Here is a 57,671-nt window from a genome sequence, read left to right as displayed (position 1 = left end):
TTGGTGATAATATTGTTGATCAGTCCTCTCGATTTCAATTCATTGTAGGTATCATTGACTTTCGAGGACACGTTTTTATCATCACATATTATATATTCACCACGGAGAACCAGTGCATTGAGGCATCTCATGTACATGTCGCGCTGCTCAAACGTCGGAAGTTCAGGCAGATAGCCCAGAGCAAGCAACATGTGCTGCCGGGTCTTGCCGTTGCTGTCGCGGTAGGACTCGGTCAGGCGGTAGTACTTCTGTGTGAGGACCTTACCGCCGACATGCTTTTCTCGTCTGACGTACTTGAGATACATGCCGCAAAGGTCGTAAAATACTTTGAATCCTGCAAGACCGGTGGGTCCACACAGGCACTCCCACAACCTGGCCCATTAAGAATATTTAATCAAAATGGCCAAAAACAGCCCAGAAACGGGCCCTTTTCATGTGCCGCATGTCTGAATTTAAGAAAATTTACACATAATTGCAGGGGTGAGCCGAGGGTCTGCTGCAATGTGGGCTAAGAGCTGGAACAGCAGAACTTCCCCAACATCCCGATATGGAACTTTGGTATCCACGTGTTAACAACAGAAGCAACTGGCAGAACGAGAAGAGTGGAGACGGTCAGACTATCTGCGAGTCAAACACAAAGGACCCGAAACAGAACTATGATCATATTGAGGACTCTATCAAGAAGAATCTTCAACGTGTCACGTTCTTTAAGTTCAAAGACAGCTGGTCTGCAAGTGCTTCAGTCTTGCCCTTATTCTATCCATTGCGATATTCACTCGGACTCTGTTTATATTTTCGCTTGAAAAGAGCGGAGAAATACGAAGCTGTAGCAAAACCTGTTTGCACGGCTATCTCGTTAATACTTAGGTCGCTATCACGGAGAAGACGGGCGGCTTTCTGCAATTTGTATGTGCGGAAGAAGTTGCCTGGTGTTTCTCCTGTAAGGTTTTTCAGCCTATAGTTGAACTTTGCGGGGCTTATAAGCAGCTCACGAGCCAGAACCGTTACGCGAAGATCCGAATCAGCCAGATGCTTGTCCATAAGCTTGTACACCTCATCGAGAAAGCGGCGGTCGGCTTGACTCATTCCGTCGGTTGCCAGGGCAGGCGTTCGCCCTATCATTTGTGCAGCCTGCTTCATGCACTGGCTGTTGTGAAGAAGCGACGCCACCACTTTACGCAAGTATTGACCATCAAAAGGTTTTTCTATGCATACGTTAGCTCCGGCCTCTAATACTGTTGCCTGTAATCCTATATTCGTTTTGCCTACAAACATGGCAACAGGCACGAATGCCCACCGTTCTTCCTGGCGTAAGTTGCTGACGAAATCAATTTCTGAGCTTTGGCCAGCTTGTATGTCGGACAAGATTATGTCGGGTGTGGCAATATCCATCTCAGCCCATGCATCCTCGGTATTGTATTTATTGAATACTATATAGTCTTCTTGAAGCAGAATGCGTATGTATTGCGCCAGTTCTACATCGCTTTCTATGACAAGAATGACCGGCTTTCCTGCCAGATTGTTCTGACGAGAAATGTCATCCAAGGCCTTAGGAGCTTGTTCTGCTTCCTCTATCACAGGCGATGGATTTCCGTTGTTGGCCGTAAATGCCTCATTGGGGTAAGCTGATTCATCAATAGGAAGGACAACATCGAAGGCAACGCCCTTTCCTTCTACGTTGCGAACCCTTACCGTGCCATGATGAAGTTCAGCAAGTCGCTTTACATAATAGCGTCCTATACCTGAGTCCCAGCTATAGGAATCGGCCTTATGTGCCTCGGGCAATTCGTAATAGCGAAGAAAGACGTCGGCAAGTCTGTTATCAGGAATTTCCTTACCGCTATGCATCACAGTGAGCTTTAGGTAGCGCATTACTGTTGATGGTGGTAAAGATGTGGGGTTAGAGACCTCAGAACTGTCGATAATCGAGGCTGAAAAGTCTATCTGTCCGTTCTCTTCAGTATGGTTTATAGCATCAGTGAAAAGATTGCCAAGTATTTTTTCCAGCTTATCATTGTCGAGCCAGCCAAATACGTTGCCTTTTAGGCCAGACGTCTCCACTGATATATGCTTATAGCTGGCCCCTTCGCGAAGTGTATCGGCGAGCTTCCGAAGCCGTTCCATTACATCCGTTTGGACCACACTCAGTCGGAGGGCATCTTTTTCCAGCTTATTAAAGTCAAGCATTTGGTCAGTGAATCGAAGCATACTCTTTACGCCACGGGTAATAACAGAGAGTGAACGGCGGGTCTCCCGAGGGAGTGTCTTGTCGTTGTTGATAGTCGACAGAGGACCATATATTAAGGTAAGAGGGTTGCGGAACTCGTGAGAAATATTGGCAAAGAAGCTCCGGTTCATCTCATCCGATTGCTCTATGCGTTGTTTCTCACTCTTTTCCTGTTCCAGTTGCAGCCGGTTGGTGCGTATTTTAAGGTAAAGGCGGTTGATATAGACTACCAAAGCCAAAACGAGGAAAGCGTATAGCGCTACGGCAGGAGTAGAGGCGGCAGGTGCCGGCTTTACACGGATGATAAGGCTTCGCTCGCCAAGCACGCTGCCGTGAGGTGCCTGCAAAACTCTCAGATGGAAATGATAGGTGCCTGCAGGCAGGTTGGCATAGGTTATAGAGCCCGGCTGCTGGCGAGTAGTCCACTGGTCATCGTAACCCATCATCTTATATTGGTATACCACTTGCATACAGCTTTCATAGCCTGCACCCGAGAATGCTATGCTCAGATGGTCGTCGCGATGGTTCAGAACTATTTCTTGTCGTCCCGACATCATAGTGCTATCCATAACAACGCTATAGCGCTTCTCGCCTCTCATCGTATATAGTCCGGAAATATACAGGCTCGGTGCCTGCTTTTGGGAGGTTATCTGTCTTGGTACAGCCACGCAACCATAAGCAGAACCGAGCCAACAGTCGTCGCCGACAAGGGCAATGCTGTTGGCACTATAGAGCTCGTAAGGCTTGCCCTTTGAAAGTGTTATGTCGTAGAGCTGAGTTTCGCCTGAGGAAGTGTTGACTATGCCCATGCCCAGACGCGTACTTATGAGAAGGTGCTGACCATAAGCAGCCATGCTCATCACGTGCAAGCCTGCTGTAGAAGGGTAAGGGCGTAGTTGCCGCGTTGAAAGATCAAGACTGAATAAACCGTCGCCATTGGTACCTATCCACACCTTTTTGCCCGTCTTGACGATAGCCATAGGCATTCCGCCCCCTTCAGTGCTACCGTTGATGGGTATTTTCTCCAGTTTGCCGTTCCTCGCATCATAGACATAGAAGTGCAGGCCACGGGTAATGATGAGCACACGAAGTGGGTTCAAGAGGAGAAGTCTGGAATCGTTGCCGAAACTTTCGTCGGGCATTTGCACTTTTTTGCTGCTTGCATCATGTTTTATTACTTGAAATCCTTGGTTGGAAGTGACGTATATAAGGCTGTCGTCCATGACACAATCGCCGAGATAGCCATGATTGCGATAGTTGAATCGCGGCACGAGCCTCTTGCCAACGATGTCGGCCAGGACGACACTGCCATGTGTAAGTAGCACTGTCCTGTTTCCTGAAACAACAATCTTACGCAATAGTTGTGTAAAAATCTTGTTCTCCGGGAAAAGTTTGTCCTGTGAAATGACCTGATAGTTATGTTTAGCTACATCATAGCAGAATACGTCCGAATAAGTTCCACACCAGAGCAAGCCGTTGCTGTAGGCGAGGCAAGCTATTCGGTTGCCGGCGGTGAGCGTAGTGAGGGGATTAGCGTTATGTTGCTGAAGTAGAGATCTATAAGGATTTACCACTTCAAAACCACTATTGTAATAGCCAATCCAAAGATTGTGACTTGCGTCGCGGTAAATGTTGGTAACCTGATGAATATCAGTCTCACCAAGTGAGGCAGCCGCACGAAGAGCCTTTGTGCGCGTATCGGTTATGAGCCATTGCGTATGTGTCTTCAGCACTATGGTATGATCATCGTAGGTTGTAATGTAGGTAATGGGCTCTTTTATCGTCTCTGTCGGTCGGTATATCTTGCCTGTGTGTAAATCTATACCGGTAAATCTGTTCTCTTGTGTCACCCACATCTTATTATCCGTGGTCTGAACGGAAAAGCAAACCATTCCTTTTTGGCCGGTAGAGATGGTCCTTATGGTATGATAGAGACTGTCTGTCTGTCGGATGTTGCATGGATCTATAAGCCAAAGCTCACCTCGTTCACCAGCGCAAATACTCAGATAAGACCGCGTATGATAGATGAGATGCATACGATTGGACTGAGCATCAACCTGAAAGACGTTGCTCGAAGTTCCTACCGTTCCCGATTTGGCTATAATGCGACCATCTGAAAGTTGCACAATCTCACGGACATCATTGTCCTCACCCTTGTCCGGATGAAAGCGGCGGAAACGACCATTGCCGTCATAGAGGGCCAAACCGTGGTGCGTTCCTATCCAAATTCGGTTCTGCCGGTCACGGAAAAGTTTTAGTATATTGTTGTCGGGAATGGTCGTAGTATCGTTGTTGTTAAAATAGAAAGAGGTGAACGACTGCCCGTCATACAGGTTTAGCCCGTATGAGGTTCCTATCCACATGCGGCCGTCGAAGTTTTGAACGAAGGTTTTCACCTCGTCGGATGACAGAATGGCCGAAGTCTCCATTCTTCCATCCAGAGCTATCAGTTTGTTTTCTTTTGTACATGATGCCAGGAGCACTGCAAGTGTGCACAAAATAGAGTAGAGTATCTTTCTCATTGTTCATTAGTTTGTCGTCCCAAAGATACATATAAAAAGACAATAAACAAATCTTTTTGGTGAAAATTGTTGTTTTTTAGTGAAAAAAGACATATACTTTATTGCTTTGCTCTATATCGAATAATGAAAAACGACAGAAATTATTGATTTTTACTGCTAATTTTGCAGCGTCAAAACCTAACATCGGTTAAAATCCAAAAAACTTAAATATGAAGAAAAAGTTTTTATCAAGCAATCTGCTCAATAGAACCGTTTCTAAAGCAGTAATGATGTTATTGCTTATCACACAGTCTGCCTTTACAGTTGAGGCTGCAACAAATGAATCCATCAAGTTGGCAACTCCCGTTCTCAAAGTAACCGGAGGCAAAATATCCGGATGCTTTGGTGAAGATTCACACGTTCTTATATATAAGGGCATTCCTTATGCTGCTGCTCCTATAGGAGATCTGAGATGGAAACGCCCCCAGCCAGTTAAGGCATGGCAGGGAACACGTCTTTGCAACACATTTTCCGCAATGGCCTTTCAACGCGAACGTGACATGAAGTCATTTTATGGCAAGGAGTTTCATGATCCACAGAGTGAGCCTCAGCGCAGTGAGGACTGTCTCTACCTTAATGTATGGACTCCGAGAAGCGCTGCAGGCAACACCAAGGCCAAACTTCCTGTTGTGATGTGGATTCACGGCGGCGCTTATATGAGCGGGTTCGGCTTCGAGAAGGAAATGGACGGCGAAGCATGGGCCAAGTGTGGCGTTATTCTCGTAACAATCAACTACCGACTGAACGTTTTCGGCTTTCTTGCTCACCCAGCCCTCTCTGCAGAAAACAAGGAAGGATTGTCGGGCAACTATGGGCTATATGACCAAATAGCAGCCTTACAATGGGTTGTAAACAACATCGCTCAGTTTGGCGGTGACCCGAAAAACATCACTGTTGCCGGTCAGAGTGCCGGAGCAGGGAGCGTGAAGAATCTTGTTACAAGTCCGCTTTGCAAGCGATTCATCAGCAAGGCCATCATCCAGAGTGGCGGAGGCTTGGGAGAGTTCATCTCTACAGAGGCAAGTAAAGACAAGCTTGAGGCCCTTGGTATGCAGATGATGGATCAGCTTCAGGCTCATACCGCTAAAGAGATGCGAGCCTTAAGTGCAGAAAAAGTGCTGGGAGCACTCATGCCGTTCATGCGTCAGGCAAAGGCCGGACTCTTTACTGCACCTTATATTGACGGTGTAGCCCTGACCGAAGACTTCACATCTGCAGTAAAGGACAACTCTATTGCCGATATACCCTATCTTATAGGTAGCAATGCCAACGACATTATGCCGATGGATAAGGCTATAACCGACTTTGCCGCGGCTCGTGACTCGCTCTCCAAGCGTCCTGTCTACGTCTATCACTTCGACAGATCCCTTCCCGGTGACACCGCAGGATCCTTTCATTCAGCAGAGATGTGGTACACCTTCCACACGCTGAAGCGCAGTTGGCGTCCGTTTACCCAGGCCGACTATGAGCTTTCAGACCGTATGGTAACCTACTGGACCAACTTCATCAAGTACGGAAGCCCCGACGGTGACAAAACATGGAAGCCATGCACCCGCAAGGCTCCCTATGTAGAAGTGCTTCAGACAAAGAAATAATACCTATCCTAACTAAATATTATTCATAGCAACTATAATTATCAACAATAACTAATTTTTTACCATAACAATGAACATCAATAAACAAAGCACCATCACCGTGTCACTACTGTGCGGAATGCTCTTGGGCTCCACAGCCTTATCTGCTCAGGAGGTTATCAAGAAAGACAGTGTGGCAAACGACAAAGAGGTGAAAAACCGTAACGTCATGCTCAATGCTTCCAGTGCCGACCAACCACGTGAGATAAGTATCGGTCTGCCTGCAGCCACAACAGGTGCAACCATCTTCGAGGATGGTCTGCCCGTATCCTACAATCCTTGGCCTGACATTCCTTACCTCAGTTGGACGGGCGGTAACGGCTACTCCCGTATCCGCGTGATGAGCCTTGGTGAGGCAGCCCTTCAGTATGGTGGCATTGCCTATGCTGTAAACAGCTTCACTGCCGATGCAGGAAAGCAATTCGGTGGTAAGTTAACTTATCAGCTCAACAACTACGGTCGTCAGGTATTCGACGGCGTAGTTTCCGGACCTCTGGGCAAAGGTTGGGGACTGATGGTTAACACCCGCCAGATTTGGGACCCTGGAACATCCAAGATTACAGCAGCAAGCCTGCAGAGCAGAGTTCAGGCTTATCGTTTCAAACTTTCTAAGAGCTTTGCTAAGGGACGTGGTTATATGAGCCTTCTCTATCAGTTCTCCAGCAACATGAACAACACTTCAACAGCATCTCCGTTCATATTTGTAGGTGACGGAAGCGTGAAGAAATATAATGGCATCGACTTTGGCACTGATCCTTATTTTCCTCAGGAAGCCAACACAATATCTTATCGTGATGATGAGACCGGAAAGATTATTACCAAGAGTTGGAGGGACGGCGGTACCACAAGGAATAGCCAGATAACCTACAACTTTAATTACCGCTTCCGTAACGGCATGAAATTCGACTTTACGAGCCGTGCCAAGTTCGGAAACGTTAACCAAGCCTTAAGCCAGGCCACTGGCATATCAAAGAACTCCGGCCGCTATTTCTATGCTGACGGAACCCCATATACCGGCGATTATGTTCAGAACCGTTATCTCATGGTAGTGCCGGGCTTCGAGCGTACGTGGTTTAATACAGCGATGCTCTCGGGTAAGAGCAAGAATGCTGCGCATAACTGGCGCATAGGACTCAATATTTGGTACAACCGTGCGGGAACCAAACAGGCCAGTACCAACTCAGCTCAAGAAGTGACCAAGAACCCACATCTTTTATACGTAAAAGATTCTAATGGTCTGCTGCAGTCGGCCACCGGTCTGAATGCCTATGGTGGTGCCTATTATAACACCCATGACAGCAAGTTCGCCCTCATTCTTAGTGATGACTGGAAGGTAAACAAGCGGCTTAACCTTAATGCTGGTGTTCGTTTGGAGTACAACACCTATGCTGGTAAGAGTGCTACAACTATGAACGGCAAGGAGAATCCTCGTATCAATAACTGGTGGGTGGGAGCAAATCCTAACGGTGGTATCACCCATTTCAATGGCGACTGGCTGAATCCCTCAGCTACATTCAATTTCCGATATTCCATTCTTAAAGGATTCGGTCTTACCGGAGAGTATGTTTTTGTAATGCAGCGCACCGTTCCAAAGGACTATTCTGGCGCGGCTATGCCAAGAATGAAACCAGTTGACATCAATGCAGCCCACGGAGGTATCTTCTGGAACAATAAGTGGATATCTCTTACATCGCAGCTTTCCTATGTTAGCAGTACTAACTATAAGACTCGCAGCGGCTTCTATCATCAGCTTCAGAACGACGCTACCGATGGCTCCGGCCTGCTTAAAGGCGACGAACAATCGGTTACCGTCACCACCAACTACGATGTTCGCACCATCGGTTGGACCACCGATTTCGTACTTACCCCATTCCAAGGATTTGCCCTTCACGGACTTCTCACTCTGCAGAAGCCTACTTACCAGAACCTCGATATCAACGCTACCTTTGCTGATGGTATAACCGATCACGCCGATGTAAGCGGGAATATTGTAACAGCAATGTCAAGGGTGCTCATCGAGCTCGATCCGAGCTACAACTATAAGAAGTGGTCTGTCGGTCTCAATTTCCGCTACTTCGGCAAGCAGTACATCAACAAAACCAACACCCTCTACTTCAATGGCCACTGGGAGACATTCGGTAACGTCCGCTTCCAGCTTAACAAGAAAATCAATTTTGCCCTCAACGTGGTTAACTTCCTCAACCAGAACGGAGCCAGCGGAAGCATAAGTTCAGCCGATCTTGTCACCGATCCGTCGAAGTACAAGAACTATCTTATGGCAGGCTCCTACATCCGCCCGTTTGAGGTGAGTCTCTCCACAACCATTAATTTCTAAAAGCTAACTGAAAGATGAAAAGAAAAGATTTATTGGCAGGCCTCGTCCTGTTTCTTAGTGCAGCCATGCCTTTTACAGCTGGCGCAAAGGAAGTAACCAACATCAACTCGCAATGGGGATTCAAGGCAGTGGCCTTGATCCCTTGGGGAGTTTACCCTCATGTACGTGTACCAGAGTGCGATACCATTGTCAACCTTCCTAACACTTGGAACGAAAAGGATTTCATGTCCGACAAGGGCTTCCGCAAAGGCGAAGGCTCTTATGAAAAGAAGATAATGATTCCAGAATCCGACAAGGGTCGCCGCATCTTCATTCATTTCGAAGGTGTAAGCCAGACTGCCAACGTGTTCTGTAACTATAAGAAGGTAGGTGAACACCGCAATGCCTACACCGCTTTCACAGTGGAGATAACCAATCAGGTGGAATATGGCAAGGAGAACAAGATTACCGTGATTTGCGACAACAGCCACCAGCTTGACATTGCCCCCATTGCTGGCGACTTCAACATCTACGGCGGCATCTATCGTGATGTATGGTTGGAGAAATCGGCTGAGAGTGCCTGCATATCGCCTCTCTTCTACGGTAGCAACGGCGTCATCCTGCATCAGAAGTCGGCCGATGCCAATCAGGCACGCCTTCAGGCTGAGGTTCACCTCTCTACGACAACCGACTATAAAGGCTGTACTGTAGAACTGCAGATAACCGATGCCACAGGAAAGGTTGTCGCATCGCAGCAGACTCCGAACATCTATAACGACAAGTGCGTGATGAATATCGAAGTTCAACATCCTCATCTTTGGCAAGGCACCACCGATCCCTACCTATATAATGTTGTAGCAGTGCTCAAACGTAACGGTAAGGAGATCGATCGCGTTGAGGATCAGACGGGATTTCGCAGCTATTACATTGATGCCGACAAAGGTTTCTTCCTCAATGGCAAGCATCTCAAGCTTCACGGAGTATCACGTCATCAGGAATGGGCCGGCGTGGCTACCGCACTCACAACGAAGGAGCACGACACCGATCTGAACCTTATTCAGGATATGGGTGCCAATGCCATCCGCATGGCCCATTATCCTCAGGCCCAGTACATGATTCAGCAAGCTGACAAGCGCGGTTTTGTTGTTTGGGAAGAGATACCTTTCGTAAGCCATTACATCCCTTCAGAGTCGTTCGACAATAATCTCCGCGAAGATCTCCGTGAGATGATTTATCAGAACATTAACCACCCCTCAGTGTGCTTCTGGGGAATCTTCAATGAGGTAAGCGGCGGACAGAACAAGATAGCCGCCGAGCTCAACGACATGGTTCATCAGATAGATCCCTCTCGTGTTAGTACATCGGCTACATGCTTTGAAGGCGACTTCAACTTCATATCCGATGTGCTTGGCTGGAACAGATACTTTGGCTGGTATAATGGCAAGGACACCGATCTTGGCCCGTTCCTCGACGAGTGGCACAAGGCACATCCTTACACAAAGATTGGCATATCTGAGTATGGCGCAGGCTCCGGACTCACACAGCATGTTGCTATAGCCCACACCGGTGGTGGTCATAAGATGACGATGGGACGCTTCCATCCCATGGAGAATCAGACGGCCGTGCACCACAATGCCCTTCTCGACATTCAGAAGCGCGACTTCGTATGGGGCTCCTTCATTTGGAACATGTTCGACTTTGGTTCTTCTATGCGCACCGAGGGCGAGTTCAACAACCTCAACGATAAAGGTCTTGTGAGCCACGACCGCAAAGTGAAGAAAGATGCTTTCTATTTCTATCGTGCCAATTGGAACCAGACCAGTCCTACCACTTTCCTCTGCTCAAAGGGCTACACCGACCGTAAGGAAGATGTTACCGACATCATTGGTTTCGTGAGCGATGGCAGTGCCACCCTCTATCTGAACGGAAAGAAAATAGGTACACAGAAAGCCGATGAGGTGCACACCGTAAGCTGGAAGAACGTCCGTCTTCAGAAAGGCAAGAACGAGGTGGTTCTCAAGTCGGCCCACGGGCAAGACAGAGCTACTTGGAATGTAAATCTATAGAACTCGCTTCTTCGTTTTTAGATAGATGACAGGTTTATAGGAAGACAGGGGACATGAATATGCTGCCTGCCTTCCAACAACTTTTCAAGAAAACATCATAAAGATAGCAATTAAGAAAAATATACAATGGAAAGAACATGGAGATGGTTTGGCAAGAACGATAAGATAACTCTTGCACAGCTAAGACAAATAGGCGTCGAGGGCATCGTAACAGCCCTTCATGACGTGCCGCTCGGCGAGGTGTGGACGCGCGAGAAGATTCACGACCTCAGAACTTATATCGAGTCGTACGGCATGCGCTGGAGCGTCGTAGAGTCGCTGCCGGTGACCGAAACGATAAAATACGGAGGTCCCGACCGCGACGAGCAGATTGCCGTCTACATCGAGAGTCTGCGCAATCTCGCCGCCGAGGGCATACACACCGTGTGCTATAACTTCATGCCCGTACTCGACTGGGCACGCACCGACCTGCTGCACCCCAATCCCAACGGGTCGTCGAATCTATACTTCAGCATTCCCGAATTCGCATATTTCGACATAAACATTCTCCGGCGCGAGGGCGCCAGGGAGAGCTGGGCCAAGTTCAAAACCCTCGGTCCCGACGGAAAACCCAACGGCCGCGACATCCTCAAGGAGGTCGACGCCTTAGCCGCCACCATGACACCGGAGAAAGACCATGCCCTCGTCGAGAATATCGTCATAAAGACCCAGGGCTTCGTCAGCGGCAACTTCAAGGAGGGCGACGAGCATCCTGTGGAGCTCTTCCGTCAGCTTCTCGACCAGTATCAGGGCATCGACCGCGACCAGCTGCGCGAGAATATGCGCTATTTCCTCTCGGCCATAATGCCGGTGTGCAACGAGTGCGACATGTATATGTGCGTTCATCCCGACGACCCACCATTTCAGATTCTTGGTCTGCCGCGCATCGTGACGAGCAGAGAGGATATAGAGTGGTTCCTCAACGCTGTTCCCGACAAGCACAACGGCCTGACATTCTGTGCCGGAAGCCTGTCGGCGGGAGCCCAGAACGACGTGCCGGCCATGGCCCGCGAGTTTGCCCCGCGCACGTGGTTCGTCCATCTGCGGTCGTGCCATGTGTTCCCTAACGGCGACTTCACAGAGGCAAGTCACCTCGGAGGACGTGCCGACATCATCGACCTCGTCCACACCTTCGAGCGCGAGGAGCTCAACCGTCGCGACAACAGCAATATAGCCCGACTGCCGATGCGCGTCGACCACGGAATGACCATGCTCGGCGATGAGGCCCGCGGGTATAACGCCGGATACTCCTTCCTCGGCCGGATGTTCGCCCTCGGACAGGTACAGGGCATCATCGCTGCCGTCGACCGCGAGATGGACAAACCGTTCCATCAGCCGGGATTCTTCGACTGAGAGGCCCGGAAAGCCGCACCGCGACTTACACATCTTTATATATAGGTAATATCTGCATAAAAAATAAATCAAGAACTGACACCCACCTCAGCTAACCACACTCCCCACGCTACGCGGGAAAGGCTGGTGGGAGAACAAATATGAAACTGACAGACATACTGAACCCCGGTTTCAATGCCGGCGAATGGGAGCAGAAAGGCTATGAGCTCCCGAAATTTGACATCGCTGCCGTGCGCCGTAAGACCCACGACGCACCCACATGGGTGCACTTCGGCGGCGGAAACATCTTTCGTGCCTTCCCGGCGGCAATCCTCGAGGACGCTCTCAACACCGGAAAGTACGACCGTGGCGTCGTCGTGGCTGAGACCTTCGACTACGAGGTCGTCGACAAAGCCTATCGGCCCTACGACAATCTGTCGCTGCTCGTCAGCCTTAAAGCCGACGGAACTGTCGACAAGAAAGTCATTGCCAGCGTCACCGAATCGCTGAAAGCCGACCCGCAGTTCGACGACTGGAACCGTCTTGTCGAGATTTTCCGCAATCCGTCGCTCCAGATGGTGTCGTTCACCATCACCGAGAAAGGCTATGCGTTCAACGATGCCGACCTTGCGCGCGGCCTCGAGCCCGTCTTTGCGTTGGGCAAGGTCACCGCTCTGCTCTACGAGCGCTTCAAGGCCGGACGGCTGCCAGTGACGGTGCAGAGCATGGACAACTGCTCGCATAACGGCGACAAGGTCAGGACGGGTGTCTTCGCCTATGCTGATCGCTGGCTCGCCGACGGCCTCGTGCCGCAGGAGTTCGTCGATTATGTCCACGACGAGAGCCTTATCACGTTCCCCTGGTCGATGATCGACAAGATTACGCCCCGTCCTCACGCTAAAGTCAAGGAGATGCTCGCTGCCGACGGATTCGCCGACAACGACTATATCGAGACCTCGCGCCACACCTTCACGGCACCGTTTGTCAACTCGGAGGAGACGCAGTATCTCGTCGTCGAGGACCACTACACCAATGGCCGTCCGCCCCTCGACTTAGGAGGAGTCATCTATACCTCACGCGATATCGTCGATAAGGTGGAGACGATGAAGGTCACGACATGCCTCAATCCACTCCATACCGCCATGGCCATCTTCGGCTGTCTGTTGGGCTACGACCTCATCTCGGCCGAGATTGCCGATGCCGACATCCGCGCCCTCGTACAGAAAACGGGATATATCGAGGCCATGCCGGTGGTGACCGACCCAGGAATAATCAATCCTTACGAGTTCATCGGGGCCTTCATCAACAAGCGGTTGCCGAATCCGTTCATGCCCGACACACCGCAGCGCATAGCCATGGACACCAGTCAGAAACTCGCCATACGCTTCGGCGAGACGATAAGGAAGTACATCGCGCGCGGCCTCGACACCAGTAACCTCGTGCTCATCCCGCTCATCCTTGCCGCTTACGCACGCTATCTTAAGGGCATCGACGACAACGGCAAGCCCTTCGATCCGTCACCCGACCCACTGCTCGCCGAGCTTCAGGCTATCGTGGCTCCGCTGACCATCGGCAAGGCTGACCAGGATGTCAGTTGCGTCGAGCGACTCTACCGCCGTAAGGATATCTTCGGTGTTGACCTCTACGAGGCCGGACTCGGACAGCGCATCGAGAGGATGGTCAGCGAGCTCTTTGCAGGCACCGGTGCCGTCAGGACTGCGCTCCATAAGTATGCCACTCGGCGTTGATTTTAGTTTCGCCATCATACCCGCGCCAATACCGACGGATTTATGGTATAATTGCGAAATATCATTACAATATTATTAGATAGACCATTTCACCTTCTCAAACGGACCGTTTCAGCTTGCGAAACGGTCCGTTTTGCGTTCCAATATGGGCCGTTTTGCAACGCAAAATGACCCTCGCTGCAATTCGTTGATTACTAAGGAGTTGCAAGGATGGAAATTTTTCGGTTTCTGTTTGAAATAATTTTACATAATCTTTGAGATTAATTATCTGTTCGATGGATATGGGGATAGAATACAATACATGTGCGGAATGCATACAACACATTAAATATCAGCGTGCTATTTGTATTTATTCGTGCCATGCTGCTTGACCGCAACTGCGAGGACGGGGATAACCCCAGCCCCTATGGTTTTACCATCTTTCACCGGTTAAAAGCTTATTCTCTCGGCTTGTCTCTGAAAAATCTAATTGCAGACTTGCATTCGTCCATCACATCATCGAAGTTCGGGTTATCGTTCCTTGTAATGATTGCGAAGTAGTTCTCTGTGCCTTCTTTATCAACGATGGAGGATTGAAGAAAAGCGTATTTGTTCTTATCGGCAAAATCAGCAAACCAATGACTAAATAGTCGGCTACGCATAGCCTGCCTTCCATCTCCCGATTCACATATATATAGCATTGTGGCATTGTTGACACGGAAGAATTCGCTGATGACTGCAAATATCGTATCTTTAACGCTTTTATCACGAGGCAAGGCAACTTATTGTTCCTCAGAGACTTATAAAAAATATTAATAAAGGATTGCGCAAATGGTTGCGGAATTAAGGTAAAAGATAGTGCAAATGAGTGGAATGACAAAAGAAAAATGGAAAATAAAAAGATTTTGTTATTTATGCGGTATTATAATTTGCTTAATCTATATATTTTTATTAACTTTGCGCAAGTTATACATGCCCATGAATATGAAAAAGGAAATAATAGGACGCGAGAAAGAGCAGAAGGAACTGCGTAGTTGGATAGATAGTGATGACTCTGAGTTTATTGCTGTATATGGTCGGCGCCGTATAGGTAAGACTTTCCTTGTGAGGAAACTATTTGGTAGCGATTTTGCTTTCTATGTAACAGGCTTGGACAATGTTACTCTACAAGAACAACTGCTGAATTTCACTGTAGAGCTGAGGAAATTCTCTGGCAACGATGACTTGGACGTGCCAGAGAATTGGCTTATAGCTTTTGTAGAACTATCGAAATACCTTGAGAAACTTCCAAAAGGTAAGAAGATAATCTTCATTGACGAGATTCCATGGATGGATACGCCTCGCTCTAACTTCATCAGTGCACTGGAACACTTTTGGAATTCATGGGCTTCAGCAAGAGAAGACATAAAATTGATAGTATGTGGATCTGCCACTTCATGGATGCTGAGCAAGCTCATAAATAATCGCGGTGGTCTTCACAACAGACTAACCCACAGAATCGCCTTGGCACCGTTTAACCTTCATGAGTGTGAAGAATACTTTTCTGCCAATGGCTTCAACTACTCACGTAAGGAAATAGCTGAATGCTATATGGTTATGGGTGGCGTACCTTATTATCTCAGGCAAATGGAGAAGGGATTAAGTGTCGCCCAGAATATTGACCATTTGTTCTTTGAGATAGGGTGCGCCCTTGACGGAGAATTCGACAATCTCTATAAAGCATTATTCAAATATTCTGCTAACTACATAAGTATTGTTGAGACCCTTTCTAAGAAGACGAAAGGATTGACAAGACAAGAGATAATAGACAGTACCAAACTGGCAAACAACGGTGGACTGACAACCATGCTTTCTGAACTGGAGGCATGTGGGTTCATTAGACGATATGAGCCCTTTGGCAAGCAGAAGAAGGATGCACTTTACCAGTTGACAGACTTCTATACTTTGTTCTACTTCCATTTCATTCGGAAGAACCGTTATCGTGATGAGCAATTCTGGACACACTCCCTTGGCAGTGCCATCCATAGAGCATGGAGTGGTTATGCCTTTGAGATGCTGTGTCTGAATCATATAAGCCAAATCAAGAAGGCTCTGGGTATTAATGGTATTCAGAGTCTTACATCTTCATGGAAAAGTGCGACCTCAGAGAAAGGTGCGCAGATTGACCTGGTGATTGACAGAAGTGACATGACTGTAAACTTATGTGAGATAAAATATAGCAATCAACCATTTACTATCACCAAGCAATATTACGATACACTGCAAACAAAGTTGTCGGATTTCCTTAGTGAGACAAAGACCCGTAAGTCTATCATGACGACATTCATAACAACATACGGCTTGAAACCAAACGAGTACTCTTCTCATGTACAAAGTGAAGTAGTGTTAGACGATCTGTTTATCTTTTCGGCCCACGGGGAATATCCAGTGCGAAAATAAGCTACCTTGAATAATTCACACAGATTTCACAGATTACCACAGATAAATTTTGTCCAATAAATCCGTGTAATCCGTGAAATCCGTGCGAATAAAAAACTACCTTCGAATAATTCACACAAATTTCACAGATTGTCAGAGATAAATTTTGTCCAATAAATCCTTGTAATCCGTGAAATCCGTGCGAACATAAACTACCTTTGAATAATTCACACCGATTTCACAGATTGCCACAGATAAATTTTGTTCAATAAATCCGTGTAATCCATGAAATCCGTGCGAACATTTTCTTCTATTTTTTTATTATTGTATTCCTCAGCGCCTATGTGAATACTTGCCATACGAAATCAACACGAATGCGCAATGGTAGGTTGCAGGGGAGGGCGGGGGCTGCGGTACTGGTCTCCGAAATAAAAGAGCGATTTGGTCTGGCGACCGACCGGAGGCCTCCTAACCCTGCCTACCGCCCATGCAAGCGGATCATTAAGGCGCACATAATTTACAGACCGACGACCATTGCGGATAAAATCGCAATATTTGTAGACCCCGATATTCCTGTGCAAGCCATTGATATTTAGGTGCTTGCAGCACTCTGCCGCCGTAGTTACTATGTTTGCATCGGCTAACGCCCTCACGTGCATCAGAACATGCTGCTTCGGCTTCTGTGTTTTTCATGGTTTTGAGATTACTCCTTTTCCTTGAGACTTCACATTCTGAGACGTTAATTCTGCAAAAAAAAGTAGGGCTAACCGAATAATTATCGTATCTTTGCAGAGATAAATAAAAAATAACAATAATTAAAACGGTATCACCCTATGAAATTGCAAAGTAACAAAATTTCCTTCAAAGGACAAAACATTTACGTAGGAATTGACGTACATTTAAAGACTTGGTCGGTAACCATTTTGCTGAAAGACAGCAATTACAAGAAGACTTTCACGCAGCCGGCGAGTCCGAAGGCACTCTTCGAGCACTTGAAGAAGAATTACCCAGGAGGTATTTACCACGCTGTCTACGAGTCAGGATTCAGCGGTTACTCAAGCTGCTACGAGCTTCGTGATCTTGGCGTTGACTGCATCATAACTCACGCCGCCGATGTGCCGACATCGCAGAAGGAACGGCTGTCGAAGACGGACGCGGTGGATTCTGCCAAGCTCGCACGTTCGTTAAGCAATGGCGAATTGAAAGCCGTTTACCTTCCGCCTAAGGATAAGCTCGGAGACAGGGAACTGATGCGGACCAGACAGACGATAATGAAGGACATCTGCCGTGTCAAGTGCCGCATAAAACACCTGCTGTATACCAACGGCGTCTCATACCCGGAACCGTTCGCCGCTTATCGCTCCCACTGGACACGGGCCTTCATCAAATGGCTTAGGGAGGAAGTCACTCTTCTATCAGGCAAAAGGATTGCCCTTGATATGATGATTGAAGAGCTTGAGTACTATAGAAAGCTGCTTCTCCGGGCCAACAGGGAGATAAGGATCCTGACGAAGAGCGAGGCCTACGCCGAGGCCTACAACCGCCTTATAGCTATTCCCGGCATAGGGATGATAACGGCGATGACTATCCTTACGGAAGCCGTTACGCCAGACCGTTTTACGGGATTGAGGAGATTCATAAGCTATCTCGGACTCGTTCCTACCATGGATGATTCTGGCGAGAACGAGAATGCTGGCGAGATAACGCCCCGTGGAAACCAAAAGATAAGAAGAATGATCGTTGAAAGTACATGGACCACCATACGCTATGACCGGGAAATGGCCTCAGCTTTCGGCAAGTACTGTCAGCGCATGAAGAAGAACCAGGCCGTAATACGCGTAGCCAGAAAACTTGCCACCAGGTTATGGCACGTGTTCAAGTACGGCGAAGATTACAAGGAATGCCAATAGGTTACATCATAAAGGAAATCCTAGAAAACACTTTCGATATAAGCGACTGCTACCCGCCCCTTGGTGAGCTAATGACTGCACTTTTCTCGTAGTTTGTGGCGCTTTTCCTGTCATTAATTGAGCAGTAAACCGTGAACCCGAATGGGTATCACTGATAGAAGTTGGTTTGATGGGATTTTTTAATGAATCTTACGCCTGATGACAACCGTTCTTTGGGCGTTCTCTTGATAGGACAGAAGTCACTATCTAAGGCTTCGTGTCCCTATACGAAAGTACAACAAATGCTAAAATGCTGATAATCAGAGTTAAAGAAAAATAAATAAAAGTCAATTATTTGGTTTGCAACATAGAAGGGGCGGGGTTTATCCCCGTCCTACCAACAGCGGGCGAGATACAAAACAAATATAACGAAGCTGTGAGGACGGGGATAAACCCGCTCCATCGCGGACTCGCGGACTTTTGCAACGTATTCAATGTTAGCGTGCTTTTTGTATTTATTCGTGCCATGCTGCTGCCCGCGGCTGCGAGGACGGGGATAAACCCCGCCCCTACGGCGGATGTGTGCAACACATTAATTATCAGCAAGTTGCAGTATTTCGCTGCCATTGTTGGGCTTATACGCCTCTTATTGTCATGAAAGAATTATCACATAATAGAGCGTATCTCACTCGCTTAGGTTTATACACGCGCAACTGCCATCTAAGAATTATCCTTCAGCTACTACCAGCCCCGACGGGGCTGAATCTTCAATAACCCCGGACTAAGCGAGCGATAGCGAGTGCAGTCCGGGGAATATGTAATCCGAAGGATATACATTCAGTGCCTCGAAGAGGCACAATAGCACGTAGTGCGCAAAACCATATTGCAGTGGTAATTCTGCGCGTTCCGCTATTCAACCTCTTCGAGGCTGGTAATGAATTTCTTTTGCCCACGTTAACCCCAGACTGCGGTCGCTGCGCTCCCTTAGTCTGGGGTTACTGATGATTAAGCCCCGTCGGGGCTTTGCGTTGGCAGAAGAAAATTACACACTTGGCAGTAGGACGGGGATAAACCCCGCCCCTACGGTGGATGTGTGCAATACATTAATTATCAACGCATTACTAAGATTGTTCTTTGTGATTTACATCTTTAATCAACGCATTACTAAGATTGTTCTTTGTGATTTACATCTTTAATCAACGCATTACCAAGATTGTTCTTTGTGATTTACATCTTTAATCAACGCATTACCAAGATTGTTCTTTGTGATTTACATCTTTAATCAACGCATTACTAAGATTGTTCTTTGTGATTTACATCTTTAATCATCATATTGCAATCGTGATCCCTTTGCAGGGGCGGGTAGGCAGTGTTAGGGGCCGTCCGGTCGGTCGTCAGATCGAATTCCTGCCGCGTTAGTTTGTTTTGGAGGTTTCCCTTTGTGTCAGCGCCAAGATACGACGGAGGAGAATCTACCATTTGGAGCTTTGAGGACGGTGAGACTCCCGTCCTATCACAAGCCCTCAAGCCACAGATGGCAAAGGACCAAAGCCCTTTGCGCTGACACAAAGGGTTTTGTTGGTTTTGGTTAGTCGGGGCACAAAAAAAGAGGGCCGAGATGTCTCAGTCCTCTTGTATGGGTATTCTTTCAACGTGTTAGCCACCGGATTGCCATTTGCCGATGGCCGAAACCTTTCCGTCGTGCAATCAGGGAGAATGACATCAACATAAGGCCTTTGTCACCACGCTGACCGTTCCCGCGTTATTCATCGATGGCCGTAATTTTTCCGTCGTGCAGACGGATGATGTGCTGGTTACGGGAGCCGCGGAAAGCGAGGGTGACATCGCGGAGGCTCTCGACGTACGGGCCGTCGACGATGACATCGACATACGGGAGAATTCCCTTGAGGCGCGACGACTCTATCTCGTCCATCGTGTAGCCGGTGTATACCCAGATGGTCTTTTCCGGCATTGCGGTCTTGATTTCCTTCACGAGGGGAAGGATGTCGTCGTAGGAGTCGAGGGGATCGCCACCCGACAGCGTCAGTCCCTGGATGTAACCCTTCGACAGTTCGCCGAAGAGGTAGTCGTGGGCCTCCTTGCCGAAAGGCTGACCGCCGAGGGGATTCCACGTCTCCGGATTCTGACAGCCGTGGCAGTGGTGAGAACATCCTGCTACCCAGAGGGTTACGCGGAATCCCTCACCATTATTCACGTCGCACGTGGTTATATCGTGAATGCGCATCGTGGCTGTGGCGTTAGGCTGTCTGCTCCTTCTTGGCGAACGACTTGATGTGCTTCACCCTGTCCTTGACCTCAGCCTGCTTTCCGAGGTTGAAGTTGTGGTAGTCGGTGGTGAGGTAGCCCGTCACACGGCGCAGCCGCCGTATATTATGGCTGCCGCACATTGGGCAGGCGTCGTTGATCTCATCGGTGTATCCGCAGTCCATGCATGTGTCGTTGGGCACGTTGATGGCGAAGTAAGGAATGTCCTTGTCCATGGCGTAGTCGATGATCTGCTCCAGAGCATCGACGTTGTGCTTTGTTGTCGACGGCAGCTCAACGTAGGTTATGCAGCCTGCTGAGGAGTAGCCCGTGAGCTGACTCTCGATGTCGATTTTCTCGAACGGCGTCATATTCTCCCATACCGGCACGTGGATGGAGTTTGTGAAATAGTCGCGGTCCGACACATTTTTAATCACTCCGTATTTAGCCTTGAACTTCTTCATGGCCGTGTAGCAGAGGTTCTCGGCCGGGGTGTAGTAGACACCGAAGTTCAGCTTGTACTGCTCCTTGAACTCCTTGCACCGCTTCGAGAAGAGCTCCTCGATGCGCTTGGCGAGCTTCATGCCCTCCGGTGTTGTCTGGTTACAGCCGATGAGCAGCTGGAGTGTCTCGGCCAGACCGAGCTGTCCTAAGGCGAGGGTGCCGTGCTTCATGGCCGAGCGTATGCCCTCCTCGGGAATATATCCTGCCATGGTGTTGTTGTCCCACATGAACGGTGCTGTCTTCGGGTCCTGCGAGCATATCCAGTTGAAACGCTCTATGAGGGTGTCCTTAGCCTCGTGAATCTTCTCGTCGAGGAGTTTCATGAATTTCTCCACGTCCCTGTCGGCCTCCATAGCCAATGTCGGCATGATTATTGTCGTCGGGCAGATATTGCCACGTCCGTCCTTGAGCTGTCCGAGACCGTTGATGTCGTAGCCGTTGGCCGTGCGGCATCCCATCGTCGAGAAGTAGGTGCGTGGGTCGTTGCGGTCGTAGCCGGCGTTGCCGCTCCAGTCGACGTTGGCGTAGTTCGGGTACAGGCGCTGCGATGTGGAGCGCATGGCTAACTGCTTCAGGTCGTAGTTCGGAGTGCCGGGCTTGTCGTTGACACCTTTCATATACTGGAAAATTCCGCAGGGGAAGATAGGAGTGTTGTGGTGGAAGCCGATGCCCTCGAGTGATCCGAGGAGCAGTGCGCGCGTGACGAGCCGTCCTTCTTCCTCCGTGCACGTGCCGTAGTTGACCGATGTGAACGGCAGCTGGTCGCCGGAGCGGCTCTGTAAGGTGTTGAGGTTGTGATACATAGCCTCGACAGCCTGATGGAGTTCCTGGATGGTGTCGCCGAGGGCGCTGTTGTAGTAGCGCGCATCGAGACCGGCCTTGTTCGACAACTTGAAGTCGTCCTTCGTAAGACCCGTCTTCTCGAAGAATTTCTTCTTCACTCCGTCGGCCCATTTGTCATAGGCTGAGCGCGTTACGCCCATCGAGTCGGTGTATGTCTGGTCGTAGAGTGCCACGCAGTCGGCACTCTGATACTCTTTCTGGTCTTTCGCCCAGAGGTCGATGTAGTGCTTCATGAACGACTTGCGGAAGTAAGGCACCATCGTCCAGTCGAGGTGGGTGGCCGACACGCCGCCGAACTGGTCGAGGCTCTGGAGCTGGAAGATGACGGCAACGAGCTGGAAAGCAGTGTTCAGACTGCCTGCCGGACGCACGTCGCCCTGACGTGTGTGGAAGCCCTTTGCCAAGAGGTCGTCGAAGGGAATGCTCAGACAGTTGTGGAAACCGATGGCATATTTATTGAGGTCGTGGATGTAAATCTCGTTGTTCTCATGGTTGCGGCGTGCTTTCTCGCTCATGCAGTGGTCGAGGGCATACTGTTTCTCGTACACGTTGGCAGCCTCACCGCTGCGTCCGCCGCCCGAATATTCGTCGATATTCGCGTTCTGGTTGACGACGTTCTTGGCCATGAGCTTGTCCTCGTAGGCCTTCTTGACCCTCTGCTCGCGCTCCAACTTGTGCTGATAGCGGTACTCGCAGTAGGCGATGACGGCGCGCAGCTCACCCTCGCGCGAGAGCACCTGGACAACGGTGTCCTGGATATTCTCGATGTCGAAGACGCTTGTCTGGGGCAGGAACTTCTGCTCGCAGAGCTCAAACACCTCGTCGGCATACTTCTTTGCCGTAGCCTCAATGTCGCCCTCGTGGCCGATGGCCTTCAGGTCCTTTAGTATGGCTGTCTTTATCTTCTCCAAATCGAACGGTACGACCTTGCCGTCACGCTTTCTTACCTGTATCATTTCCAGTTGTTATCGTTATTAATCTGTTTAGTAATCTCGTGTGTTTTGGGAAACTTTTGCAACTTCTCGAAGAAGAAAGTTTTCCGTTTTGGTCAACTTTTGGTTTATTTCGTTCTGCGAAGTTTTCCGTTTTTGTTGTTTTCCGACTGCAAAATTAAGAAAAAGATTTCACCGGACATAATGTTTTGGGCCCTTTTTTTGAACTTTTTTTCATTTATTTCCTAACCCTTTTGCAAGCCAACTATTTAAGGCGATTGTCCTAACGATTACTTTCGACGAACGCCGGAACTCGGTGATAATGAACGTGATGGATGATGAGGTGGGCAGGAATGGGCTTTTGGGCGGTATTTATGCACGCGGTATCCTGACTTCGTCATTGCGTATGAAAGAATTATCCTTTAGCTTCGTCCAGCCCCGACGGGGCTGAATCGTCAATAACCCCGGACTAAGCGAGCGATAGCGAGTGCAGTCCGGGGGAATCATATACGCAGAGAGCAATACATTCAGTGCCTCGAAGACGCACAATAGCACGCAGTACGCAAAACCATAATGCAGTGGTAATTATGCGCGTTCCGCTATTCAACCTCTTCGAGGCTGGTCGTGAATTTCTTGTGCCCACGTTAACCCCAGACTGCGGTCGCTGCGCTCCCTTAATCTGGGGTTACTGATGATTAAGCCCCGTCGGGGCTTTGCGTTGGCAAAGTAAAATAACACGCTTGACAGTAGGACGGGGATAAATCCCGCGCCTACGGTGGATGCGTGCAACACATTAGTTATCAATGTGCTGCCGATGTTATCATTTCATCACAAACACATTGTCAACGTGATTCCTTTACAGGGTGCAGATAGGCAGGCAATAAATTCTGATTATAAATATGTATATCGTGGCGATGGTCTAATTATGGTCTTTGTCATCGTCCGTCACTCGCGACGGCCAAAGTTCATGCTGACTGATACCTGCTAACTGTCTGTTGGTCAAAGTCATTCGTCTATATCCCTTTCTATCCCCCTGAAATTTGAAATCGGGATGATTTTTTTGTAACTTTGCAAGCGAATTACGATTAACTTAGACCGACATATTTATCGTAGGAGCGGATGAAAATCCTGTTTATATATCTTGGTTATCGGCGCAGATTCATTTTATCGGAAAATAAGGAGGGCAGAACAAAACACACGGAAGTCGGGTTCATCATTACAAATGACCGACGGCGAATATCCGCTGCGCGCATTCTGCATCGGTAGTGTTGCTTTCCGTTGTCATTGTGTCACTGTTTACCAATGAAATGCAGGGATACTCTGAATAAATGCTAACTTTTCATTATATAATAGGTAATATCATATAATTTCATTACTTTTGCAATATTACGTCAGAAATATGAAAACATCAGAACTCACCGATGTGGTGACGCGTGTGCTCACCACGACCAACCTTCCAGCCGCGGCTGTTGCCGACGGCCTTGCCGGTGCCTTGCGCGACAGCCATGCAGCCGTCGTCGTGGCACCTCCCGGTGCCGGTAAGTCGACGCTGCTGCCGTTGTCGCTGTTGCGCTCCTACGGTTCCGGCCGCATCGTCATGCTCGAGCCGCGCCGTATTGCTGCCCGGCAGGTGGCTGCCCGCATGGCCGCCCTCCTCGGCGAGCGGGTGGGCGAGAGCGTTGGTTATCAGGTGCGTTTCGAGCGCAAGGTGTCGGCGGCGACGCGCATAGAGGTTGTCACCGAGGGCGTCCTCGCGCGCCGCCTTGCCGATGATCCCACCCTCGAAGGTGTCAGCTGTGTTGTCTTCGACGAGTTCCACGAGCGCAGTCTACAGTCCGACCTCACCCTCTGCATGGTGCGGCAGGTGCGCGATGTGCTGCGCCCCGACCTCGATATCGTGGTCATGTCGGCCACTATCGACACCGCCGCTCTCTGCCGCGAGCTCGGAGCGAGTGTGGTGAGTTGTGAGGGCCGCATGTTTCCCGTGAGCGTTGTCCAGGCCCGTGAGGATGCTCCCGTCACCGCCATCGCCGAGGCTGTGGCAGCCGCCGTGGTCTCTGCCCACAGCCGTCATGAGGGCGACATCCTCGCTTTCCTTCCCGGTCAGGGCGACATCGAGCGTTGTGCCGCCCTCCTCGGCGACAGTCTCGCCCCCACACGCGTCTGCCCTCTCTATGGCAATATGACCATGGAACGGCAGGCCGAGGCCATAGCACCGTCGCCGACGGGCAGTCGCAAGGTTGTCTTAGCTACCCCCGTCGCCGAGACCTCGCTGACCATCGAGGGCGTGCGTGTCGTCGTCGACAGCGGCTACTGCCGTCGGTTGGTCTACGATGCCGCCACGGGACTCAGCCATCTGGCCACCGTGCGCATCAGCCACGACATGGCCACACAGCGTACGGGCCGTGCCGGACGCGTGGCAGCGGGAGTCAGCTACCGGCTGTGGACCACCGCCACCGATGCGAGGATGGAGGAGCAGCGCCAACCCGAGATCCTTGATGCCGACCTCACACCGATGGTGCTCACCCTTGCGGCCTTCGGCGAATCCGACCCTGCCGCACTGCCGTGGCTGACGGCCCCTCCCGAGGCGGTGCTGCGGCGGGCCACCGACGAACTGCGGTTGCTCGGGGCCATCGACAGCGACGGAACGATAACACCCTTGGGGCGCCGTATGGAGGCTATGCCGTGCCATCCGCGCATCGCGAAGATGATTGTCCATGCCGCCGACGATGCCCGTAAGGCTTTGGCCTGCGATATTGCCGCCATTATCGAGGAGAAAGATGTCATGAGCGCCGACGAGGTCCATGCCGACCTCCTGCCGCGTGTGGCCGCTCTCCGCGATGCCCGCCGTGGTCATCGCCTTGGTCCGTGGCGGCGGGTGGCTCGCGTTGCCGACGAATATTGCCGTATGGCGCACGTCCGCAGTGACGACTCCTTCGTGGGGGCCGACGATATCGGGGCTCTCGTCGCCGTGGCCTATCCGGAGCGCGTGGCTATGGCCGTCGACCATAACGGCACCTACCGGCTTGCAGGAGGGGCTACCGTCCACCTCGATGGTGCCGACAGTCTGACGGGTTACGACTGGATTGCCGTGGCGTCGCTGCATGCCGGTGGTCGGGGCGCAGGACGTGTGTTCCTCGCCGCGGCCGTCACGAAGAGTGATGTCGAGGCTCTGGCCTCATGGACCGACAATCTCACGTGGATAACGCATCAGGGTGGCGTCGTCGCCCGCCGTGAACTGCGTATAGGTCAGCTCGTTATCGACAGTCGGCCGCTGACCGATGTCGGCGACGACCGTCTCACAGCTCTCGTCTGTGAGGCTGTGGCACGTGAGGGACGGAGTCTGCTCGACTGGAATGACGAGGTGCGAACGCTGCAACTGAGGGTGGCCCTCGTGGCACGGTGGCACCCCGACCTCGGACTCCCCGACCTCTCCACCGACCACCTCTTAGCTACCGCAGGCTCCTGGCTGCCGCTCTATCTCCATGCCGACGGCCATATTATCACCACCGTGACGGCCCTGCGCCGACTGCCACTGACACAGATCCTGTGGAATATCCTGCCCTACGAGGCCCAGCAAACCGTCGACCGGCTGGCACCGGCGCGCATCAGGGTGCCGTCGGGGAGCATGGTCCGACTCGACTACCGCGTGGGTTCCGATGTGCCGGTGCTCAGTGTTCGACTGCAGGAGTGCTTCGGTCTCGCCGCCACACCGTGCGTCGACGATGGGCGGGTGCCAGTGCTCATGGAGTTGCTCAGTCCGGGATTCAAGCCCGTACAGCTCACCACCGATCTCGCCAGCTTCTGGCAGGAAGCCTATTTCGAGGTCAGAAAGGAGCTCCGTAGGCGCTATCCCAAGCACTACTGGCCCGATGATCCGCTACAGGCTGAGGCCACAAGGGGTGTGAGGCGAAAGAAATGAAAATAAAAGATTATCCCATAAAGACATAATGTCAATAATTTACGCAATTATAAACATATCATTTACATACACTAAAATATATCTCTAACACCGTATACATATTATATTCTGAATTTTCAATTAATTTGTAGCGATAATCTTCTAAGACTCGTTTTTCTTTGGCCTTCCTCTTTTTCTACCTACCTTTTTCGACTTGTATCCCGGTTCACACCCGGCTGGGATGTCAAGCCCAAAAGCCTTCGCAATCTCTACCTGCTTCCCGACAAAAGGTGTTATCTTGGTGGTATGCCCCTGTCGCTCGATACATCTTATGTTCCTCATCTCGTCAAGCATGTCCAGTGAAGAGGCGAACATGCTGTGAAGGCCTGTCGTCTTCCAGATGTGTCTAATATATGATCCTATGACTAATCCGACGAACAAGATGAACAGCCTGCCGGTCTTACCGTCCTCGCTCCAATTTCTTTGTCTGTCAGAGCACATCTCCGTCTTCATCTGCTGGAAGTACTTTTCCTGCTCGTCTCTCAATTTGTAGTGAGCCAGAGCTTGTGGCGCTGTCAAATCCAGCCCGAGCGTTACAATGGCGACAAACCCTAAAAGTCTGAGTGAGTCGTTGTACTTCTTCTCGTTCTTCTCAAACGACACGACATGCCTTTTCTTGTCCAGTTTTACGTCAAACATGCAGAAGTCCCTTTTGAGTGTCTCATCGTCAGGGGCTTCCTCTTTGCCATCAATCATCTGCTGAAGACTGCTTCTCTGCCCTTCGACTTTCATGTCTATGTTGATTTGCCCCTCGCTTCTCCACGAGGGATTGAAGAACAGATTCAGGCGCATCTTGCTTGCTGTCTTTTCGGACTTGCCCTTTCCATGTACCTTGTAGTCAATGTCGTACTGTTTGTAATACAGCTTGCTGTCAAGGTCTATCTCCATTCCGTCCGGACGGACATTGAAGTCTCCAAGGCTGTCTATTTTGTCGCTGATAAACTTGTGGCCGGTCTTCATACACATTATAGCGGGCTGGTCATGAAGAATGTTGTCCTCAAGGATTTGCACTGTCCCATAGCCCCTGTCCGTTATCATTACGTAATTCGTAAAACCGGCACAGCGCAGGTCAGACTGGATGACACCCATAGTGCGTGAGTCAGGGATGTTACCGGGAAACGACCTGTAATAGATGGGCATGTGGTTGCTGAGAGTATAGACTACAACTTCATTCGTCTGCGCCAAGGCAATGTTCTCCTTGTTGTGCCCCCAGCGTATGTCGGCCAGACTGCTCCCGTAAGCCGACCTGCTTGTGGAGTCAACAGCACAGAGCTCCATCTTTCCAATTCTTTCTGAACGAAGGCGCAACAAGGCCTGGCGGTCTTTCTCAGTGATTGACTGCGTAAGACGGGTGATGTCTCCCGGAGACATTTCGCGCGCGGACGGAGTCTTGGTGTATCTCTGCCAGCGAGCGAGCCTGCTGTAAGAATAGCTGGAAATATAGGGGAACATGGCAAGCGTCATGATGTCATCCACTTTCTCCTTGTTTCCCTCGAACACTTTCTCCAGATCCTCGCGTATCTTAGTCTTCTCCGCAACTCTTTCCATAAGCCACACGTCGCCATACAGACGGTTCTGCGCATCTCCATTGTAGGTGGGTCTCCCTGCTTTCCTCGTACTTGGCAAAGAGTCCAGTTCACTCAAATCCCATTCCTGTGGGAATAACAATTTCTTTCGCTCAGCAGGCGACATGTAGAGGTACACCTTGCCCGGAATGAACTTCAGGCTTTCGGTCACTGTGCCTAAATGAATGCTTTTGTTCATGCGCTTACCGGTTGCCTCGTTCGTCACACGTGGACGTAGTGTAGCATATCTATATCCGTTATTGATGTGAAGCGTCACCTTGTGAGCAGTCTCATCGCTTATAGGTCTTGCCATTATACTATATCATTGATTACCGCTACAAATGTAACAATAATAAGTGAAATGGCAAAACATAACAAACTAAATATTTACTGATTTATAGATAATTAGCTTTAGAGTGGGTATTATCGCTACAAATTAATCGAAAATTCAGAATTATATATACATATAAAAAATTACATTTGAAATGGAAGAAACAAAACCAATGACGAAGTATGTGGTCGGGCAGACCTACGACTTCACGGTAAATTCAGTGCGCTACAACTTCTGTGAGCTTGTCGACGGCGATGGCTTTTTCGTCTATTTGCAACACACCGAGGGCCTTAACCTCACCAAAGGACAGACCATCCGGTGCAGGGTGACGGCAAATTATCAGAAACGTCCAAAGATAGAACTTGTCGACAGCTCCCGCTATAGCGACGGCGCAAGCAAGATTTCAGTTGAGACTGTGAGCAGGATTATGAACACCCCGGAGAGGCAATGGGATACCACCTCTTTTGTGTCGTTGCTGCTCATGACCGAGGTTGAGGACAAAACCTTTGGCGGCGAGTGCAGGCAGTGGATAGAAGAACTTAGAAAAGACGAGTGCGACCTGACGCAAGTAAAGGCCGACTGCGGGCAGTTTATGGAGGAATCTGATTTTCTCAGCATCTGTAATACCACAGAACGCGAACTCTACCAACAGCGTCTGACATTCATTATCGACTCACTCGGATATTTCATTGAGGCCGACAAACTGCTCGCCGACGGCACCGCACCGCAGTTTCTCGAGCATCTTCTCGACAAATTGGAGAAGACGGGATACGTCTATCACCCCGAGCAGAACTTCAAAGTTATGTCTATTCTCTTCCTCATCGACGGCAGTCTGATGGAGGAAAATATCCCGCGGCTCTTCGATATCATTAGGAAATGGCCTGCCGACATCTGGAATAAGGACCCCTTCAAGGACCCGCTCATCCGTGCCCTCACACTGTATGTCGACGGAAATATATTGAAAGTGGAGAAAATCAGCGACAACGGCAAACTCGTGCGCAATCTCGTCCAGGCCCTCGCCATACTCTTTATCATCGCCGACAACAAGGATAATCACGACACGCGGCTGCCCGACGAGCGTCTGCTGCTGTCGCGGCTCTGCGTCATGTCGACGTATATCGATGAGTTCTGCAATAAGGAACTCTTGGCGATGGCTGTCAGCACGCTGTTCTCCGACAGCTATTACCGGCCGCGGCCGGCCCTCGCCGACACCCTCGGCTATAAGATTCCCTTCGACCTTAAAACCCACTCGCGGCTGCTGCCGCCATGGGCCGTCAACACCACCAACCTGTATATCGGCAGCAGGATGAGGCTCGTAGTATCGCCCGACGGCATGGCTGTATGGGCCGACAGTCAGAAGGCAAAGGCCGTAATCCCCGAACAGCTCGCCCTCTGGGGCAATATCCAGGTGTATGCCAACCGCAGTGCCATGCCGTCGCTGTCAGGACAGATTACCGTCAACGACAGCCGCCGCCTTTGGGAAGCCATTGAGCGTGAGCTCTTTACACCCGACCCGACAGTCGTCCACACCCCCGAGAAACGCACCACGAAACCGATGAAGGTCGTTCATGGTGTCGGCGATGTCGTGACCATAACCATTAATAGTGTCGGTGAGGACGAAAATGAGAAAAGCGACAACCGCGCATGGTGCACCATCGAGGGCGAGGACTCGGTCAGCGGATATATCTACGGACAGGATATCGTATCGTATATGCACCACACGGCGACGTGGATGTTTGAGGACTACAACGGTAATCCACTGTCGTTCAACGCTGAAATCATCGACGAGGACGACGATGGGATGTTCCATTTCTCCATGCTCGAGCAGATAAAGGAGTTTGTGTGCAGTCAGTTCACCTATGGCGAGGATGTCATCTGCTCCCTGGGATCATCGCGGAAGGCGTCGGTGACCAACTATCCGTCGCCGGGAATAACGAAGGACGGCTACAGTGTCAGTCTCAACGGATCCATCGGCGAGGACCTTCAGCGTGGCGACATCGTCGTGGGAACCTATCAGAGTCAGGCCAACGGCACCTTCCACATCTACTGTGATCTCAAGGAACGCTACGACGGCTTTAAGGTCGATATGGCCAGGGCTTTCCATAACCTTATGCTCAACTACGCCAATACGCCCGACGACGATTATGAGGAGGACGAAAATAAGGAGGATTCGATGCAGCTGACGAGCTCCGACCTCGACAATACCGACCGCATGGTCGACGCGGCATACGTCAAGGAGATTATCCGCATCGTCGACCGGATGGCCGTTATCGACGCCGATTATGTCCGGTCGTACAATTATATTGCTTTTGCGCGGCTGCTCTGTAGGATGATTGGGTGGAATGAACTTGGCGAATACTACAGCGGCCGTCTGCACATCATCGATATGCTCTACGATTTCGCCATCAACGACAAGGTCGACACCTCGCAACTCGACCGCCTGCAGGACGAGGACGGTGAGCTCTTTGCCAGCGACACGCCGATGCACGAGAAGTTCCGCCAGCTGCGGATAATCAGTTTCATGGGCGCCCAGCCCCACGACGACGAGCTGATGCGCTTCCGTGGTGCCACGCAGGGAATGACACGGCAGATAGCTTCGTTGGCTATCGCCTATAACATCCTTATAGAGAACAACATGAAACCGCAGGCCAACGATGTTCTCAACTACGTCAAGAACATGCTGCGGCTGAAAGGCTACGAGTCGCATCTGAAGGTCTACGGCAACGGTATCGAGTCGCGCACCGTCGAATTCAAGACCTCCATCGTCTATCCGCCATCCAACGACAGCATGCCCGACCTGCGGCGGCAGACGCATACCATCCTCTCCGTCATCGCTTCGTTCCTCAATACCGACGGCGGCACGTTATACTTAGGTGTCAACGACAGCGGAGCCGGTGTCGGTGTCTACGATGATCTGTGCTATCAGGAGTTCAACGGCGACCGCGACAAGTACCAACGCTATGTGCTCGATGCCGTGGCACTGCAGTGGGACAATAATGTGGCGTCGTACGTCAGTGCCGACTGGGACCACAGCGAGGAGAGCGGCAAGGACGTTCTCGTCGTCCACGTCGAACCATACGCCAAGGGTGTCGACCTCGACGGCGAATGGCTGTACCGCAACGGCAGCGGAAACCGTCATTTGTCGAAGAGTGAGTTCGATGAGTATAATACGCGGCGGCAGAGTCGGTTGGCGCGGCAGTCGGCGCGGCAGGCTCAGACCGACACCCTGGAACCTGCAACCGACACGGTGGCAACGCCGGAACCTGTGGCGGCAGCGGTCCCCACGGTGGCTGAGGAGGCTCAGGCGGTGGCTCCGGCGGTCGCCGCTGCGGCACCATCGGGCAGCAGCGAGAAGCCGGCGGCCCCAGCTCAGGAGAAAGTTATGACGAGTGTGAGAAGGAAGAATATCCTCGAGGACTACCAGGAGGGCTACGTTCCCTACGAGGCTTGCTTTAAGTTCCTGTCCGACAGTAAGTTTGAGAAGGTCACCGAGTATGACTACGACACCACCACCGAGCTTACGCTGCCCGTCTATGAGGATGATGTCAAGGACCGCTACCTTGTCCTTGGCTACGAAAACGGCACTATCGGCAAGGTACCGGTGCGCGAGATAATGAGGTTTGAGGACTATCGGCCGTACAGCCGCTATGGCGGTTCGCGTCTGCTCTTTGCTGCCATAGCCTCCGATGCCGACGGCATAATCAGCGTTACGGAGGAGGATAAGACGAGTCACCGGACGATGGTGCGCGTTGATACGCTCGCTAATATAGACCGCTGCCGTCTTGCCGACGCTGGATGCAGGGTTTTCAACGAGGGTATCGCCACACGGACGTTGCAGTATGAGATTGCTCCCGCGGCTGGGCTGCCGGTGGTTAAAAATATCCTCGACCGCGACAGCCGCACCCTTGGATTCCCTCTCGCCACGATGGCACCGGACATTACCGACCAGCTGAGACAGTGGGGCATCAAGGATAACGGCTGACGGACGGTGGCGGCGCCGGGCCTGGCTCACCGCCATGCCCGCCGTCGGCTATCCTTCGCGGTGGATGACGGTGCCGTTGGCCTGGTGGGTGGCGAGGACGAGAACCTCCGCAATCTGCACGTGCTCAGGGGCACTGGCGGCATAGAACACCACATCGGCGATGTCGTCGCCCGTCAGCGGCTCGATGCCGTGGTAGACGCTGTCGGCACGTTTGGTGTCGCCGTGGAAGCGGACGTTCGAGAAGTTCGTCTCCACGAGGCCGGGTTTGATGTTCGTAACGCGCAGACGGGTGTCGGCGACGTCGATGCGGAGACCGTCGGTGATGGCTTTCACTGCCGATTTCGTAGCGCAGTAGACATTGCCGCCGGCATAAGCGGCATCGCCGGCGACGCTGCCGATATTGATAATGTGACCGTGGTTGCGGCTGACCATACCCGGCACGATGAGGCGTGTCATCGTCAGCAGACCCTTGATGTTCGTGTCGATCATCTGGTCCCAGTCGTCGAAATCGCCCTTGTATTCTGGTTCGAGACCACGGGCGAGTCCCGCGTTGTTGACGAGGACGTCGATAGTCTGCCATTCGGCTGGCATACCCTCGATGGCGCGGCGCGCTGCCTCACGGTCGCGGACGTCGAAGGCGAGGGCGAGGACGTGTGCTCCCTTCGCTTCTAAGACGGTGGTGAGTGCATCGAGTTTCTCCTTGTTGCGGCCCGTGATGATTACATCGTAGCCGCCGTCGGCGAAGCGCTTGGCACAGCCCTCGCCGATACCGCTGGTGGCTCCAGTGATAAGTGCTATTCTTTTGCTCATAATCAATGTGTTATTTTTGTCTGATGGTACAAAAGTAACACATTTTTTTTGTTTCTGTTTCGTCTTTTTCTTATTTTTGCAGCGTAATAACCGAAAGCTATGACCGACAAAGCTGTTCATTTTGTTGAAGGGGTGGGGTGGCGTTACGATAGCGACCACTCGATGACTCAGCGCATGGAGCTCCACGACTACCATGGGCGGAGCGTGTATATGATCACCATCGACCTTGCCGACCGCAGTGTGGCACGGTTGGGAACGCTGTGCCGGCGCGACAACGGGCAGGCTGTTGTCGAGCTGAGTGCCCTCGGCCGGCGTGTGCGCGATTGCTGGAACCAGATAGCTGCGCGCCATGCTGGGGTGCGGTCGCTCGCTCTCCAGATTATGCCCGACCATCTGCATGGCGTGCTCTTCGTGATGAGGGAGCAGCAGCTGCACTTGGGGAAGATCATCGCCGGGTTTAAAACCGGCTGCTCCCATGCGTGGTGGGAGATAGAGCCGGAGGTGGTGGCAGCAGCCGGGGCTGGGGCGGCTGCCCCCGGTGCCGGGCCTGCTGCACCCGAGGCTGGGCTTGCTGCCCCCGAGGCTGGCCCGTTAAGTGCGCCGAATTATAATTCGGCGAACACGACAGCACAGACCACAGGGCAGCTGCAGGGAGGGGCTATGCAGCCTATGCCCCGCAGCAATGGGGCCATGCCCAACAGCAATGGGACTATGCCCCGCAGCAAGGGGGCCAAGGGCCCCTCGCTCTTCTCACCTGGCTATCACGACTCGGTGCTGATGGGGCGCGGGCAGCTGCAGAACATGCTCCGGTATGTCGCCGACAACCCGCGGCGGGCGATGATAAAGCGGGAGCATCCCGACCTCTTCCGCATTGTCAGCGACGTGCAGGTCGGCGGGAGGACGTTCGCGGCCATCGGCAACCGGTGGCTCCTCGATATGCCGATGCGGCTGCAGGTGCGCTGTCATAACTGCGGGTCGGCAGAGAACCTCCGGCTCATCGCCCTGCAGAAGGACTACTTCCTCCGTCGGGGCCACAAGGGAGCGGTGGTCGTGAGCCCTTGCATATCGCCGGGGGAGAGGGAGATAGCGCGGGCGGTCCTCGACGCGCGGCTGCCTCTCATTGTCGTCCTCGCGAACGGTTTTCCTCCGATGTATAAACCGCCGGGGAAGTATTTCGATGCGTGTGCGGCGGGCCGTTTGCTGATGTTGGCACCATGGCCGTATCATAGCGACCGTCGCCGCATCACGCGGTGGCAGTGCGACGAGCTCAATGCTATGGCGGCGGAGATAAGTACCGACCCGTGGGACGCTGATACCGAGTGGAAACTGAAAAGCGGCGGACATATACCATAAAAGATGCTATATAGCAGCTTTTTCGTATCTTCTGTTGCATTATCATTAAAAAAACGTGCATTTTGTCTTTCTTGTTAGGTTTTTCTTGCATAATTAAGGAAATATAACTACCTTTACACTCGAAATAAAAACTTATAATATTTAACTAATTTATCAAACTATGAGTAGATTATTACGCAACCTTATGCTGCTCGCCCTGATAATTGCGGGGGGGGCATGAACGCTCAAGCTGATGATGCCGTTTACAAAACGCTCGACTTTGCAAAAGCATCCCAGCCAAAGGTGAATGACTACACTACAAAATGGACTGCAACGTCTGAGGATAAGCAAGACAATTGGACCATCAGTAATTTTAGCAACTATAATAATGAATGGCTCTATGTTAGATGTGGGAGCAAAAAAGGTGCCAGCATCGCTACCATTGCTAACTCTAACGCTTACTCTTCCGCCGTTACCAAGGTTGTAGTTACTTATGATGCCGTTAAGTCTAATCCAAAGACAACTTATCTTGAGGTTTCAACCGATCCTAAATTCTCTACTGTTGACGAAAAAGTTGTGGTAGCAACTCCTAAAGCAGGTGATGTCGCTTACACTATATCTTCACCTAAGGCCAACGCTTACTACCGTCTGGTAGTCGACAACCCGAAGTATTCAAGTAACGGCCAGATTCAGATCTCTAAACTTGTTTATTACATTTCTTCTGAGCCCGGCAAGACCATTACCTCTTTATCCTTTGGTGAAAATGCAGACAAGACTTTCTGGAAGGGTGATAAGGAGGGCTTGACCTTCACACAGACTGCAACGCTGACACCTGCCGTAGAGGGCGCAAAGATTACATACAGTTCTTCGGATGAGAATGTGGCTGTTGTTGATGCCAACAGTGGTGAAGTATTGGTAAGTACAGACAATGCAGGAAAGGCCACAATCACAGCTACTTACGCTGGCGATGATACACATGTCGGCTCTACCGCAACATATAATATCACCGTAGAGTTTTTATATCAGAACCTTGCAGAGCTGAAAGCTGCATACAGCAATGCAGATATTAACGCTGCCGTCCGCCTCACCGACGCACAGGTTACAAATGTCGATGGTTTGAATCATTTCATGCAGGATGCCACTGGCGCGGTTGATGTTTGGAACAAAGATTTCAACTATGCAGTCGGTGATAAACTTAACGGTATTGCCAACGTCACTTATAAGTTAAATAAAGGTCTGCCAGAGATTACGGCTTTTGCCCCTATTGGTGGGATCACTAAGACTACGGATGCTCTTCCTACACCAACTGTGGTGACTATTACAGATGCTACGAAGGATGAGAATATATGTAAGTATATTGTTATCAAGAATGTTAGTATTACTCCTTCATCAAAAACAGGCAATGCTACCGCAAAGGACAAGGATGGCAATACTATCGCGGTATTCAAGAGCAAGCAGACTTATGTAGCCGGTGATTATGACCTTATGGGTAATCCTTCTGTTTATGTTACGACCGGAGCTAAGGAGATGGTATTCTCCAGCTACGCCCCCGACTTCACCATCGACGAGGGTGCTGATGCTAATGCCATCACCGCCGGTGAGAACGGTACCGTCATCATTGACCGCACCTTCAACGCCAACGCATGGAACACCCTCGTTCTGCCGTTCGACCTCACTGCTGAGCAGCTCGCTGCAAAGTTCGGCGCAGATGCAAAGTTCGCTACCTATACCGGTACTTCCAAAAATAATGACGGCACCTACACTCTTAAGTTCCAATCAGTTTCCGCTCTGACCGCTAACACACCGGTATTCGTCTGGGGTGCTAACAATAAAGAACTTTATGAGTTCTCCGGTGTCAAAGTTGTCAAGGCTGATCCGACATCTACTCCTTCCGATGCAGCATTCTCATTCACCGGCTCTTACGACAAGACCACTTTGAAGGCCGGCGACTGGTTCATCTCTTCCGACAACAAGTTCTATCGTGCTCTCGGTACGGAGACGATGAAGCCTATGCGCGCTGTCTTCCGTCCTGTCAGCGCTGCCGCAGCCAAGGGTCTGTCGTTCAGCATCGACGGTGGTGAGGCTACCGGTATCAGTGCCATCACCGCCGACGGCAGTATCGTCGTCAACGACAATGCTCCAATGTACAACCTCGCAGGTCAGCGCGTGAACGACAGCTATAAGGGTGTCGTCATTCAGAACGGTAAGAAGTATATCAAGTAAGAAAATCATTAACCGTCGGTTGGCATCGCCGCTTCGGGTGATGCCTGCCGACAAACAATAAATTCGCAACGATTATGAAAAAGAATTATGTTAAGCCTTCAGTGAAGGTGAGAGAGATAGATATGGAGAGTCTGCTTGCTTCGCAGTCTGATCCTCAGATCAACATAGTAGCACCAACCAACCTTGAAAATTCTCCTACGGTCGGTGGCGTAAGCCCTGGCACCAATGCTGTAGTCGGTGCAAGCCAGAATCTGTGGAGCGAGGAGGAAGAGTAAATCTTTCTTCCGGTAGAAGATAATATAAGGTGGGCGGCTTCGGCTGCCTGCCTTTTTTTTGTTTTTTTGGGGGCTTCATGGGGAGCATAGGCTTTCATAGGGAGCATAGGCTTTCATAGGGAGCTATAGAAGCAATAGCCGCTATGGGGGATGTGGGCGGCTATAGCGGCTGCGAAAAATATTTACAGCTTTGGGATAGGTGCCGTTTGGGCTTGCGAAATGGGCCGTTTTGCGGTGCAAAACGGACCGGATGGGAGGACGAAACGGGCCGTTTTAGAACGCGAAATAGACGGGATGGATAAGGTTCTGGAAGACAATGGATTAGAAAGAGGGGCGAAAGAAAGGAAAGGTGTGAATAATCTTTACATTGTTGTTGATGCTTTAGCTGAAAAACCTACCCCGCAAAATAGTCGCGGAGCTCCTCCGCCGCTGATGGACTGTCGTTGATGATGTTCTTGACGATGGAGCCGTGGTCCATGACGAGGAGGCGGGTTGAGATGTCGGTGACGAGCTGGAGGTTGTGGCTCGAGACGATGATTGTAGCACCGGTGGTGCGGTTGTAGTCGGTGAGGAGCCTCTTCAGTGCCTCCTGACTGCTTGGGTCGAGGAAGTTGAACGGTTCGTCGAGGATGACTATTCGCGGGTTGTTGATGAGTGCCGCGGCGATTCCCACCTTCTGTCGGTTGCCTGCCGAAAGATTGCGGATGAGTGTCGGGGTGGAGAGAAGTTCGTCGCCGGTGAGACTGTGGAGCTGCTCGATGCGTTCGCTGAGCTCTCCGGCTGGAATCCCGTCGATACGTGCGATGAAATTGAAGTACTCTTTCGGACTGAGAAAGTCGATGAGGAATCCCTCGTCGATGAATGCTCCCGTCCATGCCTTCCATTCCTCCGACAACCGCGGGTTGACGCCGTGTAGCGTCGCTGCGCCCTCATCGGGTCGTGAGAGGTCGAGGAGCAAACGAAGAAAGGTGGTCTTGCCGGCCCCGTTGTTTCCAACGAGTCCGACGAGATCACCCTTTTCAATCTTCAGTTCGGGAATGTCGACAGCAGTGACATTCCCGAACGTCTTTCTGATATTGTCGATATCAATAGCCGTCATCGGCAGTCGTTATCTGATGTTACGTCCGTGACAGTTCTTGAATTTCTTTCCGCTACCGCATGGGCAGGGGTCGTTAGGTCGCGGCATCTTCTCGGCGCGGTAGGGCACGTGGTTGACCTGATCGGCCGTCTCGCGTGTGTCCTGCGATGCTGCCTGCTGCTGAGCGCGCTCAGCCTCGTCGTCGAGGTCGACCTTCTGCTCGTTGTAGCGCTGTGAGCGCTCCTCGGGAGCCGCCTCCTGCACCTGCTGCTGCATCTCCGGAATCTGTCCGCGCATGAGTATGCTGGCGATGCGGTCGTACATATCGTCGATCATATCGTCCCAGATGTGTGCGCTCTCGAGTTTGAACACCACTAACGGGTCCTTCTGCTCGTACGATGCGTTCTGCACGCTGTGGCGCAGGTCGTCGAGCTGGCGGAGGTTCTCCTTCCAGTCGTCGTCGATGATGTGGAGCATGATGACCTTCTCGAACTGCTTCACGACCGATTTAGCCTCGGTGTCGTAAGCCTCCTTGAGGTCGCAGGGGATATTGTAGAGTCGCTTGCCGTCGGTGATTGGCACCATGATACGCTCGTAGAGAGCCCCCTGTGTCTCGTAGACATTCTTTATTATCGGCCATGCCACACTCTCGATGCGCTCCGTCTTACGCTTGAAGGCAGCCATTGCCGTCTGATAAGCGCGCTCGGCGAGGTCGCTCTTGTTGCCGTTGATGAACTCATCGGCATCGAACGGAATCTCCATGGCGAGGACTTTGAGGAATTTCTCCTTTGCTCCGTCGTAATCGTTCTTCTCGATGATATTCAGCACGCGGTCCCAGATGACGTTTGCGATGTCCATACCTATGCGCTCACCCATGAGAGCGTGGCGCCGCTTCTCGTAGATGACGGTACGCTGCTTGTTCATCACGTCGTCGTATTCGAGGAGGTGCTTACGGATACCGAAGTTGTTCTCCTCGACCTTCTTCTGTGCTCTCTCGATGCTCTTTGATATCAGCGGCGACTCGATACGCTCACCGTCCTCGAGTCCCATGCGGTCCATGATGCGTGCAATGCGCTCAGAACCGAAGAGTCGCATGAGCTTATCCTCGAGCGATACGTAGAATACCGATGATCCCGGGTCGCCCTGACGTCCTGCACGACCACGCAGCTGACGGTCGACACGGCGGCTCTCGTGGCGCTCAGTACCGATGATGGCGAGTCCGCCGGCAGCCTTCACCTCCGGCGACAGCTTGATATCGGTACCACGACCTGCCATGTTCGTGGCGATGGTCACGGCACCCTTGCCGTTCGTCGACTGTCCGGCGAGGGCCACAATCTGTGCCTCCTTCTGGTGGAGTTTGGCGTTCAGCACCTGGTGCGGTATGTTTCTCATCTTCAGCATCTTACTGAGCAATTCCGAGATTTCTACCGAGGTGGTACCCACGAGGCACGGGCGCCCGCTGTTGCGCATAGCCTCAATCTCGTCGATGACAGCCTTATACTTTTCACGCGCCGTCTTGTAGACACGGTCGTCGAGGTCCTTACGTATTACCGGTTTGTTGGTAGGAATCTCCACAACATCGAGTTTGTAGATGTCCCAGAACTCGCCGGCCTCCGTCGATGCCGTACCCGTCATTCCGGCGAGCTTATGGTACATACGGAAGTAGTTTTGCAGGGTGATGGTAGCGAAGGTCTGTGTGGCGGCCTCGACCTTGACGTGCTCCTTGGCCTCGATAGCCTGATGGAGTCCGTCGCTCCAGCGTCGTCCCTCCATGATACGTCCTGTCTGCTCGTCGACGATTTTCACCTCACCGTCCATGACGACATACTCGTCGTCCTTGTTGAACATGGTGTAGGCCTTGAGGAGCTGCTGTAGCGTGTGTACGCGCTCGCTCTGTACGCCGTAGTGCGACATCAGGTCGTCCTTGCGGTCGACGTATTCCTCGTCGGTTATTTTTCCGTCGTTATGCTCCTGCTCGAGCTCCGAGAGTTGCGATGTGATGTCGGGTAGGACGAAGAGCTGGGCATCGTTTGTCTGCTTTGCCAGCCAGTCGGTACCCTTATCGGTGAGGTCGGCCGAATTGAGCTTTTCGTCGACGACGAAGTACAGCGGCTCTACGGCCTTCGGCATCTCGCGGTTGTTGTTGGCCATGTAGAACTCCTCTGTCTTTAACATTCCGCTCTTTATTCCGTCCTCCGAGAGGTACTTGATGAGCGGTTTGTTCTTCGGCAGGGCGAGGTGTGAGCGGTAGAGTGCAAGGAATCCCTCCTCGAGGAGCTGTGCCCCCTTCTTCGAGTCGGAGCTCATCATCTGCTGTCCCTCGCTGATCTTGCTGCGTGCCTCGGCGAGGAGCTCTGTAGCCTGCTTGCGCTGTACCTCATAGAGTTTCTCGACGAGCGGCTGGTATTCCTCATACATCTGGTCGTCGCCCTTAGGCACTGGTCCTGAGATGATTAACGGTGTGCGGGCATCGTCGATGAGCACCGAGTCGACCTCGTCGACGATGGCGTAGTTATGCTCGCGCTGCACGAGGTCGGCGGGACTTATGGCCATATTGTCGCGGAGGTAGTCGAAACCGAATTCGTTGTTTGTTCCGAAGGTGATATCGGCCTGATAAGCCTTGCGGCGCTCCTCCGAGTTCGGGCGGTGCTTGTCGATGCAGTCGACGCTGAGGCCGTTGAACTCGTAGAGCGGTCCCATCCACTCGGAGTCACGCTTGGCCAGATAGTCGTTGACGGTGACGACGTGTACTCCGTTGCCTGTGAGCGCGTTAAGGAATACAGGCAATGTAGCAACGAGGGTCTTACCCTCACCGGTAGCCATCTCGGCAATCTTTCCCTGATGGAGGACGACACCACCGAAGAGCTGTACGTCGTAGTGAACCATCTTCCATGTCAGGTCGTTGCCTCCGGCAGTCCAGTGATTATGGTACACGGCCTTGTCGTCGCGTATTTCGATGAAGTCGTTCTTCGGGTCAGCGGCGAGCTCACGGTCGAAGTCGGTAGCCGTGACGATGGTCTCCTCGTTCTCCGAGAATCGCCGTGCCGTACTCTTGACGATGGAAAAAGCTATCGGCAGCACCTCGTTGAGTGCGTCCTCATATTTTGCGAGCTCCTCGTCGTGGAGCTTGTCTATCTGCGTGAAGATTTTCTCGCGCTCGTCGATAGGTGTGTCCTCGATTTTCGCACGGAGGTCGGCCTGCTGCTGGCGCAGCTCCTTACCGGCGTCCTGCACCTTCTGCTGTATCTCCTTGGTCTTGGCGCGGAGGTCGTCGTTGCTGAGTTTGTCGATTTCGGCGTATGCGGCCTTGATTTTCTCGACCTCGGGCTGTATCTTCTTCATGTCCCTTGTCGACTTGTCGCCGAAGAGGGATTTAAGTATCTTATTGAAATTCATAATCTGTTGTAAATTGTTCTATTCGTGTTATATATAATAATGTGTAAATGTCGGGGAATGACTTTCCCCTCTTTGAAAAGCTGAATGGTGCCGTCGGGAGCGCTGGACGCTATGGTCCGGTCTGCTGACGGTCACTGCCTGCTTGGCGCACGAATAGACACCGTCGTGCCGATGTACGGCATGCGGCGTATTAGCGGGCGTGCCCAGTATTTCGTCACGGGTTCGGCGGGCGTTGCCGACGATGCGTTGAGCGATGCCGCTATGAAGGTATGATTATAGAATGTGTGGGCTGTGGTGTTGTCGGTATCTCCGTTCAGAGCTTTCAGGACTGCCATTATGTCGGTACCCATTGTCCGCAGCTGCTCCGGCGAGAGCATCTGCTCAATGCGCATATTGCCGCACTGAACATCGAGTGCCGACGTCAGGATCTGAGCCTCAGAGCCTGTCGCAGTGATGAATACGAGGAGTATGGTGAGATACCTGTTCATTTATTGATGTAAATTTTCTTTTCGAAATAATGATGCATCAGTGGTCGTGTGAGCAAAATGAATGCCAAAACGATCATTCCTGAGGGATAATGCTGGAAAAATCCGCCTATGATGAATGCCACGGTGAGAATCTCCCAGACTGTCCACCAGTGGCAGCGGCTGTGGGCGATGGTCTTGCGTACGGCCGGAATGAGTGCTACGAGCGGCAGCGGATTGAGGATGAGTATCAGCAAGTTAACCCTTACCGTTGGGTGCTCGGAGAAGATCATCGTCGTGATGATGAGTCCGGCGAGACCCGTGAGGAGCATATAGAACACGTCAATGCCCCAGAAAATTTTCTTCTTCCGGTGCTCCGCAATCTCGAGGGCAATGGTTACGACGAAGAGAATCATCGCCATGTCGAGGGGCGTCAGCGGGAATCCGCCACCGTTGTCGTGTGGCTGCGCCATGAGAATCATCTGTGAGCTGACGACGAGAGGGTGCCCGTTGTAGACGGTGCGGTCGAAATCGGCGCGCAGATTGTCGGGCAGAAACTGCTGCTGAGCCTTTGTCGTGGGCCTGTCGGCGCCGATACCGAGGAGCAGGTCCTCGCCGAACTGCGTCCAGGGATAGTCCTTTGTCCATCGGTGGAGCATGGCACGGTAGGTGCAGGTGTCGCCCTCTGCCGGCGGATATGAAACCTTTCCGCTGAGATTGCCGACGATAATGTCGCGGGCCCGCGTCGTACAGTTGTCGTAGAAGAAATTGTAGCGGTACACCTTATTTTCCGGTCGGATATTGCTGTCGATGGCTTTGATGATGGCGGCCTTGTCGCTGGGGGTGATATTCAGGCGCTGCTCTATGACGCTGCGGCCCTCGTAGGTGTATTCGGCGAGGAACTCGTCGAAGGGCGTCACGTCGACCCAGTAGTCGGTGAGGCCGAGAATGAATTTCGGGATGAAGTGTGGGGTATTGGAGGAAAACATGCCATAGTTCACGGCCACGTCGGCACCGGTGGTGATGTCGTGGATTCGGACGGCAGTATGGCCAAATTCCGACCACACCTCAGAGCCTGGTCCGCAGGTGAGCAGACTGATGTCGATGGAGTCGTTGTCCACGTCGAAAGCCATGGCGGGTGTGGCCGTCAGGAGCAATGCTATGGACAGAATTGTGGACAGTATAATTGTTTTCAATTGTTTCACGATGCAAAATTAACTCATCTTTTTCATTTATAATGCAGATATATCGATTTTTTTCAATAATTTTGCACCGAAATGGACAAAAGTTGTCTTTTATCTCAAAACAATTGACAATATATGAAGAAAATCATCATAGCCGCATGCCTGTTGGCGGTGTCGGTATCAGTGTTTGCCCAGAGCGGTACAAACTCACCTTACAGTCAGTTCGGCCTTGGACTTCTCAGCGACCAGTCGACGGGTTTCAACCGTGGCATGAACGGTGTGGGGTTCGGTTTCCACGACCATAACCAGGTAAACGTGAAGAATCCGGCATCGTATTCGGCCCTCGACTCGCTGACGTTCATCTTCGATGCGGCGGTGGGCTTCCAGGTAACGAATTTCAACGAGAACGGCATCAAGAAGAATGCCAAGAACGCCGACTTCGAGTATGCCGTGGGTGCTTTCCGTGCCGCACGCCACGTCGGTGTTGCCTTCGGTGTCCTGCCATATAGTAATGTAGGCTACAACTACTCGAATACGGCTAACGTCAATGCCTTCAGCTCTACGCAGAGCGTAAACCCTACATACTCAAATACTTACAGCGGTGACGGCGGTGCGCACGAGGTGTTTGTCGGTGTGGGCTGGCAACCGGTTAAGAACTTCAGCTTCGGTGCCAATGCCGGGTATCTGTGGGGCGACATCGACCGGTCGGTAGTCAACAGCTACAGCGACAGCTATGTCAACACGCTGTCGAAATATTATAAGATGAAGGTTAAAGGCTACCGCCTGACCTTCGGTGCGCAGTACACGCTGCCCTTGGGAAAGAAGGACGCCGTGACCCTCGGAGTCGTCTACGAGCCTGGCCATAAGACGCATACCGACCCCGAGTGCCTTGTGGTATCGTCGAACTCGCAGACCTCCGTCAACGATACAGCCCTCTATTCGATCAAAAACGGAATCTCACTTCCCGACCGGTTCGGTGCCGGACTGATGTGGAGTCACCTCAACAGACTGAAAATCGGTTTCGACTATCAATTGGAAAAGTGGGGCAGCATCGGCATGCCGCAGTATCAGGTTACGAATAATGTGGCATCGTACAGCCTCGTTGGCGGTACGATGAAGGACCGCTCGCGGTTCACCCTCGGCGGCGACTACTGCCGTGGCGAGCGCTATCGCAGTCTGTTCAGCCGCATTCACTATCGCGCCGGCTTGAGCTATGTGCCTTCGTATCAGACCATTAACGGTGTGGACGGCCCTAAGGAGGTGTCGGCGAGTGTCGGTTTCGGCATCCCAATAATCAATACGTACAACAACCGCAGTATCCTCAATATCACTGCCTCGTGGATAAACCGCAGTGCTACGAACCTTATCAAGGAAAATACGTTTATGTTTACCCTTGGTCTGACGTTCAACGAGCGGTGGTTCGCTAAGTTTAAGGTCGAGTAACGATGGACGAATGGCATAGATTCATCGGCCTCGGGCGGTGGCTGCCGGCGGCAGGGTGGGGCAGAGGTAAAGCCCTGCTCATAGCCGGAATTGTCCTTTTGGCGGTGGCCTTCGGTTCCTGCCAGGAGGAGCATGAGCATACGGCACCGGCCATTCATGCCCGCGACTCCGTTCCGGCCATGGTCACCAATGGCGTGAATACGCTTATCTCCGACTCCGGAGTCATCAAGTACCGGCTTGTGGCCGAGCGGTGGGAGGTCAACGAGGCGAAGAATCCGTCGCGGTGGGTCTTCGATAAGGGTGTGCTGCTCACCCAGTTCGACGAGAAAATGCATATCACGGGATATATCCAGTGCGACTCCGCCGTCTACTACGACAAGCTGCGCAAGTGGCAGCTGCGGGGCCGCGTGCGCATCCTCAACCCCCAGGGAACGAGCTTCCAGAGCGACCAGCTCTACTGGGACGAGCAGAATCATAAGATTTGGTCGTACAGCTACTCTCACCTGAAGATGCCCGATAAGGAAATCGACGGCAACTGGTTTGAGGGCAATGACGATATGTCGAAGTATGAAATCCGCCAGACGCACGGCAAATTTGACAAGAATAAGTCGAATTTCGGGCAGAACGGCGGTGGCATGTCCCCGTCGGCAGCACCGTCGCCGGCTGCTGTCAACGACACGGTGAACGGACCGTCGGCCTCAGGACCGCACCCCGTAGGCCCTAATAAGCCTAAATTCCACCACGTGGCGGCGGAAACGAAATGACCCGGAGAGGAAAACGATAATGGAAGAACAACTACCTTTAATAATAAGTATATTAATAACGATGGCCCTGTCGGCCTTCTTCTCGGGCATGGAGATAGCCTTCGTGTCGTCGAGCCGCCTGCAGGCCGAAATCGACAAGGACGATACGAACAGCGTAGCGCGCCATTGTCTCGACAAGTTCTATCATAACCCCAACGGCTTCGTATCGACAATGCTCGTCGGCAACAATATCGTGCTTGTCGTCTACGGTATTCTCTTTGCCCAGATTTTCGACAGGTTATGGGGTTTGATGGGTATTACGAATGGGGCGTCGCTTGTCGTCCTCGATACGATATGCTCCACGCTCATCGTCCTTTTTACCGGCGAATTTCTGCCTAAGTCGCTGTTTAAGAGCAATCCGAACCGACTGCTGACGCTCTTTGCGCCGCTGGCCTATCTGTTCTATATCATTCTCTGGCCGCTGAGCGTCTTTTCGACGTGGCTGTCGCGGCTGATGCTCCGTATCGTGGGGGTGAAAATCCCGAAAGAGGAGGAGCTCGGCGCCTTTACGAAGGTCGACCTCGACTATCTCCTCCAGTCGAGTATCGACAGTGCCAAGAGCGATGACGACATCGACGACGAGGTGAAAATCTTCCAGAATGCCCTCGATTTTCCCGACACCAAGGTCCGCGACTGCATGGTGCCGCGCACCGAGATCAATGCCGTCGACACCGACGACTGCACCGTCGAGGAGCTTCAGCAGAAGTTTATCGAGAGCGGAAACAGCAAGATTATCGTCTTCAAGGGCGACATCGACCACATTATCGGCTACATACACTCCTCGGAGATGTTCCGCGACCCGCAGAACTGGCGGCAGAATATCCGCAAAATGCCTTTCGTCCCGGAGACGATGGCGGCGCAGAAACTCCTCCAGACCTTTCTCCGCGAGAAGAAGAGCCTCGGCGTTGTCGTCGATGAGTTTGGCGGAACGAGCGGCATAGTATCGTTGGAGGATATCGTCGAGGAGATTTTCGGCGATATTGAGGACGAGCACGACAACACCAACTACGTGGCAAAACGCCTCAAGGACGGCGATTATCTGCTGTCGGCGCGACTCGAAGTCGACAATGTCAACGAGATGTTCGACCTCGACCTCCCCGAAAGTGATGAGTATATGACCATCAGCGGACTTATTCTCCATGAGTATCAGAGCTTTCCGAAGCTCAACGAGGTCGTCAGGGTGGGCCGTTTTGAGTTCAAGATTCTCAAGAGTACGATGACAAAGATTGAGCTCGTCAAACTCCATGTCGACAGCAAGGAAGAGTAGCAAAACGCAGTTCGCGATGCATAAAATGAAATAATTGGTGAAAAATTGCGTTAATTCCTAATTTCTTTGTAATTTTGTGGGCAATTTTCAATCGCTGAATAAAAAAATAAAAACAAAAAGATAAAAACAAACAATGGCAGCATTAGGAAAAATCAGAAGCAGAGGCGTGACCCTGATTATCATCATCGGTCTGGGCCTTTTTGCTTTCATTGCCGAGGAGGCTTTCCGCTCTTGTAATGGTATCAAGGGCGAGGCTCACCAACAGATTGGTGAGGTCCTCGGTAAGAAAATCAGTGTTCAAGACTATCAGAAACTCGTCGACGATGTTACCAACGCGCAGAAGATGCTCGCTGGTACCGACAACCTCACTGAGGACCAGCTCAACCAGCTCCGCGACGGTGTGTGGCAGCAGTACGTGCAGTACGCCATCATCGAGAACGACGCCAAGAAAGTGGGTCTGACCGTCACCGACGACGAGGTTAACAATATCCTCAAGGACGGTTCGAGCCCTCTGCTCCAGCGCGATATCCCTATCCCGCAGTTCTACAACCAGCAGACAGGGCGCTTCGACTATTCCATCGTCCAGCAGTTCCTCGCCGACTACGACAAGGCTATCAACTCCAATCCGCAGATGGCCGACCAGATCAAGCAGTCGCGCGACCTCTGGCTGTACTGCGAGAACCAGCTCCGCCACGACCTTCTGCAGCAGAAATACAGCATGCTCGTCCAGGCCAGCGTGCTGTCGAACAAGGCAGAGGCTAAGCTCGCTTTCAAGGACGAGAATGAGGAGGCTACCATCCAGTGCGCTTCCTTCGCCTACAGCGATATCAAGGACAGCCAGGTTAAGATTAGCGACGACGACCTCAAGGCCAAGTATGATGAGCTGAAGCCAGCCTTCAAGCAGCTCTTCGAGACCCGTGACCTGAAGTATGTCGCTTATCAGATTAAGGCATCGGCTGCCGACCGCAACGCTCTCGTCAAGGAGATGAACGGCTATCAGAAGCAGCTCGCTACCGCTGCCGACCCGGCACAGGTCGTCGGCAAGAGCAACTCGCAGGTGCCTTACCTCGGTGTGCCGGTGTCGAAGGATGCTTATCCTCAGGACATTGCAGCCAAAATAGACTCTATGGCCGTCGGTACAACAGGCGTCTTCGAGTCGAAAGCCGACAATACTCTGAACATTATCCGTCTCATTTCGAAGCAGGAGCTGCCCGACTCTGTCCAGTATCGTCAGATTCAGGTTACGGCAAACACTCCTGACGAGGCCCGCACAAAGGCCGACAGCATCACCAAGGCTCTCGCCGGCGGTGCCAAATTTGAGGATGTAGCTAAGCGTTATGGCCAGCAGGGTCAGCAGACTTGGTTCACCGGAAAGATGTATGAGGGTGCTACGACGATGAACGACGACAGCCGTAAGCTCATCAACGCCCTTCTCACCGGTGAGGTCAACAAGGTTCAGAATATCGCCTTCGACGAGGGTAACGTCATCGTTGAGGTCACCGACCGCAAGGCTATGAAGGAGAAATTCACTGCCGGTGTCATCAAGAAGATTATCGACTTCTCTAAGGATACCCGTACTGAGGCTTACAACAAGTTCAGCGAGTTCGTCACTAAGAGCACAACCCTCGACCAACTCCAGAAGAACGCCCGCAAGTATGGCTATACTGTTCAGGATCAGAACGATATCGCTACCTCGGCTCACAAGATTGGACAGGTCGGCGGATCCGGTATCAAGGACGCTCTGAAGTGGGTCTGGAAAGCCAAAGAGGGTGAGGTATCACCTCTCTACGAGGCCGGCGACAACGACTACCTGCTCGTCGTCTACCTCAATAAGATTCACCCGCAGGGCTATCGCGGTCTCGACGATCCTCAGGTCAAGGAGATTGTGAAGCGCGAGGTGCTCAAGGACAAGAAAGCCGAGATGATTATGGCTAAGCTCAAGGGTGTCAATAGCATCCAGGCTGCTGCTGCCAAGGGTGGCAAGGTGTCGACAGTCGACAAGGTGACATTCGCTTCGCCAGCCTTCGTCCAGACCACTGGCTCTGTCGAGCCGGCACTCTCGGGTGCTGTTGCGCGCACTGCTCAGGGCAAGTTCGTCAGTGCTCCTGTCAAGGGCAACGCCGGAGTTTACGTCTTCCAGGTCGTTCGCAAGGCTATGCGCGCTGGTGCCAAGTATAACGAACAGCAGGAGATGCAGAACTGCGCTATGCAGTCGATGCAGGTAATGCAGGGCTTCATGAACGACCTCCAGCAGCAGGCTGGTATCGTCGACAACCGTTACCTGTTCTTCTAAGCTGAAATTTAGGCAAAGAACAATATAAAAACACATTTTCGATGCGGGGCTGAGGGCATGATTTGTCTTTAGCCCCGTATTTGTTGATAATAGATATGATTTATCCAAAGAACTACGAGCAGAAAATCGGATTCGTCGAAATACGCAATATTCTCAAGGGATTCTGCCTCTCGACGCTCGGCAAGAGCCTCGTCGAGACGATGGCTTTCACCGATGATGCCGAGGAGCTGAACGTCCGCATGGACGAAATCCGCGAGATGCGGCGTATCCTCGAGACGGCCGACGGTTTCCCCCTCGACAACTTCATTGATGTCCGCGACAGCCTGAAACACGTCCGTCTCGAGGGCACCCACATGGACGAGGGTGAGCTTTTCGACCTCAAACGGTCGCTGCAGACCATCATCGCGCTCACCGCTTACCTCTATCGTGGCGACGAGGACGACGAGGGCAACGTCACCTATTACTATCCGGCGCTCCACGACCTCGCCGACGGTGTGGCCACGTTCCCGCGGATAGTGTCGCGCATAGAACAGATTATCGATAAGTTCGGCCGCATGCGCGATACGGCATCGCCGCAGCTCAACGATATCCGACGGGAGCTCGCACGCACCGAAGGGTCCATTTCGCGCACGCTGCTCGGTATCCTCAAGTCGGCACAGAGTGAGGGAGTCGTCGACAAGGACGTCACCCCCGCCGTCCGCGACGGCCGTCTTGTCATTCCCGTGGCCCCCGGACTGAAACGCCGCATCGCCGGTATCGTCCACGACGAGAGTGCCACCGGCCGCACCGTATATATAGAGCCGACGCAGGTCGTGGAGGCCAATAACCGCATACGCGAGTTGGAGAGCGACGAGCGCAGGGAGATAGTGCGCATACTGACGGAGATTTCGAAGATCATCCGACCCTATGTCCGCGAGATGCTCGACTCCTACGACTTCCTCGCCGCCGTCGATTTCATCCATGCCAAGGCCCTTTTTGCCGGAAAATACAGGGCCTTCGAGCCCACCATTGCCGATAAGCCGTATATCGACTGGATACAGGCGCGGCACCCGTTGCTTGAGACCCACCTCGCCGGAGCCATCGTTCCGCTCGACATTATGCTCACTCCCGACAAGCGCATGCTTATCATCTCCGGTCCTAACGCCGGCGGAAAGAGCGTCTGTCTGAAGACCGTCGCCCTCCTGCAGTATATGGTGCAGTGCGGAATGCCGATTCCCGTCGGTGACCGTTCGCGTGTGGGCGTATTCTCCGACCTGATGATCGACATCGGCGATGAGCAGAGCTTAGAAAACGACCTCAGCACATATTCGTCACATCTATATAATATGAAGAATATGATGAAGCAGGCCTCCGACCGCACCCTTATCCTCATCGACGAGTTCGGCACCGGTACCGAGCCACAGATTGGCGGCGCCATCGCCGAGAGCGTGCTGAAGCAACTGTGGAAGAAGGGCGCGTGGGCCGTCATCACCACTCACTATCAGAACCTTAAACACTTCGCCGACAGCCACGACCACGTCGCCAACGGTGCCATGCTCTACGACCGTCATCTCATGAAACCGCTCTTCCGGCTTGCCATCGGACGCCCCGGTAGCTCGTTCGCCATCGAGATAGCACGACAGACGGGCATCCCCGATGAGGTCATCCGGGACGCGTCCGATATCGTCGGTTCCGATTACATCCAGAGTGATAAATACCTCCAGGACATCGTCCGCGACAAACGCTACTGGGAGAGCAAGCGCCAGACTATCCATCAGAAGGAGAAGGAGTTAGAGCGTGCTATCGAAAAATATGAGCACGGGGTCACTGACGTCGATAAGGCCCGCAAGGAGATCCTCGACAAGGCCCGTGAGCAGGCTGCCGAACTCATCAAGGCCACCAACCAGCGCATCGAGAACACCATCCGCGAGATTCGTGAGAGTCAGGCCGAAAAGGAGTCGACGAAGCGGCTGCGCCAGCAACTCGCTGAGTATGAACAGGGTGTGAAGGCCGGTGAACTGCCCTCGTCGACATCTAAAGGCGGCAAGGTTAAGAACCACGGCCTCATGACCGACGACGACTTCCGTAAGAAGGTGGAGCAGATAAACTCGCGCAAGGCCCGCCACGAGCGGCATCTCGCCGAGAAAGCCAAGCGCAAGGCCGAGGACGGAAAGCGTACTTCGGCGGCCACGGCCAACCGTCCCATCAGCGTCGGCGACAGCGTCCGCATCAAGGGACTGACCTCCGTCGGCACCGTCGAGGCCGTCAGCGGCAAGCAGGCCACTGTGGCCTTCGGCGATATGCGGTCGAAGATGGACATCGGCCGCCTCGAGAGGGTGGAGGTGAAGAGTGAGGCTCAGCCTGCGTCGTCGTCGCTGAACAACCTCCAGACCTACTCGCCGGGCAGCCGGATGACCCGTCAGACCATCGATGAGCACCGCAACAACTTCCGTCAGGAGATTGACGTCCGTGGCATGCGGGCCGACGAGGCCCTCAACGCCGTGCAGCATTTCCTCGACGATGCCATCCTCGTGGGGGTCGCCGACGTCCATATCCTCCACGGCAAGGGCAACGGCATCCTCCGCACCCTCATCCGCCAGTATCTCGCCACCGTCCCTAACGTGCGCAACTTCCACGACGAGGACGTGCGTTTCGGTGGTGCCGGAATAACTGTTGTGGAGCTATGAACAGAGAAATCCTTGCCATCGCCGTCCCGGCCATCATCAGCAATATCACCGTTCCGCTCCTCGGCCTCGTCGACCTCACCATCGTCGGCCATATCGGCGGTGCCGATTACATCTCGGCCATAGCCACGGGATCGATGATTTTCAACGTCATATACTGGATTTTTGGGTTCCTGCGCATGGGCACGAGCGGCATGACGGCCCAGGCCTACGGACGGCGCAGTGCCGTGGCCACCACCGCTGTACTCTCGCTGTCGCTGCGGACAGCCGTGGCCATAGGCCTCTTCTTCGTCGTCATGCAGGTTCCCGTGCTGAGGTTCATGATCTGGGCTATGAACACCCCGGCAGAGTCGGTGACCTTTGTAGGCCAGTATTTCGACATCGTCGTGTGGGGAGCGCCGGCCATGCTCACCCTCTATGCCGCCAACGGCTGGTTCATCGGCATGCAGGACTCCCGTCTGCCAATGGCCATCGCCATCATCCAGAATGTGGTGAACATCGTGGCGAGCCTGTTCTTCGTCTTCGTCCTCCACTGGAAGATAGAGGGCATCGCTGCCGGAACACTCATCGCCCAGTGGTCGGGAGCACTGATGGCCGCCGCCGGAATGGTGTGGCTAAGGCGCAGAACATCAGCGAGTTGGGCAGCAGCCGGTGCTTCGGAATCATCTGCTGAGACCGATGCCAGTGCCTCATTAGGACAGGATTGTAACCAACAAAATGCAGCACCGGCTACGCAATCGAATGATGCTGCCACCGGAAATCATGCGGCCGCTGACGCTGACAGGGTGTCGCTGCGCAACTTCTTCGCCGTCAACCGCGACATCTTCCTGCGCACCCTCTGTCTCGTGGCCGTAAACCTATATTTCGTTTCGGCAGGAGGTAGGCAGGGATCGCTGATTCTTGCCGTCAACGCACTGCTGATGACGCTCTACACCCTCTTCTCCTATTTCATGGACGGCTTTGCCTATGCCGGTGAGGCCCTCTGTGGAAAGTACTACGGTGCGGGCGACAGCGCGAGCTTCCGCTTGCTCGTCCGCCGTCTGTATGTGTGGGGAGCGGCTATGACGGTGGTCTTTACGGTCCTCTATGCCGTTGGTGGTCAGGACTTTCTCGGCTTGCTGACGAGCGACACCCATGTTGTTCGGGCTGCCATGCGCTATCTGCCGTGGGCCGTGGCCATTCCCGTCTGTGGTGTGATGGCGTTCATCTACGACGGCGTGTTCATCGGTGTAACGGCCACAAGGGGTATGCTCGTCTCCTCGGCACTGGCCACGGCACTCTTCTTCGTCCTCTATCTGTCGCTGTCGGCAGCGCTTGCCAACGACGGCCTGTGGATAGCTTTCCTGGCTTATCTCGCATGCCGTGGGGCCGTTCAGGGTGTCATTGTCCACAAATCGAAATTTATGTCGGTATAGTATTTGCTCATTAATGCAGAAAAGACTACCTTTGCAAAAATAATTATTTGAACGATGAAGATAACAGTCGACGATAACAAACTCAGACAGGCTGCCGCCAACGACGACATGGACTTGTTCGTCACGACCTTCGTTGATGCCATCAACGGGGCTATCGGCGGTCAGCTCACGGCGGCGACGATGCCGCTCCTCACCTCCGACCAGATAACGCTCTTAGGCTGGAGCTACCTCCACGACGAGGTCATGGATGGCGGCTACGTGCAGCTGATATACAATGGCTACGGCGAGTTCATTTTCAAGAATCCCTTTGCCGTCGCTGTCAGGGAGTGGGGACTCACCGACCTCTACAGCCATCTGCGCCACTGCAAGAAGGTCTACGACAAATACCACGGTCAGATAGAGCGCGAGATGAGCGACGAGGAGTTTATGGCCCTCTACGAGCAGATGCCGGAGTTCGACGACTACGACGACGAATTCGTTGTCAACGAGGAGCACTGGCAGGCGCAGGTTGCCGCCTATATCGACGACCATATCGACAATTTCATTCAGTAACAGCTTATGAATCAACAAGAAAAAGAAATACGCAAGAAGAGTCCGGTGCAGATTCGCAACAAGAAAGCATCGTTCCTCTATACCTTCCTCGACACGTTTACCGCCGGCATGGTGCTCAGCGGAACGGAGATAAAGTCGATCCGTGCCGGCAAGGCATCGCTCGTCGACTCGTTCTGTTATATCGACAAGGGCGAGATATGGGTCCAGGGCATGAACATCAGCCCCTACTTCTACGGCTCGTTCTCCAACCATCCGGCGCGTCGCGACCGCAAACTGCTCCTCACGAAGCGCGAGATACGCAAGCTCCAGGAGGAGATCAAGAACCCCGGCCTCACCATCGTCCCGCTCCTCGTGTTCATCGACGAGCATGGCCGCGCCAAGATGGACATCGCCCTGGCCCGTGGTAAGAAGGAATACGACAAGCGCCAGTCGATAAAGGAGAAGGAGGACAAGCGGTCCATCGACCGGGTGATGAAGCACTATTAGCCGTGAGCCGTTGGCCGCGAGCCGCTCCCGCCAAAGGAAATGGGGCTTTAGCGGCCATTGGAGCTATAGGAAACTATAGGCGACCATAGGGAAATCGGAAGCTATAGTACGCTATAGACGCTATAGACGCTATAGACGCTATAGACACTATAGAATCTATAGAAACTACTGAATCTATAGCAAACGATAGCCCCGCCAAGCCTCCGATAACTACGAAAAATCTTTACTCCAAAACAATACCTATCGTTTTGGCTTCTAAAACGGTAGGTTTTGCGAGCTGAAACGGACCGTTTTGCAATGCGAAACGGTCCGTTTTGGAATGTAAAATGGCATGTTTTGTAATCGGCTGATTATCTGATTGTTATACGACTCGATTTTCATCCCCTCCTGATTTGAATTTGTTTTACAAAACGAACGCCTCTTGAATAATACCCTTTCACTGCGTCTATCACCGTCCTCCAGCCACGAAAGCCCCCTCGCCAAGCTCCACGCTCGCTAAGATTTGTTCTATCCTCATCCCCTTGCCTCGAAAAATCCCGCCAAGTCGCAGAGGTCGCAAAGATTCGTTCTATCCCCATTCCCTTACCACGAAAAATCCCGCCAAGTCGCAAAGGCCGTAAAAGATTTGTTCTATCCCCATCCCCTTACCACGAATAACCCTCGCCAAGTCGCAAAGGCCGTAAAAGATTTGTTCTATCCCCATCCCCTTACCACGAATAACCCTCGCCAAGTCGCAAAGGTTGCAAAGATTTGTTATATCCCCATCCTCTTGCTCCGAAAAAATCTCGCCAAGTCGCAAAGGTCGCAAAGATTCCGCAAAGGATTTGCCTGTTCCTTGCAGCCTTGAGGCTTGTGCGAGGGATTCCTATAGTATTCTGCACGCACATACAAAATCTTCTATCTTTCAAGAATCTGAGTGTAGGTGGTCTCAATCCATGCGCCCACGTGGGGCGCGACTCACAACACATGATATAGACTATCTTTGCGGAAAAGTTTCAATCCACGCGCCCACGTGGGGCGCGACTGGCAAGCCCGGACAATTTAGCGACTCGGACAAGTTTCAATCCACGCGCCCACGTGGGGCGCGACGCTGCAAAGGTAGGCACTTTTGTCTGAAAAATGTTTCAATCCACGCGCCCACGTGGGGCGCGACCGTAGGGAGATTTGTGGATGCTTTGAGACGGTTGTTTCAATCCACGCGCCCACGTGGGGCGCGACTTTATGATTCACAAAATAGCTGTTGTTGATGGTAGTTTCAATCCACGCGCCCACGTGGGGCGCGACTCGTAAGTTCCGAAATCCTGACGCTCGCTTTGCAGTTTCAATCCACGCGCCCACGTGGGGCGCGACGGCCACTGCGTCATAATGCAAACATTATTGAGGTCTGTTTCAATCCACGCGCCCACGTGGGGCGCGACTTGCACCGCTTTTTGTTGTCGTTAAAGGACAGGGTTTCAATCCACGCGCCCACGTGGGGCGCGACTTTGCTCTCGTGTCTGCAGTCCTGCGAAGATTGTTTCAATCCACGCGCCCACGTGGGGCGCGACGGTCATTATGGCGATACTTTCCACAAGACTGCAGTTTCAATCCACGCGCCCACGTGGGGCGCGACATACACGAACGCTAAAATCATCTCGTTTAGTACGTTTCAATCCACGCGCCCACGTGGGGCGCGACGAAAGGCAGAAGAAACAAATGCGCCTTTGGAATCTGTTTCAATCCACGCGCCCACGTGGGGCGCGACGCCACGGACGGAGCGTAAGTATGTAAGGAAGATTAGTTTCAATCCACGCGCCCACGTGGGGCGCGACTCTTCAGCAACGTTCTTGATTTCTTCTCGAGTCTGTTTCAATCCACGCGCCCACGTGGGGCGCGACCAAGCCGAAAAAGGTTTACAGCATAATCAGGTAAAGTTTCAATCCACGCGCCCACGTGGGGCGCGACAGGGGGGTAGAACGATAACCAGAGTGAGATTGAGTTTCAATCCACGCGCCCACGTGGGGCGCGACCCGAGTCGCTGATAGAGCGGGTTAAAATAGTCGGTTTCAATCCACGCGCCCACGTGGGGCGCGACATAAGTACCAACACTTGGCTGACCGATAGAATTGAGTTTCAATCCACGCGCCCACGTGGGGCGCGACTAGCGATGAACGATAGTCGTTCATCTGAACTATGTTTCAATCCACGCGCCCACGTGGGGCGCGACTGTAAAATTGGTAAAGTCGACATTGCGGAATGAGTTTCAATCCACGCGCCCACGTGGGGCGCGACTCGCAACGACCAGCAATCATAGACAAAGTCACGGTTTCAATCCACGCGCCCACGTGGGGCGCGACACTCGCTCAATAGAATCTATCTTAAAGACTGAGGTTTCAATCCACGCGCCCACGTGGGGCGCGACGGAGGATGTACGGTTGCGAGATGATTGTTTGCAAGTTTCAATCCACGCGCCCACGTGGGGCGCGACTCTGCAGACCTGCGAATATAGAATTAGCAACTGTAGTTTCAATCCACGCGCCCACGTGGGGCGCGACTTATAATCAATCTGTTTCATAACGTTAAATTAAGGGTTTCAATCCACGCGCCCACGTGGGGCGCGACGAGCTGCGTCGACATTGATATGATAGGTATCACGGTTTCAATCCACGCGCCCACGTGGGGCGCGACATCCAACGGTATCGTCAACGAAATTACCAACGTGTTTCAATCCACGCGCCCACGTGGGGCGCGACAATTAGTGTTAACCCAAGTTTGACGCTCTAATGTTTTTTTTCAGAATTTTTTCCAGTGTTTATAGGGGTTTGCGTGGTCAAACTGCTCAAAATCGCAATGTAGAACACAGCAATGTCGTAGGGATTGCTTATCTTTGCGGCATGAATTTTACGTCCCAAATACGTTACAACCCACAGACGTGTAAAGACGAGAAGTATTACCGTCTGAAGGAGTCCTATCGCGATGCCAGCGGTAGGGTATGTACTTTGATATTGCTCAATGTCGGGTTTATACATGACCTATCCCCAGAGCAGATAAGAGATGTTGCGCGTGGACTGACGTATCTGTACAATCACCAGAAGGATGTCCAACTTTGGGATGAGAAACTGCAAGGTTACTCGGAAGTGGTTCGTGACAGAGTGCATGCGTACTGGGCCAGACTTGTCGAGGAGGAAAAACTTGATATTGTGGGCAACGCCTACGAGAGAAGCAAGTCCAAGGCCAGGAAACGGATAGATGTTGACACTATGAGGCATACAGACGCAAGGGAAGTCGGCTGCGAATGGCTATGCCTGCAAACGATTCGTAAACTTGGTCTGGATACATTTCTCCGTTCTTTGGGATGGTCTGAGGACAAGGTGAAGGTCACTTTGGCCCATCTTATTACGAGGGCGGCCTATACTCC

Annotated in this window: 32 protein-coding genes, 1 pseudogene and 1 CRISPR repeat array (2 of these 34 cut by a window edge); of the genes and pseudogenes, 22 read left to right on the top strand and 11 right to left on the bottom strand. The window is 52.2% G+C overall.

Annotated elements, in window-relative coordinates:
- On the bottom strand, positions 1-305 hold the beginning of the coding sequence (locus LDN30_RS15775; protein WP_223927183.1) for an IS1634 family transposase. Its footprint begins 1,663 nt before the window's first position; the window shows 305 of its 1,968 coding nt (coding positions 1-305); it begins with the start codon at positions 303-305; the stop codon falls past the left edge of the window.
- Between the two features lie 188 nt (positions 306-493).
- Here LDN30_RS15775 and LDN30_RS16575 point away from each other — a divergent pair.
- A pseudogene (locus LDN30_RS16575) lies at positions 494-718 on the top strand (hypothetical protein); the annotation flags it as partial.
- A 38-nt stretch (positions 719-756) separates the two neighbouring features.
- Here LDN30_RS16575 and LDN30_RS15765 read toward each other — a convergent pair.
- Entirely contained in the window at positions 757-4,749 is a 3,993-nt protein-coding gene (locus LDN30_RS15765) for a hybrid sensor histidine kinase/response regulator transcription factor (RefSeq protein WP_223927182.1), read from the bottom strand.
- Positions 4,750-4,958: 209 nt separating this feature from the next.
- Here LDN30_RS15765 and LDN30_RS15760 point away from each other — a divergent pair, with 209 nt between their 5' ends.
- The 5 genes from LDN30_RS15760 (at position 4,959) to LDN30_RS15740 (ending at position 13,921) form a co-directional block, all read left to right on the top strand.
- Complete coding sequence (locus LDN30_RS15760; protein ID WP_306432747.1) at positions 4,959-6,383, top strand: carboxylesterase/lipase family protein; 1,425 nt, start codon at positions 4,959-4,961, stop codon at positions 6,381-6,383.
- Positions 6,384-6,453: 70 nt separating this feature from the next.
- Positions 6,454-8,757: a TonB-dependent receptor gene (locus tag LDN30_RS15755; protein ID WP_223927181.1), complete on the top strand. Its 2,304-nt coding sequence runs from the start codon at positions 6,454-6,456 to the stop codon at positions 8,755-8,757.
- A 14-nt stretch (positions 8,758-8,771) separates the two neighbouring features.
- Entirely contained in the window at positions 8,772-10,802 is a 2,031-nt protein-coding gene (locus LDN30_RS15750) for a glycoside hydrolase family 2 protein (RefSeq protein WP_223927180.1), read from the top strand.
- 126 nt (positions 10,803-10,928) lie between these two features.
- Positions 10,929-12,194 carry a mannonate dehydratase gene (gene uxuA, locus LDN30_RS15745; protein ID WP_223927179.1) on the top strand — a complete coding sequence of 422 codons (1,266 nt, stop codon included), beginning with the start codon at positions 10,929-10,931 and terminating at the stop codon, positions 12,192-12,194.
- Positions 12,195-12,334: 140 nt separating this feature from the next.
- Positions 12,335-13,921: a mannitol dehydrogenase family protein gene (locus LDN30_RS15740; RefSeq protein ID WP_223927178.1), complete on the top strand. Its 1,587-nt coding sequence runs from the start codon at positions 12,335-12,337 to the stop codon at positions 13,919-13,921.
- A 437-nt stretch (positions 13,922-14,358) separates the two neighbouring features.
- On the opposite strand, the gene LDN30_RS16570 is transcribed toward LDN30_RS15740, so the two are convergent.
- Positions 14,359-14,676 (bottom strand): DUF6169 family protein, encoded by a 318-nt coding sequence (locus tag LDN30_RS16570; RefSeq protein WP_223927177.1) that lies wholly within the window; start codon positions 14,674-14,676, stop codon positions 14,359-14,361.
- Between the two features lie 208 nt (positions 14,677-14,884).
- Here LDN30_RS16570 and LDN30_RS15730 point away from each other — a divergent pair, with 208 nt between their 5' ends.
- Positions 14,885-16,339 carry an AAA family ATPase gene (locus tag LDN30_RS15730; protein ID WP_223927176.1) on the top strand — a complete coding sequence of 485 codons (1,455 nt, stop codon included), beginning with the start codon at positions 14,885-14,887 and terminating at the stop codon, positions 16,337-16,339.
- Between the two features lie 812 nt (positions 16,340-17,151).
- Positions 17,152-18,228 (top strand): IS110 family RNA-guided transposase, encoded by a 1,077-nt coding sequence (locus LDN30_RS15725; protein ID WP_223926469.1) that lies wholly within the window; start codon positions 17,152-17,154, stop codon positions 18,226-18,228.
- 1,741 nt (positions 18,229-19,969) lie between these two features.
- On the opposite strand, the gene nrdG is transcribed toward LDN30_RS15725, so the two are convergent.
- Positions 19,970-20,452, bottom strand: a complete 483-nt coding sequence (nrdG, locus tag LDN30_RS15720) for an anaerobic ribonucleoside-triphosphate reductase activating protein (RefSeq protein ID WP_223927174.1) — start codon at positions 20,450-20,452, stop codon at positions 19,970-19,972.
- Between the two features lie 13 nt (positions 20,453-20,465).
- Positions 20,466-22,775: an anaerobic ribonucleoside-triphosphate reductase gene (gene nrdD / locus LDN30_RS15715; protein ID WP_223927173.1), complete on the bottom strand. Its 2,310-nt coding sequence runs from the start codon at positions 22,773-22,775 to the stop codon at positions 20,466-20,468.
- Between the two features lie 1,375 nt (positions 22,776-24,150).
- Between nrdD and hrpB the strand changes: the two genes are divergently transcribed.
- A complete protein-coding gene (hrpB, locus tag LDN30_RS15710) occupies positions 24,151-26,673 on the top strand; it encodes an ATP-dependent helicase HrpB (RefSeq protein WP_223927172.1) in 2,523 nt (840 codons plus the stop codon).
- A 141-nt stretch (positions 26,674-26,814) separates the two neighbouring features.
- On the opposite strand, the gene LDN30_RS15705 is transcribed toward hrpB, so the two are convergent.
- Entirely contained in the window at positions 26,815-28,590 is a 1,776-nt protein-coding gene (locus LDN30_RS15705; protein ID WP_223928554.1) for an IS1634 family transposase, read from the bottom strand.
- Positions 28,591-28,762: 172 nt separating this feature from the next.
- Between LDN30_RS15705 and LDN30_RS15700 the strand changes: the two genes are divergently transcribed.
- On the top strand, positions 28,763-32,590 hold the full coding sequence (locus LDN30_RS15700; RefSeq protein ID WP_223930234.1) for an AlbA family DNA-binding domain-containing protein: 3,828 nt from the start codon (positions 28,763-28,765) through the stop codon (positions 32,588-32,590).
- A 48-nt stretch (positions 32,591-32,638) separates the two neighbouring features.
- Here LDN30_RS15700 and LDN30_RS15695 read toward each other — a convergent pair whose 3' ends face one another.
- Positions 32,639-33,400: an SDR family NAD(P)-dependent oxidoreductase gene (locus LDN30_RS15695; RefSeq protein ID WP_223927169.1), complete on the bottom strand. Its 762-nt coding sequence runs from the start codon at positions 33,398-33,400 to the stop codon at positions 32,639-32,641.
- Positions 33,401-33,499: 99 nt separating this feature from the next.
- Here LDN30_RS15695 and LDN30_RS15690 point away from each other — a divergent pair, with 99 nt between their 5' ends.
- The 3 genes from LDN30_RS15690 (at position 33,500) to LDN30_RS15680 (ending at position 37,230) form a co-directional block, all read left to right on the top strand.
- Positions 33,500-34,753 carry a hypothetical protein gene (locus tag LDN30_RS15690; RefSeq protein WP_223927168.1) on the top strand — a complete coding sequence of 418 codons (1,254 nt, stop codon included), beginning with the start codon at positions 33,500-33,502 and terminating at the stop codon, positions 34,751-34,753.
- Between the two features lie 216 nt (positions 34,754-34,969).
- Positions 34,970-36,955 (top strand): Ig-like domain-containing protein, encoded by a 1,986-nt coding sequence (locus LDN30_RS15685; RefSeq protein ID WP_223927167.1) that lies wholly within the window; start codon positions 34,970-34,972, stop codon positions 36,953-36,955.
- Positions 36,956-37,029: 74 nt separating this feature from the next.
- The gene (locus LDN30_RS15680) at positions 37,030-37,230 is read left to right on the top strand and encodes a hypothetical protein (protein WP_223927166.1); all 201 of its coding nucleotides are present in this window, start codon (positions 37,030-37,032) and stop codon (positions 37,228-37,230) included.
- A gap of 394 nt (positions 37,231-37,624) precedes the next feature.
- Here LDN30_RS15680 and LDN30_RS15675 read toward each other — a convergent pair whose 3' ends face one another.
- From LDN30_RS15675 to LDN30_RS15660, 4 genes are all read right to left on the bottom strand, one after another.
- Entirely contained in the window at positions 37,625-38,329 is a 705-nt protein-coding gene (locus LDN30_RS15675; RefSeq protein ID WP_223927165.1) for an ABC transporter ATP-binding protein, read from the bottom strand.
- 9 nt (positions 38,330-38,338) lie between these two features.
- A complete protein-coding gene (gene secA, locus LDN30_RS15670; protein ID WP_223927164.1) occupies positions 38,339-41,704 on the bottom strand; it encodes a preprotein translocase subunit SecA in 3,366 nt (1,121 codons plus the stop codon).
- A 131-nt stretch (positions 41,705-41,835) separates the two neighbouring features.
- Entirely contained in the window at positions 41,836-42,192 is a 357-nt protein-coding gene (locus LDN30_RS15665) for a hypothetical protein (RefSeq protein ID WP_223927163.1), read from the bottom strand.
- On the bottom strand, positions 42,189-43,373 hold the full coding sequence (locus LDN30_RS15660; RefSeq protein ID WP_373316564.1) for an Lnb N-terminal periplasmic domain-containing protein: 1,185 nt from the start codon (positions 43,371-43,373) through the stop codon (positions 42,189-42,191). The genes LDN30_RS15665 and LDN30_RS15660 overlap by 4 nt, the downstream gene beginning before the upstream one ends.
- Before the next feature lie 114 nt (positions 43,374-43,487).
- Here LDN30_RS15660 and bamG point away from each other — a divergent pair, with 114 nt between their 5' ends.
- From bamG to LDN30_RS15615, 9 genes are all read left to right on the top strand, one after another.
- On the top strand, positions 43,488-44,795 hold the full coding sequence (gene bamG, locus LDN30_RS15655) for a BamG family beta-barrel-assembly machinery protein (RefSeq protein ID WP_223927161.1): 1,308 nt from the start codon (positions 43,488-43,490) through the stop codon (positions 44,793-44,795).
- 98 nt (positions 44,796-44,893) lie between these two features.
- Positions 44,894-45,559, top strand: coding sequence for an LPS export ABC transporter periplasmic protein LptC (lptC, locus tag LDN30_RS15650; RefSeq protein WP_373316571.1), 666 nt, complete (start codon positions 44,894-44,896; stop codon positions 45,557-45,559).
- Between the two features lie 19 nt (positions 45,560-45,578).
- Entirely contained in the window at positions 45,579-46,865 is a 1,287-nt protein-coding gene (locus LDN30_RS15645) for a hemolysin family protein (RefSeq protein WP_223927159.1), read from the top strand.
- A 133-nt stretch (positions 46,866-46,998) separates the two neighbouring features.
- A complete protein-coding gene (locus LDN30_RS15640) occupies positions 46,999-49,158 on the top strand; it encodes a peptidylprolyl isomerase (protein ID WP_223927158.1) in 2,160 nt (719 codons plus the stop codon).
- A 95-nt stretch (positions 49,159-49,253) separates the two neighbouring features.
- On the top strand, positions 49,254-51,824 hold the full coding sequence (locus tag LDN30_RS15635) for an endonuclease MutS2 (protein WP_223927157.1): 2,571 nt from the start codon (positions 49,254-49,256) through the stop codon (positions 51,822-51,824).
- The gene (locus LDN30_RS15630) at positions 51,821-53,236 is read left to right on the top strand and encodes an MATE family efflux transporter (RefSeq protein ID WP_223927156.1); all 1,416 of its coding nucleotides are present in this window, start codon (positions 51,821-51,823) and stop codon (positions 53,234-53,236) included. The genes LDN30_RS15635 and LDN30_RS15630 overlap by 4 nt, the downstream gene beginning before the upstream one ends.
- Positions 53,237-53,290: 54 nt before the next feature.
- Entirely contained in the window at positions 53,291-53,788 is a 498-nt protein-coding gene (locus LDN30_RS15625; protein WP_223927155.1) for a DMP19 family protein, read from the top strand.
- 6 nt (positions 53,789-53,794) lie between these two features.
- A complete protein-coding gene (gene smpB, locus LDN30_RS15620; protein WP_223927154.1) occupies positions 53,795-54,274 on the top strand; it encodes an SsrA-binding protein SmpB in 480 nt (159 codons plus the stop codon).
- Positions 54,275-55,199: 925 nt separating this feature from the next.
- A CRISPR array of direct repeats spans positions 55,200-57,006; the repeat unit is 32 nt; unit sequence GTTTCAATCCACGCGCCCACGTGGGGCGCGAC.
- A gap of 141 nt (positions 57,007-57,147) precedes the next feature.
- On the top strand, positions 57,148-57,671 hold the 5' end (the start) of the coding sequence (locus tag LDN30_RS15615) for an IS1634 family transposase (protein WP_223925324.1). Its footprint extends 1,381 nt past the window's final position; 524 of the gene's 1,905 nt are visible here — the first part of the coding sequence; it begins with the start codon at positions 57,148-57,150; its stop codon lies beyond the right edge, outside the window.

The sequence above is a fragment of the Prevotella lacticifex genome, assembly GCF_019973375.1.
Classification (GTDB): Bacteria; Bacteroidota; Bacteroidia; order Bacteroidales; family Bacteroidaceae; genus Prevotella; species Prevotella lacticifex.
The sequence above is the reverse complement of the archived record's forward strand: the minus strand, read 5'-3'. Positions and strand labels throughout refer to the sequence as shown.

Coding starts and splice junctions, on each gene's coding strand:
- LDN30_RS15765 (WP_223927182.1), bottom strand. CDS start 4,749: ATGAGAAAGATACTCTACTCTATTTTGTGCACACTTGCAGTGCTCCTG.
- LDN30_RS15760 (WP_306432747.1), top strand. CDS start 4,959: ATGAAGAAAAAGTTTTTATCAAGCAATCTGCTCAATAGAACCGTTTCT.
- LDN30_RS15755 (WP_223927181.1), top strand. CDS start 6,454: ATGAACATCAATAAACAAAGCACCATCACCGTGTCACTACTGTGCGGA.
- LDN30_RS15750 (WP_223927180.1), top strand. CDS start 8,772: ATGAAAAGAAAAGATTTATTGGCAGGCCTCGTCCTGTTTCTTAGTGCA.
- uxuA (WP_223927179.1), top strand. CDS start 10,929: ATGGAAAGAACATGGAGATGGTTTGGCAAGAACGATAAGATAACTCTT.
- LDN30_RS15740 (WP_223927178.1), top strand. CDS start 12,335: ATGAAACTGACAGACATACTGAACCCCGGTTTCAATGCCGGCGAATGG.
- LDN30_RS15730 (WP_223927176.1), top strand. CDS start 14,885: ATGAAAAAGGAAATAATAGGACGCGAGAAAGAGCAGAAGGAACTGCGT.
- LDN30_RS15725 (WP_223926469.1), top strand. CDS start 17,152: ATGAAATTGCAAAGTAACAAAATTTCCTTCAAAGGACAAAACATTTAC.
- nrdG (WP_223927174.1), bottom strand. CDS start 20,452: ATGCGCATTCACGATATAACCACGTGCGACGTGAATAATGGTGAGGGA.
- nrdD (WP_223927173.1), bottom strand. CDS start 22,775: ATGATACAGGTAAGAAAGCGTGACGGCAAGGTCGTACCGTTCGATTTG.
- hrpB (WP_223927172.1), top strand. CDS start 24,151: ATGAAAACATCAGAACTCACCGATGTGGTGACGCGTGTGCTCACCACG.
- LDN30_RS15705 (WP_223928554.1), bottom strand. CDS start 28,590: ATGGCAAGACCTATAAGCGATGAGACTGCTCACAAGGTGACGCTTCAC.
- LDN30_RS15700 (WP_223930234.1), top strand. CDS start 28,763: ATGGAAGAAACAAAACCAATGACGAAGTATGTGGTCGGGCAGACCTAC.
- LDN30_RS15695 (WP_223927169.1), bottom strand. CDS start 33,400: ATGAGCAAAAGAATAGCACTTATCACTGGAGCCACCAGCGGTATCGGC.
- LDN30_RS15690 (WP_223927168.1), top strand. CDS start 33,500: ATGACCGACAAAGCTGTTCATTTTGTTGAAGGGGTGGGGTGGCGTTAC.
- LDN30_RS15685 (WP_223927167.1), top strand. CDS start 34,970: ATGAACGCTCAAGCTGATGATGCCGTTTACAAAACGCTCGACTTTGCA.
- LDN30_RS15680 (WP_223927166.1), top strand. CDS start 37,030: ATGAAAAAGAATTATGTTAAGCCTTCAGTGAAGGTGAGAGAGATAGAT.
- LDN30_RS15675 (WP_223927165.1), bottom strand. CDS start 38,329: ATGACGGCTATTGATATCGACAATATCAGAAAGACGTTCGGGAATGTC.
- secA (WP_223927164.1), bottom strand. CDS start 41,704: ATGAATTTCAATAAGATACTTAAATCCCTCTTCGGCGACAAGTCGACA.
- LDN30_RS15665 (WP_223927163.1), bottom strand. CDS start 42,192: ATGAACAGGTATCTCACCATACTCCTCGTATTCATCACTGCGACAGGC.
- bamG (WP_223927161.1), top strand. CDS start 43,488: ATGAAGAAAATCATCATAGCCGCATGCCTGTTGGCGGTGTCGGTATCA.
- LDN30_RS15645 (WP_223927159.1), top strand. CDS start 45,579: ATGGAAGAACAACTACCTTTAATAATAAGTATATTAATAACGATGGCC.
- LDN30_RS15640 (WP_223927158.1), top strand. CDS start 46,999: ATGGCAGCATTAGGAAAAATCAGAAGCAGAGGCGTGACCCTGATTATC.
- LDN30_RS15635 (WP_223927157.1), top strand. CDS start 49,254: ATGATTTATCCAAAGAACTACGAGCAGAAAATCGGATTCGTCGAAATA.
- LDN30_RS15630 (WP_223927156.1), top strand. CDS start 51,821: ATGAACAGAGAAATCCTTGCCATCGCCGTCCCGGCCATCATCAGCAAT.
- LDN30_RS15625 (WP_223927155.1), top strand. CDS start 53,291: ATGAAGATAACAGTCGACGATAACAAACTCAGACAGGCTGCCGCCAAC.
- smpB (WP_223927154.1), top strand. CDS start 53,795: ATGAATCAACAAGAAAAAGAAATACGCAAGAAGAGTCCGGTGCAGATT.